Source organism: Pseudomonas sp. CHM02 (assembly GCF_000612585.1).
Classification (GTDB): Bacteria; Pseudomonadota; Gammaproteobacteria; order Pseudomonadales; family Pseudomonadaceae; genus Aquipseudomonas.
Window position 1 is genome coordinate 1 of record NZ_JFCA01000012.1, and the last position, 56,821, is coordinate 56,821.

The 56,821-nt window shown below is 61.6% G+C and carries 48 protein-coding genes, 1 other RNA gene, 3 pseudogenes and 1 riboswitch (1 of these 53 cut by a window edge); of the genes and pseudogenes, 31 read left to right on the forward strand and 21 right to left on the reverse strand.

Annotated features, from left to right (window positions below):
* Positions 1 to 26: 26 nt before the first annotated feature.
* The 3 genes from mqo to BM70_RS0108190 form a co-directional block, all read right to left on the reverse strand.
* Entirely contained in the window at positions 27 to 1,535 is a 1,509-nt protein-coding gene (gene mqo, locus BM70_RS0108180; protein WP_025855552.1) for a malate dehydrogenase (quinone), read from the reverse strand.
* Positions 1,536 to 1,712 (reverse strand): hypothetical protein, encoded by a 177-nt coding sequence (locus tag BM70_RS33040; protein ID WP_155952140.1) that lies wholly within the window; start codon positions 1,710 to 1,712, stop codon positions 1,536 to 1,538. It lies immediately after the preceding gene.
* Between the two features lie 549 nt (positions 1,713 to 2,261).
* A complete protein-coding gene (locus tag BM70_RS0108190; protein WP_025855553.1) occupies positions 2,262 to 2,495 on the reverse strand; it encodes a hypothetical protein in 234 nt (77 codons plus the stop codon).
* A gap of 194 nt (positions 2,496 to 2,689) precedes the next feature.
* Between BM70_RS0108190 and BM70_RS0108195 the strand changes: the two genes are divergently transcribed.
* Complete coding sequence (locus BM70_RS0108195) at positions 2,690 to 3,277, forward strand: YajG family lipoprotein (protein WP_025855554.1); 588 nt, start codon at positions 2,690 to 2,692, stop codon at positions 3,275 to 3,277.
* Positions 3,278 to 3,334: 57 nt separating this feature from the next.
* On the opposite strand, the gene BM70_RS0108200 is transcribed toward BM70_RS0108195, so the two are convergent.
* Positions 3,335 to 3,544, reverse strand: a complete 210-nt coding sequence (locus BM70_RS0108200; protein WP_025855555.1) for a hypothetical protein — start codon at positions 3,542 to 3,544, stop codon at positions 3,335 to 3,337.
* 183 nt (positions 3,545 to 3,727) lie between these two features.
* On the opposite strand from BM70_RS0108200, the gene BM70_RS0108205 reads away from it, so the two are divergent.
* On the forward strand, positions 3,728 to 3,985 hold the full coding sequence (locus BM70_RS0108205; RefSeq protein ID WP_025855556.1) for a hypothetical protein: 258 nt from the start codon (positions 3,728 to 3,730) through the stop codon (positions 3,983 to 3,985).
* Positions 3,986 to 4,107: 122 nt separating this feature from the next.
* Here the strand turns inward: BM70_RS0108205 and BM70_RS0108210 are convergent, their stop codons facing one another.
* The gene (locus BM70_RS0108210) at positions 4,108 to 5,271 is read right to left on the reverse strand and encodes a 1-acyl-sn-glycerol-3-phosphate acyltransferase (protein WP_025855557.1); all 1,164 of its coding nucleotides are present in this window, start codon (positions 5,269 to 5,271) and stop codon (positions 4,108 to 4,110) included.
* 133 nt (positions 5,272 to 5,404) lie between these two features.
* Here BM70_RS0108210 and BM70_RS0108215 point away from each other — a divergent pair, with 133 nt between their 5' ends.
* The 3 genes from BM70_RS0108215 to BM70_RS0108225 are packed head-to-tail and all read left to right on the forward strand — an operon-like array spanning position 5,405 to position 6,516.
* Positions 5,405 to 5,587: a CPXCG motif-containing cysteine-rich protein gene (locus BM70_RS0108215; protein WP_025855558.1), complete on the forward strand. Its 183-nt coding sequence runs from the start codon at positions 5,405 to 5,407 to the stop codon at positions 5,585 to 5,587.
* A gap of 11 nt (positions 5,588 to 5,598) precedes the next feature.
* Entirely contained in the window at positions 5,599 to 5,859 is a 261-nt protein-coding gene (locus tag BM70_RS0108220) for a putative signal transducing protein (RefSeq protein WP_025855559.1), read from the forward strand.
* 36 nt (positions 5,860 to 5,895) lie between these two features.
* Complete coding sequence (locus BM70_RS0108225) at positions 5,896 to 6,516, forward strand: SOS response-associated peptidase (protein WP_025855560.1); 621 nt, start codon at positions 5,896 to 5,898, stop codon at positions 6,514 to 6,516.
* Between the two features lie 58 nt (positions 6,517 to 6,574).
* Here the strand turns inward: BM70_RS0108225 and BM70_RS33910 are convergent, their stop codons facing one another.
* A complete protein-coding gene (locus BM70_RS33910) occupies positions 6,575 to 7,417 on the reverse strand; it encodes a methyl-accepting chemotaxis protein (protein ID WP_371262124.1) in 843 nt (280 codons plus the stop codon).
* Between the two features lie 15 nt (positions 7,418 to 7,432).
* Positions 7,433 to 8,944 (reverse strand): annotated as a pseudogene (locus tag BM70_RS33915) (HAMP domain-containing protein); the annotation flags it as partial.
* 13 nt (positions 8,945 to 8,957) lie between these two features.
* Here BM70_RS33915 and BM70_RS0108235 point away from each other — a divergent pair.
* Positions 8,958 to 9,776: a M48 family metallopeptidase gene (locus BM70_RS0108235; RefSeq protein WP_025855562.1), complete on the forward strand. Its 819-nt coding sequence runs from the start codon at positions 8,958 to 8,960 to the stop codon at positions 9,774 to 9,776.
* Positions 9,777 to 9,897: 121 nt separating this feature from the next.
* Here the strand turns inward: BM70_RS0108235 and BM70_RS0108240 are convergent, their stop codons facing one another.
* From BM70_RS0108240 to BM70_RS0108250, 3 genes are all read right to left on the reverse strand, one after another.
* Positions 9,898 to 10,482, reverse strand: coding sequence for a TMEM165/GDT1 family protein (locus BM70_RS0108240; RefSeq protein ID WP_025855563.1), 585 nt, complete (start codon positions 10,480 to 10,482; stop codon positions 9,898 to 9,900).
* A gap of 89 nt (positions 10,483 to 10,571) precedes the next feature.
* Positions 10,572 to 10,691: riboswitch (yybP-ykoY riboswitch) on the reverse strand.
* 51 nt (positions 10,692 to 10,742) lie between these two features.
* Positions 10,743 to 11,741 (reverse strand): class I SAM-dependent methyltransferase, encoded by a 999-nt coding sequence (locus tag BM70_RS0108245; RefSeq protein WP_025855564.1) that lies wholly within the window; start codon positions 11,739 to 11,741, stop codon positions 10,743 to 10,745.
* Positions 11,742 to 11,771: 30 nt separating this feature from the next.
* Positions 11,772 to 12,737 (reverse strand): 2-hydroxyacid dehydrogenase, encoded by a 966-nt coding sequence (locus BM70_RS0108250; protein WP_025855565.1) that lies wholly within the window; start codon positions 12,735 to 12,737, stop codon positions 11,772 to 11,774.
* 85 nt (positions 12,738 to 12,822) lie between these two features.
* Here BM70_RS0108250 and BM70_RS0108255 point away from each other — a divergent pair, with 85 nt between their 5' ends.
* The 5 genes from BM70_RS0108255 (at position 12,823) to BM70_RS0108275 (ending at position 21,846) form a co-directional block, all read left to right on the forward strand.
* Positions 12,823 to 13,455 carry a LysE family translocator gene (locus BM70_RS0108255; RefSeq protein ID WP_025855566.1) on the forward strand — a complete coding sequence of 211 codons (633 nt, stop codon included), beginning with the start codon at positions 12,823 to 12,825 and terminating at the stop codon, positions 13,453 to 13,455.
* 132 nt (positions 13,456 to 13,587) lie between these two features.
* Positions 13,588 to 15,270, forward strand: coding sequence for a fatty acid--CoA ligase (locus BM70_RS0108260; protein ID WP_025855567.1), 1,683 nt, complete (start codon positions 13,588 to 13,590; stop codon positions 15,268 to 15,270).
* A gap of 330 nt (positions 15,271 to 15,600) precedes the next feature.
* Complete coding sequence (locus BM70_RS0108265) at positions 15,601 to 17,475, forward strand: DUF1302 domain-containing protein (RefSeq protein WP_025855568.1); 1,875 nt, start codon at positions 15,601 to 15,603, stop codon at positions 17,473 to 17,475.
* A 28-nt stretch (positions 17,476 to 17,503) separates the two neighbouring features.
* Positions 17,504 to 18,868 carry a DUF1329 domain-containing protein gene (locus BM70_RS0108270; protein WP_025855569.1) on the forward strand — a complete coding sequence of 455 codons (1,365 nt, stop codon included), beginning with the start codon at positions 17,504 to 17,506 and terminating at the stop codon, positions 18,866 to 18,868.
* 248 nt (positions 18,869 to 19,116) lie between these two features.
* Positions 19,117 to 21,846 carry a LuxR C-terminal-related transcriptional regulator gene (locus tag BM70_RS0108275; RefSeq protein WP_025855570.1) on the forward strand — a complete coding sequence of 910 codons (2,730 nt, stop codon included), beginning with the start codon at positions 19,117 to 19,119 and terminating at the stop codon, positions 21,844 to 21,846.
* Here BM70_RS0108275 and BM70_RS31150 read toward each other — a convergent pair.
* Positions 21,843 to 22,626: pseudogene (locus BM70_RS31150) on the reverse strand (hypothetical protein). The gene BM70_RS0108275 and the pseudogene BM70_RS31150 overlap by 4 nt on opposite strands.
* A gap of 3 nt (positions 22,627 to 22,629) precedes the next feature.
* Here BM70_RS31150 and BM70_RS32215 point away from each other — a divergent pair.
* A pseudogene (locus BM70_RS32215) lies at positions 22,630 to 22,879 on the forward strand (hypothetical protein).
* A gap of 193 nt (positions 22,880 to 23,072) precedes the next feature.
* Positions 23,073 to 23,846 (forward strand): OmpA family lipoprotein, encoded by a 774-nt coding sequence (locus BM70_RS0108285; protein ID WP_012722283.1) that lies wholly within the window; start codon positions 23,073 to 23,075, stop codon positions 23,844 to 23,846.
* Between the two features lie 61 nt (positions 23,847 to 23,907).
* On the opposite strand, the gene BM70_RS0108290 is transcribed toward BM70_RS0108285, so the two are convergent.
* The 4 genes from BM70_RS0108290 to BM70_RS0108305 form a co-directional block, all read right to left on the reverse strand.
* Positions 23,908 to 24,489 carry a BON domain-containing protein gene (locus BM70_RS0108290; protein WP_025855571.1) on the reverse strand — a complete coding sequence of 194 codons (582 nt, stop codon included), beginning with the start codon at positions 24,487 to 24,489 and terminating at the stop codon, positions 23,908 to 23,910.
* Positions 24,486 to 25,079: a phosphoheptose isomerase gene (locus BM70_RS0108295; protein WP_007904374.1), complete on the reverse strand. Its 594-nt coding sequence runs from the start codon at positions 25,077 to 25,079 to the stop codon at positions 24,486 to 24,488. The genes BM70_RS0108290 and BM70_RS0108295 overlap by 4 nt, the downstream gene beginning before the upstream one ends.
* A 92-nt stretch (positions 25,080 to 25,171) precedes the next feature.
* On the reverse strand, positions 25,172 to 25,543 hold the full coding sequence (locus BM70_RS32220; RefSeq protein ID WP_081782046.1) for a YraN family protein: 372 nt from the start codon (positions 25,541 to 25,543) through the stop codon (positions 25,172 to 25,174).
* Positions 25,543 to 27,354 carry a penicillin-binding protein activator gene (locus BM70_RS0108305; protein WP_025855573.1) on the reverse strand — a complete coding sequence of 604 codons (1,812 nt, stop codon included), beginning with the start codon at positions 27,352 to 27,354 and terminating at the stop codon, positions 25,543 to 25,545. Before BM70_RS0108305 ends, BM70_RS32220 begins: the two co-directional genes overlap by 1 nt.
* Positions 27,355 to 27,530: 176 nt before the next feature.
* Between BM70_RS0108305 and rsmI the strand changes: the two genes are divergently transcribed.
* The 18 genes from rsmI (at position 27,531) to lpxC (ending at position 47,043) form a co-directional block, all read left to right on the forward strand.
* A complete protein-coding gene (gene rsmI / locus BM70_RS0108310; RefSeq protein ID WP_177326541.1) occupies positions 27,531 to 28,436 on the forward strand; it encodes a 16S rRNA (cytidine(1402)-2'-O)-methyltransferase in 906 nt (301 codons plus the stop codon).
* A gap of 96 nt (positions 28,437 to 28,532) precedes the next feature.
* Positions 28,533 to 28,886, forward strand: an RNA gene (rnpB, locus tag BM70_RS31830) — RNase P RNA component class A.
* A gap of 354 nt (positions 28,887 to 29,240) precedes the next feature.
* A complete protein-coding gene (gene mraZ / locus BM70_RS0108315) occupies positions 29,241 to 29,696 on the forward strand; it encodes a division/cell wall cluster transcriptional repressor MraZ (protein WP_003171868.1) in 456 nt (151 codons plus the stop codon).
* Positions 29,693 to 30,640 (forward strand): 16S rRNA (cytosine(1402)-N(4))-methyltransferase RsmH, encoded by a 948-nt coding sequence (gene rsmH, locus BM70_RS0108320; RefSeq protein WP_025855575.1) that lies wholly within the window; start codon positions 29,693 to 29,695, stop codon positions 30,638 to 30,640. Before mraZ ends, rsmH begins: the two co-directional genes overlap by 4 nt.
* Complete coding sequence (ftsL, locus tag BM70_RS0108325) at positions 30,637 to 30,930, forward strand: cell division protein FtsL (protein ID WP_010213047.1); 294 nt, start codon at positions 30,637 to 30,639, stop codon at positions 30,928 to 30,930. Before rsmH ends, ftsL begins: the two co-directional genes overlap by 4 nt.
* On the forward strand, positions 30,930 to 32,672 hold the full coding sequence (locus BM70_RS0108330; protein WP_165447909.1) for a penicillin-binding protein 2: 1,743 nt from the start codon (positions 30,930 to 30,932) through the stop codon (positions 32,670 to 32,672). Before ftsL ends, BM70_RS0108330 begins: the two co-directional genes overlap by 1 nt.
* Positions 32,672 to 34,135 (forward strand): UDP-N-acetylmuramoyl-L-alanyl-D-glutamate--2,6-diaminopimelate ligase, encoded by a 1,464-nt coding sequence (locus BM70_RS0108335; RefSeq protein WP_025855576.1) that lies wholly within the window; start codon positions 32,672 to 32,674, stop codon positions 34,133 to 34,135. Before BM70_RS0108330 ends, BM70_RS0108335 begins: the two co-directional genes overlap by 1 nt.
* On the forward strand, positions 34,128 to 35,498 hold the full coding sequence (gene murF / locus BM70_RS0108340) for a UDP-N-acetylmuramoyl-tripeptide--D-alanyl-D-alanine ligase (protein WP_025855577.1): 1,371 nt from the start codon (positions 34,128 to 34,130) through the stop codon (positions 35,496 to 35,498). Before BM70_RS0108335 ends, murF begins: the two co-directional genes overlap by 8 nt.
* On the forward strand, positions 35,498 to 36,580 hold the full coding sequence (gene mraY, locus BM70_RS0108345) for a phospho-N-acetylmuramoyl-pentapeptide-transferase (RefSeq protein ID WP_016974240.1): 1,083 nt from the start codon (positions 35,498 to 35,500) through the stop codon (positions 36,578 to 36,580). Before murF ends, mraY begins: the two co-directional genes overlap by 1 nt.
* A 6-nt stretch (positions 36,581 to 36,586) precedes the next feature.
* Entirely contained in the window at positions 36,587 to 37,933 is a 1,347-nt protein-coding gene (gene murD, locus BM70_RS0108350) for a UDP-N-acetylmuramoyl-L-alanine--D-glutamate ligase (protein WP_025855578.1), read from the forward strand.
* Complete coding sequence (gene ftsW, locus BM70_RS0108355; protein WP_043274188.1) at positions 37,930 to 39,153, forward strand: putative lipid II flippase FtsW; 1,224 nt, start codon at positions 37,930 to 37,932, stop codon at positions 39,151 to 39,153. Before murD ends, ftsW begins: the two co-directional genes overlap by 4 nt.
* Positions 39,143 to 40,213, forward strand: a complete 1,071-nt coding sequence (gene murG, locus BM70_RS0108360; RefSeq protein WP_025855580.1) for an undecaprenyldiphospho-muramoylpentapeptide beta-N-acetylglucosaminyltransferase — start codon at positions 39,143 to 39,145, stop codon at positions 40,211 to 40,213. Before ftsW ends, murG begins: the two co-directional genes overlap by 11 nt.
* Positions 40,206 to 41,651, forward strand: a complete 1,446-nt coding sequence (gene murC, locus BM70_RS0108365) for a UDP-N-acetylmuramate--L-alanine ligase (protein ID WP_025855581.1) — start codon at positions 40,206 to 40,208, stop codon at positions 41,649 to 41,651. Before murG ends, murC begins: the two co-directional genes overlap by 8 nt.
* On the forward strand, positions 41,648 to 42,604 hold the full coding sequence (locus BM70_RS0108370; RefSeq protein WP_025855582.1) for a D-alanine--D-alanine ligase: 957 nt from the start codon (positions 41,648 to 41,650) through the stop codon (positions 42,602 to 42,604). Before murC ends, BM70_RS0108370 begins: the two co-directional genes overlap by 4 nt.
* 4 nt (positions 42,605 to 42,608) lie before the next feature.
* Complete coding sequence (locus tag BM70_RS0108375; protein ID WP_025855583.1) at positions 42,609 to 43,478, forward strand: cell division protein FtsQ/DivIB; 870 nt, start codon at positions 42,609 to 42,611, stop codon at positions 43,476 to 43,478.
* Between the two features lie 15 nt (positions 43,479 to 43,493).
* Positions 43,494 to 44,756: a cell division protein FtsA gene (gene ftsA, locus BM70_RS0108380; protein WP_025855584.1), complete on the forward strand. Its 1,263-nt coding sequence runs from the start codon at positions 43,494 to 43,496 to the stop codon at positions 44,754 to 44,756.
* Positions 44,757 to 44,822: 66 nt separating this feature from the next.
* Positions 44,823 to 46,019, forward strand: coding sequence for a cell division protein FtsZ (gene ftsZ / locus BM70_RS0108385; RefSeq protein ID WP_010170471.1), 1,197 nt, complete (start codon positions 44,823 to 44,825; stop codon positions 46,017 to 46,019).
* A 112-nt stretch (positions 46,020 to 46,131) separates the two neighbouring features.
* Positions 46,132 to 47,043, forward strand: a complete 912-nt coding sequence (lpxC, locus tag BM70_RS0108390; RefSeq protein WP_003171886.1) for a UDP-3-O-acyl-N-acetylglucosamine deacetylase — start codon at positions 46,132 to 46,134, stop codon at positions 47,041 to 47,043.
* Positions 47,044 to 47,312: 269 nt separating this feature from the next.
* Here lpxC and BM70_RS0108395 read toward each other — a convergent pair whose 3' ends face one another.
* The 6 genes from BM70_RS0108395 to BM70_RS0108420 form a co-directional block, all read right to left on the reverse strand.
* Positions 47,313 to 48,806 carry a sensor domain-containing diguanylate cyclase gene (locus BM70_RS0108395; protein WP_025855585.1) on the reverse strand — a complete coding sequence of 498 codons (1,494 nt, stop codon included), beginning with the start codon at positions 48,804 to 48,806 and terminating at the stop codon, positions 47,313 to 47,315.
* Between the two features lie 86 nt (positions 48,807 to 48,892).
* Positions 48,893 to 50,218: an OprD family porin gene (locus BM70_RS0108400; protein ID WP_025855586.1), complete on the reverse strand. Its 1,326-nt coding sequence runs from the start codon at positions 50,216 to 50,218 to the stop codon at positions 48,893 to 48,895.
* Positions 50,219 to 50,530: 312 nt separating this feature from the next.
* Positions 50,531 to 51,895, reverse strand: coding sequence for a heavy metal sensor histidine kinase (locus BM70_RS0108405; RefSeq protein ID WP_025855587.1), 1,365 nt, complete (start codon positions 51,893 to 51,895; stop codon positions 50,531 to 50,533).
* Complete coding sequence (locus BM70_RS0108410) at positions 51,885 to 52,562, reverse strand: heavy metal response regulator transcription factor (RefSeq protein WP_025855588.1); 678 nt, start codon at positions 52,560 to 52,562, stop codon at positions 51,885 to 51,887. Before BM70_RS0108410 ends, BM70_RS0108405 begins: the two co-directional genes overlap by 11 nt.
* 31 nt (positions 52,563 to 52,593) lie before the next feature.
* On the reverse strand, positions 52,594 to 55,689 hold the full coding sequence (locus BM70_RS0108415) for a multidrug efflux RND transporter permease subunit (RefSeq protein WP_025855589.1): 3,096 nt from the start codon (positions 55,687 to 55,689) through the stop codon (positions 52,594 to 52,596).
* Positions 55,686 to 56,821 carry the 3' portion of an efflux RND transporter periplasmic adaptor subunit gene (locus tag BM70_RS0108420; protein ID WP_025855590.1) on the reverse strand. The gene runs 31 nt beyond the window's last position, so only the last 1,136 of its 1,167 coding nucleotides appear in the window; the start codon falls outside the window, past its right edge; its stop codon occupies positions 55,686 to 55,688. Before BM70_RS0108420 ends, BM70_RS0108415 begins: the two co-directional genes overlap by 4 nt.

A 56,821-nucleotide genomic window follows, 5' to 3' on the forward strand; every position in this document is an offset into this window, starting at 1 on the left:
CGGCGTTTTTTTATGGCGTCACGACCTCAAGCGTAGCTTTCGGTCTCTGCGGCAGGTGCCACCAGCTCAAGGCTGATGTTGTTCTGCGTGTTGATCTTGCGATACAGCTCGGCATCCGTTTCCAGGACCTTTTCCCGCGCCGGGAAAATTTCCTGCAACTTGGCGGCCCATTCACCAGCGGCTTTGCTTGGGAAGCACTTCTCGATCAGCTCCAGCATGATCGAAACGGTCACCGAAGCACCCGGAGATGCGCCCAGCAAGGCGGCCAGCGAGCCGTCTTTGGCCGCGACCAGCTCGGTGCCGAATTGCAGCACGCCGCCTTTCTTCGGGTCCTTCTTGATGATCTGCACCCGTTGGCCGGCCACTTCCAGGCGCCAGTCTTCGGCTTTTGCTTCCGGGTAGAAGCGGCGCAGGGATTCCAGGCGCTGCTCCATGGACTGCATCACTTCGCTGACCAGGTACTTGGTCAGGTCCATGTTGTCCCGGGCCACGGCCAGCATCGGGCCGATGTTGCCGGCGCGAACCGACAGCGGCAGGTCGAGGAACGAGCCGTGCTTGAGGAACTTGGTGGTGAAGCCGGCGTATGGCCCGAACAGCAGGGACTTCTTGCCATCCACCACGCGGGTGTCCAAGTGCGGCACGGACATCGGCGGCGAACCCACGGCGGCCTGGCTGTAGACCTTGGCCTGGTGGTGCTTGACCACTTCCGGGTTGTCGCAACGCAGCCATTGGCCGCTCACCGGGAAGCCGCCAAAGCCTTTGCTTTCTTCGATGCCCGAGGCTTGCAGCAGCGGCAGGGCCGCGCCACCGGCGCCGAGGAACACGAACTTGGCGTCCACTTCACGGCTGTTGCCGCTGTTGACGTCCTTGATGCTTACGGTCCAGCCCGCGCCGTTGCGCTTGAGGCCGGTCACACGCTTGCTGTACTTGACCTGGGCGTCAGGCGAGCTGGTCAGGTGGCTGAGCAGTTGATTGGTCAGCGCGCCGAAGTTCACGTCAGTGCCGTTCAATACACGGGTGGCCGCGATTTTTTCGTCGAGCGGACGGCCCGGCATCATCAGTGGCATCCATTCGGCCATCTCACTGCGGTCTTCGGTGTAGTGCATGTCCGAAAACGCGTGATGCTGGCTGAGGGTCTCAAAGCGCTTCTTGAGGAAGGACACGCCTTTTTCGCCCTGCACGAAGCTCAGGTGCGGCACCGGGCTGATAAAGGACTTGGACGAGCCAAAGGTGCCTTTTTTGGTCAGGTACGCCCAGAACTGCTTCGACACCTCGAACTGGGTGTTGATGTGCACGGCTTTCTTGATGTCGATGGAGCCATCGCCCGCCTGCGGTGTGTAGTTCAGCTCACACAGCCCGGCGTGGCCGGTACCGGCGTTGTTCCACGGGTTGGAACTTTCCGCGGCACCCGAATCCATCAGCTCAACGACTTCCAGCTTGAGGCCGGGGTCGAGCTCTTTGAGCAGTACGGCCAGGGTGGCACTCATGATGCCGGCCCCTACCAGTACTACGTCGACTGCTTCGTTATGCGCCATTTAACGCGTCTCCAAAATCTGCAGCACCAAATTGACGGCATGGCTGCCAGGAGTGACGGGGCGGTTCACGTGTTGCCCCAGGTTACCCATGGCCAGGATCGCCATGTCCGATTCGCAATTCTTTGCAACTTCAGCACACGCTTCCTGCCGGGCTAATCCGCCTATGAACGCATTCATGGGCGCCTGTGGCAATTCGACTTATGGTCAAAGCGTGTGATTCGTGCAACCAATCCGTAGCGGACAGGCTCAAGCTCCGGTTTTTGAGGCGTGCTCGGTCCTGTGTGGTTGGGCTGTTCCAGACGCTGATGGTGCTTGTACAAACGCCAAACTATTCATTTGCTCGCCACACTCTTGTGAAGTTGTGAAAACCCGTTTTTTCACGCTCTTTTGAAGACGTGAACCTCAAAAAAGGGCTGCCCCAGCCTGGCACCTGGCCCGGATACCTTGCCGACACGCGGCAAAAACGGGCAAACAACTCAAGTGGCCGAGCGCAATGGCAGCTCTGGCAGATTCGGTAAAGGCGGGTGGTTTGCAGAGAAAACAGCAAGCGCGCCAGCTTCACTCGATCTGTGTGGGCGGCTCTCTGTGGGCGATTCTTGGGGTTAATGCCGGGGCATTAACGATGCTGCGAGGCCCGATCAGGAGACGTCCTTATAATCGGGGGGAGATTGTAGCGAAGAACGTCAGGGAAATGGGCGTGTTTTATGACTTTTATTAGGTGTTCGGTCAGGCGGCCAACGGCTGGTGCCGGGGCGACTGCGCCGGACGCGGGCTGACACGGGCGCGGGCCGGCAGCGGGTGGTGCATCCAGCTCAGGCGGATTTCATCGATTTCCACCCAGCCATCGCCTACGGGAGGCTGGCAGCACTCCTTGAAGGCCTGGCAACGGCCTTGCGCATCCAGCAGGGCGAACTGGCGAAGGGCGGGTTTGCGCGTGAACAGTGACCAGAGAAATTGCATGGCGATAGACCTCCTGAGATTGGGGCCAAGCTTGCCTGCCGGGCATGACGGGCCTGTGTATCGGTCGTGACATATCAGTGACATCGAACCGCTACAGTCTGGCCATGTCTCAGGTTGTAACTGGCGCTAGTTCCCGGCACGGGCGCACCGCTATACTGCCGGCCTGTCGGTACCCGATTTCTGGAGAGAAGAGCATGTTGCAACGCCTGTTGTTCGGTTTGATCACTGTGACCAGTTTGACCCTGGTTGGCTGCGCCAACAGCCCGCAGCAACTGACCCCGGAACCGAAAATCACCACGCAGTTGGCCCCAGTGGGCCACGGCCAGCCGGTGTCGGTGCGTGTGGTGGACGGTCGTCCATCGCCTACGCTCGGTTCGCGCGGTGGGCTGTACCCGGAAACCGCATTGGTCTCGGTGAACGCCCAGGACGTGCTGCCCAAGCTGCAGGCCCAGGCCGAAGCCGCCGTGCGCCTGCTGGGTTTCACCCCGAGCCCCAACGCGCCGGGCGCTCCACAGTTGACGATCACCCTGGCCGAATTGAAGTACCAGTCGCCTAAAGATGGCCTGTACGTGACCGAAGCGTCCATCGGTGCGACCTTCAAGTCCGACGTCACCGCCGGCACTCGCCGCTACAGCGGTCGCTACGGTGCGTCCCTGAACCAGCGTTTCGGTATGTCGCCGAACCAGGAAACCAACACCAAGCTGGTCAGCGACGTCCTGAGTGATGCCTTGACCCGCCTGTTCAAGGACCCAAGCATCGGTTCGTTGCTCAGCTCGCAATAACCGACGCTTAAAAAAACCGGGCGCTGCGAGGCGTCCGGTTTTTTTTCGCCTCCAGTTTCACGCGGCGGTGTCGATACAGAAGTCCAGCATGCTCACCCCCGTCAACAGATCGGTCTCCGGCAAGTCGGCATGCTGGTGTCCACCAAGGGCGCAATACACCAGCCAGTGGCGGTCCTGAACGTTGAAGGCGAGGCTGCCGATCAACGCCTCTTGCTCATCGCTCTGAGCGATCAGGTACAGCCGATCCTGGTTTTGCGCGTGCAACATGACAAGCTCCCTAAGCGTCGAAGGGCAACAGAGTGGCCTGTTAAGGTGACGTTCAGGTGACGTTGTAAATTACTGGATACATTAGCCGTCAATGGGGGAGGGAGCATTTCAGGCGCCGGAGGCCACTATCGTTCAGGTTTGTATCCGAACTGATACCAAGACACTGTTCTACTGAGGTTTGCGATGGCGCTGCCGGCACTATTGATCAATGCTGTGGCTTTATTGGTGGCCTGCCCGGGTGCGGCGCTGCTATTTATCACGCGCCTGCGCGAACAGCGCGCGATGGCCGACCTGACCGCGCAAAGCGAAGATCGCGCGATCGATCAACCGATGTTGTTTCTGGATGTGCGCACCGAACGGGCGCATCGTCTGGCTTACCGCATCGGGTTCGCCTGCCTGGGTCTGGCGCTGTCCATTTCCTGGGTCAGCACCCACCTCTAAAACGCCACAACACAAATGTGGGAGCTGGCTTGCCTGCGATAGCTTCACCGAGGTGTGACTGGTCCACCGAGGTGTCCGCATCGCAGGCAAGCCAGCTCCCACAGAAGCCAGCTCTCGTAGCGTCAGAGAGGTATGCCGGCCTTGACCCGATACTGATTGCGCACCGGTGTTGCGTATTGCACCACCAGGAACGGCCGGTGCTCGGCCGGGCATTCGTTCAGGCGGCGTTCCCATTCAGCCTTCGCCTTGGCCAGTTCATCGGCCGGGAACACCTCGGCCGCCGTCGGCACCTGCAATTGCGGGTCGGCGTCGCTCCATTGCTGATACGCCAGGTAGTGCACCGGGAATAGCCTGTAACCGCCGAGAATCTGCCGGTCCATTTCCACTGCCAGCAGCTTGGTGTCTTCGAAACGCTCGGTTATCGGCGGTGCGAAGTTGATGTGGACGCGGCCTTTGTAGCCCGTGATGCCAAGGGCGATACTCACGTCATCCTCGCCCGGTGCCTTGCTGTAGGTGCCGGTGGTGGCGCGGATGTACAACTCGCGAGCCTTGGCAGTATCGCAGGGGTCGTACTCGTAGCTGATCGACACCGGCGTCAGGTTCAGCGACTGGATCACCTCGGCAAACGGCTCGTCCTTGCGGCTGACGTGGAACATCTTGAGGATCGCCGACTCGGTGCGATCATCCCCATCCTTGGCGCGCCCTTCGGCCTGGGCGATCCAGATCGACTGGCAATCGTTGCGGATCGAATGGTTGATGTAGGCCGATAGCAACTGGTATGCCGCCATCTTCTCCTTTCGCCCGGTGATCGAGCGGTGCACGATGAAGCTCTTGTTCAGGCGCATCAGGTCGCTGACAAACGGCTTTTGCAGCAGGTTGTCGCCAATGGCGATGCGTGGCGTCGGCAGGCCGGCGTGGTACACGGCATAGTTGACGAAGGCCGGGTCCATCACGATATCGCGGTGGTTGGCCAGGAACAGGTAAGCGGTGCCGGACTTGAGTTGCTCGACGCCGGTGTAGGTCACGCCGTCGGTCGCCCGGTCGATGGTGTGGTCGACGTAGTACTCGACTTTGTCCTGCAGCGTGGCCACGGTGGTGACGCCGGCGAACTCACGGCGCAGTTTGCGGGCGATCATCGGCTTGAGCAGCCAGCCCAGTGCGCCGGCAAAGCGCGGGAAGCGGAAGTGGGTCAGGATGTCCAGAAAGGCCTTGTCGCTGAACAGACGTGCCAGCACTGCCGGGACTTCGCTGTCGTTGTAAGGTCGGATGGTATCGAATTCGCCCATCATGCTCTCTTGTTAGAAACGGCTAGGGTAAGTAAAGGAAATACCAGGGGGCGGCCCGAGTAATGGGCTCGGCCGAACGATAACCCTGTCAATAGACCGGCGATTATACGCACAAGTCACCTTGGAGGCTGCGATGCTGGAAAGCGCGACGTACGATTGTCCTTATTGTGGTGAAGTGGTCGAGACAACGGTGGATTTGTCGGGCGGTGATCAGAGCTATATAGAAGACTGCCAAGTGTGTTGCCGGCCGATCATTTTCGATCTGCAGGTCCATGGTGAAGAATGGATGCTTGAAACCCGCAGCGAAAATGAATAACGGGGACGCCCATGCAGCGAATCTACGAACCGGAAAACCTGATGGAAGGCGAGTTGCTGCAGCAGATGCTTGCCAGCGAGGGTATCGAGGCGCATTTGGTGGGGCGCCATTTGCTGGGTGGCACCGGCGAGTTGCCGATCTTCGGCCTGTTGGGCCTGGAGGTGGACAATGACCGCGCCGTGTACGCCCGAGAGCTGATTACCGCCTACGTTGGCGCGCAACCCTTGCCCGGCGACGAACCTGACAGTTTCCCCGACGTGCTGGTCTGTTAGGCTGTCGGTCGGTTTACCCAAGAGTCCTGTTGCCCCATGTGTGGACGTTATGCCCTGTTTCGCTGGAACCCTGCTTTTGCTGCCCTGCCGGGTTTCCCGGCCGACCAGCAGGCCCAGTGGAACATCTCCCCGAATGATTCGGTGCTGATCCAGCGCCTGAGCGACGGCCAGCGTACCTTGGCGCGCGCGCGCTGGGGCCTGACGCCACCGTGGCTGACAGACCTTTCCCGCACACCCGCGCATGCCCGCGCAGAAACCCTGGCCGAGCAACCGATGTTTCGCGAAGCCTTTCGCCAGCGGCGCTGCCTGCTGCCGGCCAACGGGTTCTACGAATGGCGCGGCACCCAGCGCAAACGCCCGTACTGGCTCACGCCGGGGGAGGGCTCCACGTTGTTTTTTGCGGCGATCTGGGAGGCTTACCCCGTGCAGGAGCAGGTGTGGCTGAGCACGGCGGTGGTGACCCAGGCTGCGCAGGCCCAGCGTCGCCCGCTGATTCTGGATGATGCCGGGCAGGCAGCCTGGCTCAATCCCGAGACGCCGTTGCATGTATTGCAAGGCCTGCTGGCCAGTGAGCCGACCGCGTTGCGCGAGCGGGTTTTGGCCAACATGGTCAATGATCCGAAGCTCAATGGGCCTGAGTGCCTGACGCCGGCGTGAGTCAGTAAGTGTTGGGTTAGGTTGACTGGCCCCTTCGCGAGCAAGCCACCGAAAATCCCTAGACCTTGAACTGATTGATCAGCCGGCGCTGCTGCTCGGCCAACTTGGTCAGGTCCGCACTGGCGGCACTGGATTCATCCGCGCCGCCCGCCACTTCATTGGCCACCTGGCCGATATTGATCACGTTGCGATTGATGTCCTCGGCCACCGCGCTCTGCTCCTCTGCCGCGCTGGCGATCTGGGTGTTCATGTCGTTGATCACCGACACTGCCTGGGTGATGGTCTCCAGCGCTTCAGCCGCCTTCGCTGCGTGCTGCACGCTTTCATCGGTGCGGTTCTGGCTGTCTTCCATCACCCGCACCACATCCCGCGTGCCCTGTTGCAGTTGCTGGATCATGGTCTGGATTTCTTCGGTGGCCTTCTGGGTCTTCTGCGCCAGGTTGCGCACTTCGTCAGCCACTACGGCAAAACCACGGCCTTGTTCGCCGGCACGCGCCGCTTCGATGGCGGCGTTGAGGGCCAGCAGGTTGGTCTGTTCTGCGATCCCGCGAATCGCCGTGAGGATGGCGTTGATGTTCTCGCTGTCCTTGGCCAGGGTTTGCACCACGCCCACCGCCTTGCCGATTTCCTCGGCCAGTGCGCCGATGGAGGTGGAGGTGTCGCGGACAATGCGCATGCCTTGGCTCGCCGCCTGGTCGGCATGGCTGGCGGCTTGTGCGGCCTGGGTGGCGTTGCGCGCAACGTCTTGCGCAGTGGCGGTCATCTCATGCACAGCGGTGGCCACCTGATCGATTTCCACCATTTGTTTATGCACACCCTGATTGGTGCGAATCGCAATATCGGCCGTATGTTCCGACGAGTCGCTGACCTTCTGCACTGAGCTGACCACCTGCGTGATCATGCCTTGCAGCTTGATCAGGAAGGTATTGAAGCCGGCGGCAATCGCGCCCAGTTCATCGGCGCGGTCACTGGTCAGGCGTCGCGTCAGGTCGCCTTCGCCCTGGGCAATGTCATTGAGCATGGCCACCATTTGCTTGAGCGGACGGGCGATGCCATGGCCGACCAGCCAGATCACCAGCAGGCCGACACCGGCGATCAGCAGGCCGGCGACGGTCATGCCGAAAATGTCGGTCTTGCGCTGGGCTTCCAGGTCGTTTTGCAGTTTCTGCGAGTCGGCCATCACTGCGCTCAGGGGCAGTTGCAGCATCAGGGTCCAGCGGGCATCGGTCTGGCCGATATTGAACGGCAGGAATAACTCGATATGCCCGTGTTCCTTGTCGAGGTCGTAGCGTACTTCGCCGACTTTGAGTTGGCTCAGATTGGTCAGTTCGTTGCTGTCGAGCAGGTCACTGGCTTTTTCGCCGAGTTTGCTGGCGTCCTTGGTGTAGGCCACCAGGCGGCCGTTGCTGGAGATCAGCGCCAACTCGCCGGCACCGTTGTAGAGTTTCTGATCGGCGCTGGTGAGCATGTCCTGAATGAAGTTCACCGACAGGTCGGCACCGACGATGCCCTGGAAGGTGCCGTCGATCATGATCGGCTCGATAAACGAAGCCAGCATCACCATCGCATTGCCGACCTTGTAAGGGGCGGGGTCGATGGCGCAGGGCTTTTTGCTTTCCTTGGAGCACAGGTAGTACTCACTGGCGCGTACGCCGGTGGACAGGATGTTCTGGTCGTTGACGTCGGCGAGTTTATCCAGGCCCAGGCTGCCATCCGCGTTGCGGTACCACCACGGCAGGAAACGTCCGTCGGCGCCCATGCCGACAATCGGGCTGTTCACGTAGGCCGTGTCGTTGTGATCGACCGCGTTGGGTTCCCAGCCAATGTACGCGCCGAGGATCTTCGGGTTGCGCACCACGGTTTCGTGCAACAGGTTGATCAGCTGTTCGCGGCCGATTTGCAGGGCCGGTTCGCCTTTGGCATCTTTCATGGCGAGCAGGGCGTTGGCGGTGGCCAGGCCTTTGGCGGTCACCAGCGGTGCTTCCAATTCGCGCTGGATCAAGGTGGCCTGGGTTTGCGCCAGGGCCGTGAGGCGTTGCTCGATAATCTGCTCGAACTGCACCTGGGTGCGTTCCTGCACCATCTCTTGGGTCCGGGCGCCGGCAAACAGCGCGTAGAGCACCAACACCGCGACCACACTCAGGACAATGGCCCCGGCCAATGCCGCGACAGAAAACTGAATCGACTTGAATTTCATGAAAGCTCCGGGCACAGGGGGACGGTCCGCCTTTTTGTATCGGCCACGGGCGTGCTGGGCATGAGGGGGTGCCCTGCAAAAATATTCGGGGTGTCGCAAATGGAATGCCCGCCGCCGTTGCTGGTATCGGTAGGATGTATCCGAAAATTGGTGGTTACACGTCTGGTGTATCTGGCGCCGATACAAATGTGCGCCTACGATACGCGCCATGTTTTCAGGGAGCAGGCGCATGAATATGAAAGGTATGAAGCAGTCATTGGCGGTCAACGGGCTGGTTGCAGCGATGCTGCTGGCCGGGTGTCAGTCGGTCAACACCACCAGCGGCGGCGCCGTTGGGGTGGAGCGCAAGCAGTACATGTTCAGCATGCTGTCGAGCCAGGAAGTCGACCAGATGTATGCCCAGTCCTATCAGCAGACCCTGGGTGAAGCCAGCGGCAAGGGCCTGGTGGACAAGACCAGCGCCAACGCCAAGCGTGTGCAGGCCATTGCCAACCGCCTGATCGCCCAGGCGCCTACCTTTCGGGCCGATGCGGCGCAGTGGAAGTGGGAAGTGAACCTGATCAAGAGCGACGAGATGAACGCCAACTGCGGGCCTGGCGGCAAGATCTTCGTGTACAGCGCCTTGATCGACAACCTCAAGCTCACCGATGACGAACTGGCTGCCGTGATGGGCCATGAAATCGCCCACGCCTTGCGTGAACATGGTCGCGAAGCCATGTCCAAGGCCTATGGGATCGAGATGGCCAAGCAGGGCGCCGGTGCTTTGTTCGGCCTCGGCCAGGACAGCATGGCGCTGGCGGACACGGTGGCCAACTACGGCATGACCTTGCCTAATAGCCGCAGCAATGAAAACGAAGCGGACCTGATCGGCCTCGAGCTGGCTGCACGCGCCGGCTACAACCCGAACGCCGCCATCACACTGTGGAACAAGATGGCCAAGGCGTCGGAAGGCGCGCCACCGGAGTTCATGAGCACTCACCCGGCGTCCGACAGCCGAATCGCCTCGTTGCAGGCGGCGATTCCGAAGGTGATGCCGCTGTACCAGCAGGCAAAAAAATCCTGAGTTAACGCAGATCAATGTGGGAGCCGGGCTTGCCCGCGATGCAGGCGGCTCGGTCTCTCAGTTGCACCGGGTTGCTGCCATCGCAGGCAAGCCAGCTCCCACAGGGATCGGGTTTGCAGCCTTAGATCCAGCCGCTGCTTTGCATGGCTTTGTACACCGCTACAATCGCCAAGACGAAGAACGCCGTAGCTGCCAGTCGACGAATCAGCGTCAACGGCAGTTTCTCCGCCGCAAAATTCCCCGCCAATACCACCGGCACGTTGGCAATCAGCATGCCCACGGTCGTCCCGATAATCACCAGCCACAGTTCCGGGTATTGCGCCGCCAGCATCACCGTGGCGATCTGTGTCTTGTCACCGATCTCCGCCAGGAAGAACGCAATCAGCGTGGTCAGGAAAGGCCCGAATTTACGGGTAGTGCTGGCTTCGTCATCGTCGAGTTTATCCGGTACCAGGGTCCACAATGCCGTGGCGCAGAAGCTCGCCGCCAGGATCCAGTGCAACACCGCATCCGAGAAGAAACTCCCGAACCAGGCGCCCACGGCACCGGCGGCCGCATGGTTGGCCAAAGTCGCGGCAACGATGCCGGCGATGATGGGCCAGGGTTTGCGGAAGCGAGCAGCAAGGATGAGCGCGAGCAGTTGCGTCTTGTCGCCGATTTCGGCCAAGGCAACGATTGCGGTAGGAACGAGTAGTGAATCCAGCATCAGGTAAGTTTCCAGGGGCGGGTCGACACGGCTATGACACGTACAGCCTTCCCGCCCCGGGTAAGGTGTGCGTGTCATAGGTCTTGTCAAACCCCGGTCCGTCTGTGCGGACTCCTGGGTCGCATACGCCATGGTCTGCTGACCAAGTATGTTGACGTATGCCGGACGAGCGTGGTGCTCGTGGGAGACTACTCCCCTAGGACGGAGCGGATTCTGCCTAGGCAAAACCCATTCGGCAAGCCTTCTTTTTCAAACGCCCGTCAGCCGCGCTTCGCACGGTAGATGCGAAAACCATTGCCTTCGGCCTTCACGGCACACACGCCCAAATGCTCTTCGATCAGCGGCTGGTACTTCAGGAAGCTGTTGGCAACCAGGCGGAGTTCGCCGCCTTTTGCCAGGTGTTTCGCCGCTTTTCGCAGCAGGTTTTCGGTGGCGAAGTAATCGGTATGCACGCCGACATGGAACGGTGGGTTGCTCAAGATCGCGTTCAAACCCATCGGCGCGGCGTCAATGCCGTCACCGGTCAGCACCTCGGCTTCCAGGCCGTTGACGGCCAGGGTCAGGCGGCTGCTGGCGGCGGCAAAGGCGTCCACATCCAGCATCGTCACGGTGTTGTGCGGGTAGCGACGTTTTACCGCAGCCCCCAGCACGCCGGCGCCACAACCGAAGTCCAGCAGATGCCCGCTCGGCAGTTTGTCCAAGTGCTCCAGCAGCAACTCGGTGCCGCGATCCAGGCGACCATGGCTGAATACGCCCGGCAAGCTCACCACCTTCAGCGGGCCTTCGGCCAGTGGTACGTCGAAGACCTGCGCCAGGCTCTCCAGCTCGACCGCTTGCGGCGCGTTGGCCACGGTGACCTGCCACAACTGGCAATGCCGTGCGTTGTCGAGCTTGCGCGGTTTGCCGAAGGGGATCATCTGCTTGGCGGCGCTTTCGATACCGGCTTTTTTCTCGCCGACCAGAAACAATTCGGCGCCGGGCAAGCGCGCAGCCACAGCATTGAGCAAATAGTCGGTCAGGTCCTTGGACTTGGGCAGAAAGATCACCGCCGCATCAAAGGCGCGCTCCGGCACGGTCACACCGAAGTGGCTGCGCTCGGCGAAGCGTGCGTCGAGCGCCGCCTGGTCGCCGGCATGCCAGCTCCAGCCGTGGGCGTTGGGCAGTCGGCCGAGCAGGTCGTCGGCAGGCAACCCCACCAGTAGCAGGTTGCCTTGAAAAAGTTCGGCCTGACGAAGCAGTACTTCACTGCGCGGATCCATGGTCTGCTCCTTGAAAAGGGGCGCAGTTTATCAACTCACGACGCGCAGCGGGGCGCCGCTGAAAAAGCCCCGGGCGTTTTCCGCCAGTTGGCCGACGATGCGTTGGCGCGCTTCGCGACTGCCCCAGGCGTTGTGGGGTGTGACGATCAGCCGGGGGATGTCGCCGGCCAGCAGCGGGTTGCCGTTGACCGGCGGCTCCACGCTCAGCACATCGGTCGCCGCGCCACCCAGGTGGCCATTGCGCAAGGCATCGGCGAGTGCCTGCTCGTTGATCAAACCGCCGCGTGCGGTATTGACCACAAAAGCGCCGGGCTTGAGCAACGCCAGTTCACGGGCGCCGATGAAGTCGCGGGTGTGTTCGTTGAGCGGGCAGTGCAGGGTGAGCGCGTCGACCTGTGTCAGCAGTTCATCCAGCGGTACGCGGTCGGCACGGGCAGGGCGTCCCGGAATCGCGCCGAGTATCACGCGCATGCCAAAGGCTTCGGCCAAGCGTGCCACGGCGCCGCCCAATTCACCATGGCCGAGCAGGCCGAGGGTCTTGCCTTCCAGTTCGACAATGGGGTGGTCCAGCAGGCAGAACTGCTTGGCCTCCTGCCACTTGCCGGCGCTCACGTCCCGTTGGTAATCCTTCAACCGCGTCGCCAGGTTGAGCAGCAGCATGACCGTGTGCTGTGCCACCGACGGCGTACCGTAGCCCTGGCAGTTGCTCACGGTGATGCCATGGGCGCGGGCGGCTTCGAGGTCGACGTTATTGGTGCCGGTGGCCGACACCAGGATCAGCTTGAGTTCCGGGCAGGCCGCCAGGGTTTCGGTGTTGAGTGCGATCTTGTTGCTGATGACCACGTGGACGCCTTGCAGGCGCTCGATCACGTTCTGCGGCGTGGTGTCCGAAAACAGCTGCAACTCGCTGAAGCTGTTGCGCAGCTCGCTGAGGTCAAGGTCCCCCAGGTCCAGGGACGGGTGATCAAGGAAGACGGCGCGGCGATTGTTCGTCATCAACTGTACCTTTTGCGACAGGGTTCGAAGGCGTAATCTGCCGAGCCTATCAGATGAAATAATCAGTTACTTAATTGGAGTGAGCATGTACGTCGCCGAGTTTTTGACCGTAGCCCTGATTCACTTATTGGCGGTGGCCAGCCCCGGCCCGGATTTCGCGGTGGTGGTGCGTGAAAGTGTTACCCACGGCCGTCGCGCCGGGACCTGGACCGCTCTGGGGGTGGGGTCGGCGATTTTCTTGCACGTTGGTTACTCGTTGCTCGGTATCGGCTTGATCGTGTCCCAGTCCATCGTGCTGTTCAACGCGCTCAAGTGGGCGGCGGCGGCCTACCTGCTGTACATCGGCTTCAAGGCCCTGCGCGCGCAGCCAGCCAAGCCTGCCGCCGAGGGCGAGTTGCACCGCGAAGCCGGCGAGCGCACCCCGCGTGGCGCGTTTACCGCAGGTTTTGTGACCAACGGCTTGAACCCCAAGGCGACGCTGTTCTTCCTGTCGCTGTTCACCGTGGTGATCAACCCGCACACGCCGCTGGCAATCCAGGCCGGTTACGGTGTGTACCTGGCGGTGGCGACGGCGCTGTGGTTCTGCCTAGTGGCCATGCTGTTCAGCCAGCAACGCGTGCGTGCCGGCTTTGCGCGGATGGGGCATTGGTTCGACCGCACCATGGGCGCAGTGCTGATCGCCATCGGGGTAAAGCTGGCCTTCACCAGCATGAAATAAGCCGAATGCTGGCGCAAAGCTAGCATTCATTGGGGTCTGCAAATCATTCCTTTGGCTGATTTGGCTGAAACATAAGGTCTCTACAGTGCAGATCTTCAAGCCAAGACTGTGCAGTCATAAAAAGGGATTCGTATGTTGCAGACCCGTGTTATCCCGCCCGCCGAAGGTGCGTACCAATATCCGCTGTTGATCAAACGCCTGTTGATGTCCGGCACCCGTTACGAGAAGACCCGGGAGATCATCTACCGCGACAAGCTGCGCTACACCTACCCGACCCTGATCGAACGGGTCGCGCGCCTGGCCAATGTGCTGACCGAGGCGGGCGTCAAGGCTGGTGACACCGTGGCGGTGATGGACTGGGACAGCCACCGTTACCTGGAATGCATGTTCGCCATCCCGATGATCGGCGCGGTGATCCACACCATCAACGTGCGCCTGTCACCCGAACAGATCCTGTACACCATGAACCATGCCGAGGACCGCTTCGTGCTGGTCAACAGCGAGTTCGTGGGCCTCTACCAGGCCATCGCCGGGCAACTCACCACCGTCGACAAGACCCTGCTGCTCACCGACGGTGACGCCAAGACCGCCGAGCTGCCCCACCTGGTAGGCGAGTACGAAACCCTGCTGGCCGGCGCCAGCCCGAAATACGACTTCCAGGACTTCGACGAACACTCCGTCGCCACCACCTTCTACACCACCGGTACCACCGGCAACCCCAAGGGCGTGTACTTCACCCATCGTCAGCTGGTGCTGCACACCATGGGCGTGGCGACCATCATGGGCAGCGTCGACAGCGTGCGGCTGCTGGGCACCAACGATGTGTACATGCCGATCACGCCGATGTTCCATGTACACGCCTGGGGCCTGCCGTATGTGGCGACCATGCTGGGCCTGAAGCAGGTCTATCCCGGCCGCTACGACCCGGAATATCTGGTGGAGCTGTGGCGCAAGGAAAAGGTCACGTTCTCCCACTGCGTGCCGACCATCCTGCAAATGGTGCTCAACGCCAAGGCTGCCCAGGGCGTGGATTTTGGCGGTTGGAAAATCGTCATCGGCGGCAGTGCGCTCAACCGGTCGCTGTATGAGGCCTCCAAGGCGCGCGGGATTCAATTGACCGCCGCCTACGGCATGTCCGAGACCGGGCCGCTGGTGTCCTGCGCCCACCTCAACGAAGAGCTGATGGCCGGCACCGAGGATGAGCGCACCACTTACCGCATCAAGGCCGGCGTGCCCGGGCCGTTGGTGGAAGCGGCGATCATCGACGCCGACGGTCACTTCCTGCCCGCCGATGGCGAGTCTCAGGGCGAGCTGGTGCTGCGTGCGCCGTGGCTCAGCGAAGGCTATTTCAACGAGCCGCAAAAGGGCGCCGAGCTGTGGGAAGGCGGCTGGATGCACACGGGCGACGTGGCCACGCTGGATGCCTTTGGCGTGATCGACATTCGCGACCGCATCAAGGATGTGATCAAGACCGGCGGCGAGTGGATCTCCTCCCTGGCCCTCGAAGACCTGGTCAGCCGTCACCCGGCGGTACGCGAAGTAGCGGTGGTGGGCATCGCCGATCCGCAGTGGGGCGAGCGCCCGTTTGCCTTGCTGGTGGTGCGTGATGGCCATGTGATAGGGGCCCGCGAGCTCAAGGAACACCTCAAGCCGTTCGTGGAATTGGGCCACTTGAGCAAGTGGGCGATTCCGAGCCAGATCGCCGTTGTTACGGAAATTCCCAAGACCAGCGTCGGCAAACTCGACAAAAAACGTATCCGCATCGACATCATCGAATGGCAGGCCAACAACAGCACCTTCCTGTCCACCCTCTGAGCCGGTTTGCCGTGCCCGTGTGGCACGGCAATGCTCTATCTCGCGCCTTCACTTGTGATTTGCCGATTTTCAGCCATCCTTGCCGCGTCGGCCCTCGCCGACATGGCGAAAGGACTGTGGCAGACGGGCTGGTGATGCAAATCACACTTTAGAGGGATCAAGCGGTACCCCCTGCTGGCTATAGTCCCACTCAGGGTTTTTCAAGGATGTTCCGCTACGAGCCATGGGGGCTCGGCTGCCGAGCGGCATTGGAGTCGTTGTATTCCGGCCGTTACATGCATCACAGAAAGAACTCACTGCCATAACAATAATGCACATGGAGTAGCGTCGATGACCTCAGTAAACCAGTTCTGGCGCCGGGCAAGACTGCCCCTGGCCGTCAGTCTCGCCTCTACGCTCGCCGGGCCCGCATTCGGCGTCAGTTTCAACATCGGTGAAATCGAAGGGAGTTTTGACTCGTCTCTTTCCGTGGGTGCCAGTTGGTCGACAGCCAAGCCTGACCGCGACCTCATCGGCGTCAACAACGGCGGTAAGGGGCTTTCCCAGACGTCCGATGACGGCCACTTGAATTTCAAGCGAGGCGAAACCTTTTCGAAGATCTTCAAGGGCATTCACGACCTGGAATTGAAGTACGGCGATACCGGTGTGTTTGTGCGTGGCAAGTACTGGTATGACTTTGAGCTCAAGGACGAAAGCCGTCCGTTCAAGGACATCAGCGACAATAACCGCAAAGAGGGCGCCAAGTCCTCGGGCGGGCAGATTCTCGATGCGTTCATCTATCACAACTACTCAATTGCCGATCAGCCCGGTAACGTTCGATTCGGTAAGCAAGTAGTGAGCTGGGGTGAAAGTACTTTCATCGGTGGTGGCATCAACTCGATCAACCCGATCGACGTGTCCGCCTTCCGTCGTCCGGGGGCTGAGATCAAGGAAGGCTTGATCCCGGTCAACATGTTCTATGTGTCGCAGACCTTGACCGATAACCTGTCGGCTGAAGCGTTCTATCAACTGGAATGGGACCAGACCGTTACCGATAACTGCGGGACATTCTTCTCTCAGCCTGATGTTATTTCCGATGGCTGTTCGGACAACCTCCGACTGCTCAGCAAGCGTTCGTTCCTCGCGACTCAGCCCGGCGCGCTGCCGTTGCTGAACAGCTTTGGGGTCAATGTTAACGAAGAGGGTGTACTCGTCAAACGTGGTCCTGATCGCGATGCACGTGACAGTGGTCAATTCGGCGTGGCGTTCCACTATAACTACGAGCCGCTGGACACTGAGTTCGGCGCCTATTTCATGAACTATCACAGCCGTGCACCGATCTTCAGTGCCCATGGGGCGTCGGCAGCGACGTATGCAGCGGCCAACGCGTTGACGCTTACCCCGGCAACTGGTCTGCGTCCTCTTATCGTCGCGGGTAACTCCAACTACTTCGTTGAATACCCCGAGGATATCCGTCTCTACGGTTTGAGCTTCTCCACCACCTTGCCTACAGGTACGGCCTGGAGCGGTGAGTTGAGCTACCGGCCAAATGCTCCGGTGCAACTGAACACAACTGACATTCTCTACGCGGGCGTCACGCCATTGACCGGCCTGGGCGCGGCATCTCCGCTCAAGGGGAACGCCGACACGGACCTGAATGGGTATCGTCGTAAGGAAGTCACTCAGTTCCAGACAACCTTCACGCACTTTTTTGATCAGGTGATGGGCGCCAGTCGCCTGACGTTGGTCGGTGAAGTGGGTGTGACTCATGTGGGAGGGTTGGAGAGCCGTGACAAAGCGCGTTACGGACGTGACCCCGTGTATGGCCCTGGACAAGGCGCGCTCTGTGCAACGCTCAATTCCGGCACGATCACTGGTGCTGGCCCTGGAGCAGATGCCAGCAACCGGACGGCCAACTGCAACAATGATGGTTTCACAACTTCTACGTCCTGGGGCTACCGTGGCCGGGCAATCTGGGAGTATCCGGATGTATTCGCCGGGGTGAACCTCAAGCCCAACGTGGCATGGTCTCATGACGTGAGCGGCTACTCGCCAGGTCCTGGTGGCAACTTCGAAGAAGGTCGCAAAGCCGTAAGCCTGGGGCTGGACGCTGAGTATCAGAACACCTATACGGCGAGCCTCGCCTATACCAACTTCTTTGGTGGCGACTACAACACCTCGGTTGATCGAGACTTCGTCGCTTTGAGCTTCGGCGCCAACTTCTAAGCACACAGCATTTCAGGAAGACCAGAACATGAAAATAACTAAAAGTCTGTTGCACGTGGGTGTGCTTGGGCTGTCGATCCTGGCGAGCAACGTCATGGCGGCAGTCTCGGCGGATGAAGCTGCCAAGCTGGGCACGACCCTGACCCCGATGGGCGCCGAAATGGCCGGCAACGCCGCCGGCACCATTCCAAAATGGTCGCCACTGCCCACCAACGCTGGTGCCGTCGATGCCCGTGGGTTCCTGGCCAACCCTTACGCCAGTGAGCAACCGCAATTCACCATCACCGCGGCGAACGTCGAGCAGTACAAGGACAAGCTGGCGCCGGGGCAGTACGCGATGTTCAAGCGCTACCCGGAGACCTTCAAGATGCCGGTCTACCCGACTCATCGCGGCGCTACCGTGCCGGCGGATGTGTTTGCGGCCATCAAGAAGAACGCTACCACCACCAACCTGGTGTCTGGCGGCAACGGCCTGGAGAACTTTGAAACCGCCGTGCCGTTCCCGATTCCAAAAAGTGGCGTGGAAGTCATCTGGAACCACATCACCCGTTATCGTGGCGGCAGCGTGACCCGCCTGGTGACCCAGGCCACGCCGCAAACCAACGGCTCGTACAGCCTGGTGTACTTCCGCGACCAGTTCGTGTTCCGCGACAAGATGAAAGACTTTGACCCGAAAAACCCGGGCAACGTGCTGTTCTACTTCAAGCAGCAAGTGACCGCGCCGGCACGTCTGGCCGGTGGTGTACTGCTGGTGCATGAAACCCTTGACCAGGTGAAGGAGCCGCGTTCGGCGTGGGTCTACAACGCCGGCCAGCGCCGTGTGCGCCGGGCGCCGCAAGTGTCCTATGACGGCCCGGGCACCGCTGCCGACGGCCTGCGTACCTCCGACAACCTCGACATGTACAACGGTGCGCCGGATCGCTACGACTGGAAGCTTGAAGGCAAGAAAGAAATCTACATCGCCTCCAACAGCTACAAGATCGACGATCCGAAGCTCAAGTACGCCGACATCATCAAGGCCGGCCACATCAACCAGGACTTGGCTCGCTATGAGCTGCGCCGCGTCTGGCACGTCGTCGCCACCTTGAAGGAAGGCCAGCGCCACATCTACGCCAAACGTGACTTCTTCATCGACGAAGACACCTGGCAAGCGGCGGTCATCGACCACTACGACGGCCGTGGCCAACTGTGGCGCGTCGCCGAAGCCCATGCCGAGAACTACTACGACAAGCAAGTGCCGTGGTACGCCCTGGAAACCCTCTACGACCTGCAGTCCGGCCGCTACCTGGCGCTGGGCATGAAGAACGAAGAGAAGCAGGCGTATGACTTCGGCTTCACCGCCACCACCAGCGACTTCACCCCAGCGGCCCTGCGCCAGGATGGTGTCCGCTAAGCCGTAACACCCCCTCTGTGGATGCCGGCCCCCGTAGGAGCTGGCTTGCCAGCGATAGCATCCCCTCGGTGTAACAGACACACCGAGGCGCCTGCATCGCCGGCAAGCCGGCTCCTGTTTTTTGTGGTGAGATTTTTTGTCGCAGTTCTTTTCAGGCAAATGTTGCAAAGATCTACAAACCTGCCGCTTTTACCGCTAGTCTGCGGACATCTGCAATGCCGACAACAGCCTTCTACAAGAGCCCGGCGATGACTGATCTGTCCCGAATCCAAGGGCCTGCCAGTGCGGTAATCCCCACCCTGGAAGGTCGCTTCTACAGGCCCCCTCTGCCTGAGGGCTACGTGCTGCGACCACGGCTGTGCGAGCGACTGAGTGCCGGGCTGGAAGGGCGGTTGTTGCTGGTCAGCGCACCGGCAGGGTTCGGCAAGAGTTCGTTGGCGGTAGAGTTCTGCCAGAGCCTGCCGGCCCATTGGCAAAGCCTGTGGCTGGGCCTGAGTCCACGGGACAACGACCCCGGCCGTTTCCTCGAGCGCCTGCTCGACGGTTTGCAGCAATTCTTCCCGCAACTCGGCGCCCAATCCCTGGGCCTGCTGAAAATGCGCCAGCGTCATCAACCCTTTGCCTTCGAAGAATGGCTGGATGGCCTGCTCGACGAGCTGACCATGCACCTATCCGCCCGCGCGCCGCTGTTGCTGGTGCTGGATGACTACCATCTGGCCCAGGGGCCGGTGCTCGACCGTTGCCTGCAGTTTTTCCTCAACCATTTGCCCGACGGCCTGGTGGTGCTGGTCACCAGTCGCCAGCGCCCGGACTGGCATCTGGCGCGGCTGCGGTTATCGCGCCACCTGTTGGAGCTGCATGAACAGGACCTGCGCCTGACGCACGGCGAATCGCTGGCGGTGCTCGATCGCCACAGCAGCTCCTTGCGCGGCGAAGCCCTCGACAACCTGATCCGCCGCAGCGAAGGCTGGGTCGCCGGCCTGCGCTTCTGGTTGCTGGCCGCGTCTGAAGCCGGCAGTGAGGGTGCCTTGCCGCAGAGCCTGCACGGCGGCGAAGGGTTGATCCGCGATTACTTGCTGGAAGAAGTCATCGACTGCCTGCCAGTCGAGGTGCAGGCGTTTCTGTACGACACAGCCCCGCAGGATCGTTTTTGCAGCGAACTCTGCGACGCCGTACGTGAAGCCCATGACAGCGCCGACATCCTGCGTTACCTGCAAGCGCACCAAGTGTTCCTGGTGCCCCTGGACGAGCAGGGCCACTGGTACCGTTATCACCATTTGTTTTCCGACCTGCTACGCACCCGGCGCGCCAGCAGCAATGTGTTGCCGGCGGCCAGCCTGCACCTGCGTGCGTGCCGCTGGTTCAATGCCCAGGGCTTGATCGATGAGGCGGTGGAGCAGGCGTTGCGCGCCGGCCACCTGGATGTGGCGGCCAACCTGGTGCAGAACCTGTCCGAAGAACAGCTGTTGGCCGAGCAGAATGTCGGCATGCTGTTGCGCTGGAAAATGGACTTGCCCGACAGCCTGCTGATCAGCACACCGCGCTTGATCGTGCTCTACAGCTGGGCCTTGGGCCTGGCCTGCCAGTTGGACGCGGCGGAAGAACTGTCCAGCTACCTCAGTCGCTTCCTGCCAGCGCCGTCGGCCACTGCACAGAAATCGATGTTGGCCCAGTGGCTGGCGCTGAGCGGGATCATCGCCCGGGGCCGGGGCGACCGCGAGCTGACCCAGCGCTATTGCAGCGAAGCGTTGGAAAGCCTGCCGCAACGGCGTTATGGCCAGCGCTTGATGTGCCTGTCGACCCTCTCCAACCTGGCCATCGTCGATGCCGACCTGTGGCGTGCCCGTGGCCTGAATCGCGAATCACTGGAGCTGGCGCAGCGCGTCGGCAACCCCTTGTTCGAGGCCCTGGCCCATTACGACCGTGCACGAGTGCTGCAGGCGCGCGGCGAAATCCTGCGCTCACTGGATGAAGTGCGCCAGGGCCTGCAACGCCTGCATGGCCTGGCACCCCAACGCTTGTACGCGGTGCGTGCGCGCCTGTCACTTTATGAAGGGTATTTGCTGTTGGTGCGGTTCCAGCCCGAGGCCGGGCTCGCCCGCTTGCGCGCCGGCCTTGCCGAGGCCCGCGCTTGCCGCGACATCAGCGTGTTGATCGGCCATTGCGTGATCGCCAATTTCGAGGGGCGTCGCGGTGATTTCGCCAAAGCCTTTGCCGAGCTTGCCGAGGCCGAGCGCCTGATGCATATCTGGGACGTGCCGCCGATCTACTACCTGGCGATGATCACCCTGATCAAATGCGAACTGTGGCTGGCCCAAGGCCGCACCGACCTGGCCGATGCCTGGCTGGCCCGCCTGGGGCAGACCTACAACGGTGATCGCGCTGCCGCCGCGCCGGAGTTCCATCCGCACTTGCCACAGCATATCGAGCTGCAACAGGCCGCGTTGGACGCCACTCGCCATCAACCTGATGCGGCGCTGCAACGCCTCGAAGAGCTGGCGCAAAACGCCCATGACAACGGGCGCCAGATGATCGCCCTCATGGCCCTGACCCAACAAGTGCAGCTGTTGCTGGAGGGCGGTCAGGAGACCAAGGCGCGTTCGGCCCTGGCGCGGGCGATGGCGGCGGGGGCCGGTGGCGCGTTGCAACCCTTCCAGCGCTTGCTGGAAACCCATCCGGACTGGATGCGTGAGCAGCTCGCCAAAGATGCTCGTGGCCTGCTGAACCAAAGCCTGCTGGCGCTGATGCCAGCGCTCGTGGTGGTGGAGGCCGCATCCACCCACGAGACCTTGAGTGCGCGGGAGCTGGCGGTGCTGCAATTGATCGCTCAGGGCTGTTCCAACCAGGAGATCAGCAATCGGTTGTTCATCTCCCTGCACACGGTCAAGACCCACGCGAGTCATATCAACAGCAAGTTGGGCGTCGAGCGGCGTACGCAGGCGGTGGCGCGGGCGCAGGAGCTGAGGTTGATTGGTTAGTTAAGCCTGGGCTTTGGCGAAAGCCCCACCGCTTGAGCCACGGTTCTCCAATGGCTCACCGAATTGATGCAGTCCGCGATGATTTCATCCGCCGCCGCAAGATTTACGCGAAAGAAACCCGCGACTTCTCTCGCCAGTTCGAGATCCAGTGCATTGTCGTATTCAGTGATATTTAGCTTCAGCCCGTCTCCCTGTGGCGTGGGGTTCACGTCATACGCCGCCGATAAGCGCCATCCATTGCCTGGCTCCAGGATAAAGTCATTCCCGGCCTTCCGGTGCCCGATTGTCCGGGTCGTCTTCCAGTTCGCGGCTGGCCCTTTCAAGCGCTTGCAGCTCAACAAATGGAGGCGCGGCAACGGCGTCCTGATCATCGAGAAAACTGCCGGAGTCGTTCAATCGGTAGCGCAGGGCGCCAGCGCGAAAGAGGTCGTGGACGCCCAGCAAGTAGTCCGACTCGCCGAGCCGAGTGTTTGCGTCATATAACCCTTCGCGTATGTTGCGCTCCAGGCGCCTCTTCATCAGCAGCCGGCCCCAGCGATCCGGGCAGAAGTCACTGAATACGCCAAACATGTTTCTGCCCTCGACGGGGAACTGGGCGCCGGTAAAGGGGCCGATGCCCGGGTCGATCCGAACGGCGCTCAGCGCTCGGTTTTGCAACGCCAGGGGATCGCTTTCGTACTCGAACTTTTCGGTCGAACGGGTTTTTTTCGCGTGTAGCCAACCAAGTCGCAAGGGGCCGTCGATACCTTCCCAGTCGGCATAAACCCCAGTCATGGTCATTACGTGTCTGTCCTTTGCCGTGGTGGGATCAGCGCGGCCAGTGCGTCGCTGCTGATCGCCGGCGACACGCTGTCCCGTCGAGGTATCGGGCGCACGGATTTGTGGGGCGGGGACCAGGCCACTATTGTGCGTTCGATCAAGCAACGCCTGTTCACCCTCGACGAAGGCGCGACCGTGGTCACCGGTCACCGGTCACGGGCCGGATACCCGCTTGGGTGATGAAATGCGTGAGAACCCTTTTGTGCGGGCGTGAAGGAATAATTGCCGGGGAGAGGCTGTTCTATAACAGGCAAGCGTTGTCGCAAAAAACTCAGGTGGTGTTCAGCGAGCGTCTGCTACGGTTTCTGTAGCCACGGAATTTTTACCGTTTGTCGCGTTCCAAACTCGGCACAGGTCCATTGCCAATGTCCTTTGCACCATAGAATGCAAAAGTAGGAGCTCCCTTCATGTTCACTTCGCGTCGTCTGCTTGTTGTCGCTACCGTCGTAGCCTTGTTGTCTGGCTGCGCATCCCCTAACCCTTATGACGGCAGCAGCCAGGGACAGGCAAGTAATGAATCCGGCGGCATGAGCAAGACCGCCAAGTACGGTGGGCTGGGTGCCCTGGCCGGTGCATTGGCCGGTGCGGCCATCGACCATAACAACCGTGGCAAGGGCGCACTGATCGGTGCGGTCGTTGCAGGCGCCGGCGCTGCTGGCTACGGCTACTACGCCGACCAGCAGGAAAAGAAACTGCGTGAAAGCATGGCCAATACCGGTGTTGAGGTTCAGCGCCAGGGCGACCAGATCAAACTGATCATGCCGGGCAACATCACCTTCGCGACCAACTCGGACGCGATCTCCAGCAGCTTCTATCAGCCGCTGAACAACCTGGCCAATTCCCTCAAGCAGTTCAACCAGAACACTATCCAGATCGTGGGTTATACCGACAGCACCGGTAGCCGCCAGCTGAACATGGACCTGTCCCAGCGCCGTGCCCAGAGCGTGGCCAACTACCTGACTTCCCAGGGCGTCAATGGCGCCAACCTGAGCGCCCGCGGTGCCGGCCCGGATAACCCGATTGCCAGCAACGCCGACGTCAACGGCCGTGCCCAGAACCGTCGCGTGGAAGTGAACCTTGGTCCGATCCCAGGCCAGCAGTACGGTCAGCCAGGTGCCCAGCAACAGGCACCGCAACAGAACAACCAGTTCCAGGGCAACCCGTACTCGCAGTACCAGTAAACATTCGCTGATAAAAAAGGGCGCCTGAGTAAGGCGCCCTTTTTTGTGGCTGTCGGTTACATCAATCGATGTACTCGAAGACCTTGACGATTTTCTGCACGCCGGACACACCCTGCACCAGGTTGGCGGCGCGCGTGGCTTCGGCCTGGGTGAGCAGGCCCATCAGGTAGACGATGCCGTTGTCGGTGACGACCTTGATGCGCGAACCGGGGATCGCGTTATCGGTCAGCATCTGCGCCTTGATCTTGGTGGTCAGCAAGGCGTCGTTGCTGATCGCCAGCAGGGTGATCGGGTCCATCACCTGCAGTTCGTTGTGCACCTTCTTCACCCGCTGCACAGCAGCGGCGGCTTGCTCGGCCTGGGCCTTGAGGTCGGCACGTGGAGTCTGGCCGGCGAGCAGCACAACGCCGTTGAAGCTGGTCACTACGATACGCGAAGCACCATTGCCCAGATCGGGCGCGGCCTTGGCGACGTTGACTTCGACCTTGGTTTCGATCAGCGAGTCATCGATCTTGCTGCCGAAAGTACGGGTACCCTTGTCATCCTCAATAGGGGTGTCACGTGTTGCCGTGATGGCCGTGCTGCAGCCGCTGATAGCGAGGCACAGGGTGATGGCCAAAAGGCTGAGGCGGTTAACGGTCATTCTTCACTCCCAAACAATTGGCTGTCGATCAGATCGCACAGGCAGTGGATCGCCAGCAGGTGGACTTCCTGGATACGTGCGGTGACATTGGCCGGGACGCGAATCTCCACGTCTTCAGGCAGCAGCAGCGAGGCCATGCCGCCGCCATCGCGTCCGGTCAATGCTACGACAATCATTTCGCGATCATGTGCGGCCTGGATCGCTTGAATAATATTCGCCGAGTTGCCGCTGGTGGAAATCGCCAGCAGCACGTCACCGGGTTGGCCCAGGGCGCGGATCTGCTTGGAGAAGATTTCGTTGTAGCTGTAGTCGTTGGCGATCGAGGTGATCGTCGACGAATCGGTGGTCAAGGCGATGGCTGGCAGGCTCGGACGCTCACGCTCGAAACGGTTGAGCAGCTCGGACGAGAAATGCTGGGCATCGCCGGCCGAACCGCCGTTACCGCACGAAAGCATTTTGCCTTCGTTGAGCAAGGCATTGACCATGACCTGACTGGCTTGCTCGATGTGCGGTGCAAGTACGTCCATCGCCTGTTGCTTGGTGTCGATGCTGGCCTGGAAAAGCTGGCGAATTCGGGATTGCATGTCCATCTGTGTGACCTTAAGTAGCGCGGCTGTTTGGCACAGGAATGTGCAGCCCGCAAAGCAAAGAGCAAAAGTGTGTGGTGAAGATGTCCGGTGAATCAGCTGTCGAAGGCATTTTTGAGCCAGTTCAGATCAGCCTGACCAGACGGTGTGCTTTCTATGGCAACCACATCGAAACGGCAGGGGGCGTCGGCCCAGCGATGCTCTTTTTGCAGGAAAAACTGCGCGGCGAGTATCAGTTTCTGACGCTTGCGCCCGTCGATACTGGCGAGCGCGCCACCCCATTGTGCGTGTTTTCTGTAGCGGACTTCGACGAATACTACTGTATCGCCGTCAAGCATGACCAGATCAAGCTCGCCACGTTTACATAACCAGTTCTGCGCCAGCAGGCGCAGACCCCGTTGCTGCAAATGTTTGAGCGCTTGAAGTTCGGCGTCCCTGCCGCTTTGTGCGCTGGACCGCTCCGGCATCAGCGCGGAGTGTCCGGCAGACGCTGTACCTCGCCGCCGACAAATTTGGCCCATGGCATCTGGCGATCTACGCGCTGGTTGGCGCTGATGCCCAGGTTGCCCGACAGACCGTCGACACGGGTGTCCGGCAGCGCCTTGAGTTGCCCCAGGCGTGGTGCCAGGCGGTAGGCATCGACGCCCATCGCGTACAGGCGACCAAGGCTGCCATTGGCTTGCGGCCATTGAGCGGCGACCTGGTTGCGCAGTGGGTCAGTGGTGTTGAGCAGCCAAGGGGTTTCGCAGAACATCACATTGGTCATGTCCAGGTACTGGTTCTTGTCGCCGCTGGCGCTGAACACGTGGGACGTGGCGTACACCGGTACGTCACCGGCGTATTGGAAGTTCAGGGTCGGCTTGATCTGCTGGGCCAGTTGCGGCGTCACGGCCAGGAAGATGAACTCGATGTCCTGGCGACGCGACGGCTGCGCTGCGACGTCGGTGCCAACGGTGCTTTGCAGGCTCTTGGCACGGCCTTCGCTTTTACGCAGTTGGAACAAGTCGGCAATCTGCTGGGCCAGGGCAACCGGCTGGTCGACGTATTCGACGCCAACAACCGTTCCGCCATTGGCTTCCCAGTCCTGGCGGAAGGCCTTGTAGACACGCTCGCCCCATTCGCCGCGAGGCACCATGGCAGCGGCGCGGTGCAGGCCGTCGGCACGGGCCCGGCGCGACACTTCGCGGGCTTCGTCTTCAGCGGCCAGGCCGAACTGGAACAGTTGCGGCGGCGCTTGGTCCGTCTCGCTGTAGTTCAGGGCCAGGGTGGTGATGGGCAGTTGCGGACGGGCGCTGAGTTGTTTGACCAGTGGTTTTTCCAGCGGGCCGACCACCAGCTGCACGCCGGCAGCCTGGGCCTTGGCGTAGAACTCATCGACGGAGGTCAGGCGCGAGCTGTCATAGAACTCGATCACCGGCGGCTTCTGCCCGGCTTGTTCGGCCTGGTAGTGCGCAGCCATGAAGCCTTCACGCAGCGCTTTGCCGACGGAGGCCAGAGGGCCATCCTGCGGCAGCAACAGGGCGATCTTGTTCAGGGGCTGGCTGGCCAGTTCCTTGAGCTTGGTCAGCGGCGTCGGCAGTTGCACCGCAGCCGGGTGGCCCGGGTTCTGTGTGCGCCAGGTATCGATGGCCGCCTGTTGTTGCTCCAGCGTGCCGGCGCCCTTGACCGACTGGGCCAGGGTGATCCAGCCGTCCAGCACCGGGTTGCCGCTGGCTTGCAGCTGTTCGGCCGGCAGGGCGGCAATCAATACCCAGATGGCTTCGTGGTTGTTTTTGGCGGCATCGCCCGTGAGCAGCGGGGCCATGGCGACGCGCTCACGCGCGGCAGCCAGGGTCTGGCCATCGGCTTCATAGGCGCGGGCGTGCACGCTGCCGGTGCGGAGCTGCTGTTCAGGCGGCAGGTCCTTCAGGCTTTGCAGGCTTGGGTGGTTCAGGGCGGCCAGCGCGGCCTTGGGCTGGTTGCGCGCCATGGCCAGTTCGGCGGCCAGGGTGCTGGCAAAGACTTGCGCAGCTGGCTTGAGGACATCCAGGGGCACTTGCGCAAGAATCTGCGACGAGCGGCCAGGGTTGTTCTGTTTGTAGGCCATGTCTGCCGCACTCAGGCGCAGCAATGCGGCCTTTTCTGGCGTCTTGGCGGTCGTGGCCTGTTCGAGCAGTTGCTCGATACTGGCATCCGGGGTCCGTGGAAGGTCGCCAAGGCTGGACGAGGGCGAGCTGGCACACGCGGCCAGCAAGGCAGCGAGGCAGAGGGCGGAGAGCAGCCGCAGGCAAGCGATCATGTAAGTGTTCCTGATACCGATCAAATTAGCGTGGAATTGTACCCAAGCACTGGCCCAGGCGCGATGTTACTGGCGTGAAACCGTCGATTTAGGTCGTGCAAATGTTGCAGTTGGCTATTAACGGCCTGAAAGGCATCGGCCGTGATGGCATATTTTCAAGGCGCCTACGCGCTACAATGTCGCTTTTGCCAACCATCGAGGTGTGCGTTTTGACTGCTCCAGGTCCTTTGAATTCCACTGCAGGCTCGCTTTTTGTCGTGGCGACGCCCATTGGCAACCTGGACGACATCAGTGCTCGGGCACTGAAAGTGTTGCGCGACGTTAAATTGATCGCGGCCGAAGATACGCGACACTCCCAGCGTTTGATGCAGCATTTTGGTATCAGCACGCCGTTAGCGGCCTGCCATGAACACAACGAGCGCGAAGAAGGCAGCCGTTTTATCGTGCGCCTGCTGGCAGGTGACGATGTGGCGCTGATTTCCGACGCGGGCACGCCGCTGATCTCCGACCCGGGCTACCATCTGGTGCGCCAGGCGCGGGCCGCAGGTATCAATGTAGTGCCAGTTCCGGGAGCGTGCGCGCTGATCGCTGCATTGTCGGCGGCTGGCCTGCCTTCCGACCGTTTTATCTTCGAGGGTTTTCTGCCGGCCAAAGCGGTGGGGCGTCGTGCCCGCCTTCAAGCGCTGAAGGAAGAACCGCGTACATTGATCTTTTATGAGGCCCCGCACCGGATCCTCGAATGCCTGCAGGACATGGAGCTGGTGTTCGGCGGCGAACGCCTGGCACTGCTGGCCCGCGAGCTGACCAAGACCTTCGAAACCCTCAAGGGTCTGCCGCTGGAAGACCTGCGCGCGTTTGTCGAAGGCGACAGCAATCAGCAGCGCGGTGAATGTGTGGTGCTGGTGGCGGGCTGGACGGCGCCTGAGGATGAAGACGCGGTGGGCAGCGAGGCCATGCGCATCCTGGACCTGTTGCTCAAGGAGATGCCCCTCAAGCGTGCTGCGGCACTGGCGGCGGAAATTACCGGTGTGCGCAAGAACCTCTTATATCAAGCTGCGCTGGATAAGCAGAAAGCCGATTAGTTCCGGTATTAAACCTGTATTCCGTCTGAACGTGATGGCAATTCTGAACTTTTATTACTTGTCCTAAGTCCGCCGTGCCGTTAACCTGCGCGGCGGAGAGTCGATTGGACAGTCGCTGCCCTCTATGAAAATTAGGGGGGGGAGGAAAGTCCGGGCTCCATAGGGCGAAGTGCCAGGTAATGCCTGGGAGGCGTGAGCCTACGGAAAGTGCCACAGAAAATAACCGCCTAAGCACTTCGGTGCCGGTAAGGGTGAAAAGGTGCGGTAAGAGCGCACCGCACGACTGGCAACAGTTCGTGGCTAGGTAAACCCCACTTGGAGCAAGACCAAATAGGGTCCCAAGGCGTGGCCCGCGCTGGGACCGGGTAGGTTGCTAAAGATGTCCAGTGATGGCCATCGTAGACGAATGACTGTTCAAGACAGAACCCGGCTTATAGATCGACTCTCCACCTTTTTCCTTCTGTCCGAATCTCGAGCAGAAACCCGGTAGTAACGCAAGAATCCCTCCCTGCCAAATCATTGGCAGATGCATCTTCGTAATACCAAAAAAATCTTACTCTTAATAAATTACTTTAACTTCAGGTCATAGCTCTTTGAGCTATCTGTGCTTGTTGGGCCAAAAACATCGTCGAACTCTGGTTTCCCCTCCTTTTACGCTCCTAAATCTCCGTTCTGTAAGGCTTTTCCTTGAATCCGCGCCTTGACGGTGTGGTGGGCGCATTCCTATAGTGTGCGCAAGTGGCGGAAAGTGGCACAAAGTGGGTTTTTTGAACGTAAAACGCTAAAATTTGGAGAAACGCATCTGTGTTTCGCGGAGCTAACGCTATCAGTCTCGATGCAAAAGGCCGTCTCGCCATGCCGAGCCGGTATCGTGACGAGCTCATTTCGCGAAGTTCCGGACAGTTGATCATTACCATCGATGCCGTTGACCCTTGTTTATGTGTTTACCCGCTCGATGAGTGGGAGTTGATCGAAACCAAATTGCGCGCCCTGCCTTCATTGCGTGAAGAAAACCGCCGCCTGCAGCGTTTGCTGATTGGTAATGCCGTCGACCTCGAGCTCGATGGCAGCGGTCGTTTCCTGGTGCCTCCGCGTTTACGCGAGTACGCCAAGCTGGACAAGCGCGCAATGCTGGTCGGCCAACTGAACAAGTTCCAATTGTGGGACGAAGATGCCTGGGATGCTGTTTCTGCAGCTGACCTGGCTGCTATTCAACAACCGGGCGCCATGCCTGATGAACTGCGTGATCTGATCCTGTGACTATTGATAGCGGCTTTAACCACATCACCGTACTGCTTGACGAAGCCGTTGAGGCTCTCGCCGTACGCGCGGATGGCTGCTATCTGGATGGCACGTTCGGCAGGGGCGGGCATAGTCGTTTGATACTCAGCCAGCTCGGGTCCGACGGCAAACTCCTCGGGTTCGACAAAGACCCTCAAGCGATTGCCACCGGGCAAGCGCTAGCGGCCGAAGACGGCCGCTTTGTCGTTGTGCAGCGCAGCTTTGCCGAGCTGGGTGCCGAAGTCGCCGAACGCGGCATGGCAGGCAAGGTGGCCGGGGTTTTGCTCGACCTGGGCGTGTCTTCGCCACAGCTCGACGACCCGGAGCGTGGCTTCAGTTTCATGAATGACGGCCCGCTCGACATGCGCATGGACCCGACCCGTGGCATCAGCGCCGCGCAGTTCATCGCCACCGCGCCGGTGGAAGAAATCGCCCGCGTGTTCAAGGAATACGGTGAAGAACGCTTCGCCGGTCGCATGGCGCGCGCCGTGGTCGAGCGCCGCGAAATCCAGCCGTTCGAGCGCACTGCCGACCTGGCCGAAGTACTGAAAGTCGCCAACCCGGCCTGGGAAAAGGGCAAGAACCCTGCGACCCGAGCGTTCCAGGGCCTGCGCATTCACGTCAACAACGAATTGGGCGACCTGGAGGCCGGCCTCGAGGCTGCCCTCGAGGCGCTGGAAGTGGGCGGTCGCCTGGTGGTGATCAGCTTCCACTCCCTGGAAGACCGTATCGTCAAACTGTTCATGCGTCGCCTGGTCAAGGGCGAGTCCGACAACCTGCCGCGCAACCTGCCGGTACGTTTCGAGGCCTTTGTGCCGAAAATCAAAATCCATGGCAAAGCGCAGTTCGCTTCCGAAGCCGAACTCAAGGCCAACCCACGTTCCCGTAGCGCTGTCATGCGTGTCGCGGAGAAGTTGCGGTGAGCAAGCTTTTCGCCAAGCCCCTCCCGGGCGGCAGCTTCTTTATGTTGCTGCTGTTTGTCGGCGTACTGATTTCCGCGATTGCGGTGTCCTACAGCGCCCACTACAACCGCCAACTGCTCAATACCCTGTACGGGGAACTGAGTGTGCGTGACAAGGCGCAAGCGGAATGGGGTCGGCTGATCCTGGAGCAAAGCACCTGGACGGCCCATAGCCGCATCGAAGTGCTGGCCACCGAACAGCTGAAAATGCACATTCCGGGCGCGGCCGAAGTTCGCATGGTGGCGCCATGATGAAGCTCGAAGGCGCACTCTACCCATGGCGTTTCCGGCTGATGCTCGGCTTGCTGGCATTGATGGTGGGGGCGATCGCCTGGCGGATCATCGACCTGCAAGTGGTCGACCGTGACTTCCTGATCGGCCAGGGCGATGCCCGCAGCCTGCGGCATATCCCCATTCCTGCACACCGCGGCCTGATTACCGACCGTAATGGCGAGCCTCTGGCCGTCAGTACGCCGGTGACCACCCTGTGGGCCAACGCCAAGGAGCTGCAAGTGGCCAAGGACCGTTGGCCAGCGCTCGCTGCTGCCCTGGGCCAGGACCCGAAAGCCTTGGCCGAACGCCTTGAAGCCCAGGCCAACAAAGAATTCATCTACCTTGTTCGTGGCCTGACGCCTGAGCAGGGCCAGCAAGTGCTCGACCTTAAAGTCCCCGGCGTCTATGGCATCGAGGAATTCCGTCGTTTCTACCCCGCCGGTGAAACCACCGCGCACATGGTTGGCTTCACCGACATTGATGACCACGGCCGTGAGGGTGTGGAACTCGCCTACGATGAATGGCTCGCCGGGGTTCCCGGCAAACGACAAGTCATCAAGGATCGGCGCGGAAGACTGATCAAGGATGTCCAAGTCACCAAGAACGCCAAGGCCGGTAAGCCCTTGGCGTTGTCGATTGACCTGCGCCTGCAGTATCTGGCCAACCGCGAGCTGCGTAACGCGATCATCGAGAACGGCGCCAAGGCCGGTAGCCTGGTGATCATGGACGTGAAGACCGGCGAGATCCTCGCCATGGTCAACCAGCCGACCTACAACCCCAATAACCGTCGCAACCTGCAGCCGGCGATGATGCGCAACCGCGCGATGATCGACGTGTTCGAGCCGGGTTCGACCATGAAAGCCATCTCCATGAGTGCCGCCCTGGAAACCGGACGCTGGAAACCCAGCGACAAGGTCGAGGTGTACCCAGGCACCCTGCAGTTGGGCAAATACACCATTCGTGACGTGTCGCGCACCGAAGGTCCGGTGCTGGATCTGACAGGTATCCTGATCAACTCCAGTAACGTCGGCATGAGTAAGGTTGCCTTCGATATCGGCGGCGAAACCATCTACCACCTGGCGCAGAAAATCGGCCTGGGCCAACCCACCGGCCTCGACTTCCCGGGCGAGCGCGTAGGCAACCTGCCGAACTACCGCGACTGGAAAAAAGCCGAGACCGCCACGCTTTCCTATGGCTACGGCCTGTCGGTGACCGCGATCCAGCTGGCGCACGCCTTCTCCGTGCTGGCCAACAATGGTCGCATGGTGCCGCTGAGCCTGATCCACGTCGATGAAGCACCGAAAGCCACCCAGGTGATCCCGGAAAACGTCGCCAAGACCATGCAAGGCATGCTGCAACAAGTGATCGAAGCACCGCGCGGCGTATTCCGTGCCCAGGTGCCGGCGTATCACGTGGCCGGCAAGTCGGGTACTGCGCGTAAAACCTCGGTGGGCACCAAGGGCTACGCCGAAAACTCCTACCGTTCGCTGTTCGCCGGCTTCGGCCCGATGAGCGACCCGCGCTACGCCATCGTCGTTGTGATCGATGAGCCGAGCAAAGCCGGTTACTTCGGTGGCCTGGTCTCGGCGCCCGTGTTCAGCAAAGTGATGTCCGGCACCCTGCGCCTGATGAACATCACGCCGGACAACCTGCCGCCGACCCAACAAGCGAACGCCGGTCCACCGGCCGCTGCTGTAAAAGCCAATGGAGGGCGCGGCTGATGTCTCTTAGCCTGAACAAGATTTTTGCCCATGCCGGTCGCGATCTGTTGATCCGCGAGCTGAGCCTGGACAGCCGTAATGTGCGTGCCGGTGACCTGTTCCTGGCCGTGCCGGGTGGCAAGTTCGATGGCCGTGCGCACATCGCGGATGCGTTGCAGCGCGGCGCTGCTGCCGTGGCTTACGAAGTGGACGGCGCCACTGTGCTGCCGATCACTGACGTGCCGTTGATTCCGGTCAAAGGCCTGGCTGCGCAGTTGTCCGATATCGCCGGGCGCTTTTATGGTGACCCGAGCCGCCAGCTCAACCTGGTCGGCGTCACTGGCACCAACGGCAAGACCAGCGTGACCCAGTTGATTGCCCAGGCCCTTGACCTGCTGGGTCAGCACTGCGGCATCGTCGGCACCCTGGGCACCGGTTTCTACGGCGCGCTGCAAAGCGGCCTGCACACCACGCCGAACCCGATCGCCGTGCAAGCGACCCTGGCCGACCTGAAAAAGGCCGGTGCCAAGGCGGTTGCCATGGAAGTGTCGTCCCACGGCTTGCACCAGGGACGCGTGGCCGCACTGGCCTTCGACGTCGCGGTGATGACCAATCTGTCCCGCGATCACCTGGACTACCACGGCACCATGGAGGCCTACGCAGCCGAGAAGGCCAAGCTGTTTGCCTGGAACGACCTCAAGTGCCGGGTGGTGAACCTGGACGACGCGTTCGGTCGCCAGTTGGCTGCCGAAGACCGTGAGTCGCGCCTGATCAGCTACAGCCTGGAAGATGCCAGCGCGTACCTGTATTGCCGTGAAGCCCAATTCAATGACGAAGGCGTGCGCGCCACGCTGGTGACGCCGCAGGGCGAGCACCATTTGCGCAGCAGCCTGCTCGGTCGTTTCAACCTGAGCAACGTCCTCGCCGCCATCGGCGCGTTGCTCGGCCTCGATTACGCGCTGGACGAAATCCTGCGCGTGCTGCCGAAACTGGAAGGGCCGGCCGGGCGCATGCAGCGTCTGGGCGGCGGCACGCAGCCGCTGGTCGTGGTCGATTATGCCCACACGCCGGACGCCCTGGAAAAAGTCCTGGTGGCCCTGCGTCCCCACGCCAAGGGTAAATTGCTCTGCCTGTTCGGCTGTGGCGGTGATCGCGATCGCGGCAAGCGGCCCTTGATGGCCGAGATCGTCGAGCGCCTGGCCGATGGCGTGCTCGTTACCGACGACAACCCACGCAGCGAAGACCCGAGCCAGATTTTCGATGACATCCGCGTTGGCTTCAAAGACGCGTCCAAGGCCACTTTCGTCGCCGGTCGCGGCGCGGCCATTGCCCAACTGATCGCCAGCGCCAGCGCTGACGACGTGGTGGTGCTGGCCGGTAAGGGGCACGAGGACTATCAGGAAATCAACGGCGAACGCCATGCCTTCTCCGATCTGGTCGAGGCTGATCACGCCCTGACCGCCTGGGAGGTCGCCCATGCTTAAAGCGATGAGGTTCAGCGAACTGACCCAGGCCCTGTCGGCCCGCGTACTGTCGAGCGATTGCAGCTTCGACGGCGTCAGTATCGACAGTCGCAACATCAAGCCGGGGCAACTGTTTATCGCACTGGCGGGCCCGCGCTTCGATGGTCACGACTACCTGAATGAAGTCGCCGCCAAAGGTGCCGTGGGTGCCTTGGTGCAGCGCGAAGTGGCGGACACCACACTGCCGCAACTGCTGGTCGCCGACACCCGTCTGGCCCTCGGTCAGTTGGGCGCGTTGAACCGTGCCGCCTTCACCAATCCCGTTGCGGCCATCACCGGCTCCAGCGGCAAGACCACGGTCAAGGAGCTGCTCGCCGGCGTGTTGCGTACGCGCGGGCCGGTGCACGCCACCCGTGGCAACCTGAACAATGATTTCGGCGCTCCGCTGACCCTGCTCGAACTGGCCCCGGAACACACCGCGGCCGTGATTGAACTGGGCGCTTCGCGTATTGGCGAAATCGCCTACACCGTGGCGCTGACCAAGCCTCACGTTGCGATCATCAACAACGCCGGTACCGCCCATGTCGGCGAGTTCGGCGGCCCGGAAAAAATCGTCGAAGCCAAGGGTGAAATCCTCGAAGGCCTCGATGCCTCGGGCACCGCTGTACTGAATCTTGACGACAAGGCCTTCGAAACCTGGCGTGTACGTGCCGCCGGTCGCAAGGTCCTGACGTTTGCCGTGCTCAACGCGGCGGCCGATTTCCATGCCTCCAACATCACTGTCGATGCCCGTGGTTGCCCGTCCTTCACCTTGCACACCCCGCAAGGCAGCGAGCACGTGCAGTTGAATCTGCTGGGCAACCATAACGTCGCCAACGCCTTGGCCGCAGCTGCAGCCGCATACGCCCTGGGCGTGTCGCTGTTCGGTATCGCCACAGGCCTGGGCGCGGTGCAGCCGGTCAAGGGCCGCACGGTCGCCCAACTCGCGACCAATGGCATGCGCGTGATCGATGACACCTACAACGCCAACCCGTCCTCCATCAATGCCGCTGTTGACCTGCTCACGGGCTTCGTCGGACGCAAGGTCCTGGTATTGGGCGATATCGGCGAGTTGGGCGATTGGGCTGAACAGGGCCATCGCGAAGTCGGCGCTTATGCGGCCGGCAAAGTCGACGCGCTCTATGCGGTCGGCAAGAACATGGCCCACGCCGTCGAAGCCTTTGGTCGCGGCGCGCAGCATTTCGCCACCCAGGCCGAGCTGATCCAGGCGCTGACGGCGGCTGAACACGACAAACACACAACCATTTTGATCAAGGGATCGCGCAGCGCGGTGATGGAAAACGTCGTCGCGGCCTTGTGTGGCTCAAGTACGGAGAAACATTAATGCTGCTGCTGCTGGCTGAGTATCTGCAACAGTTCCACAAAGGCTTCGCGGTCTTTCAGTACCTGACCCTGCGCGGGATCCTGGGTGTGCTGACCGCGTTGTGTTTGTCGCTGTTCCTGGGGCCGTGGATGATCCGCACCCTGCAGAACCTGCAAATTGGTCAATCGGTTCGCAATGACGGCCCGCAGTCGCACCTGTCCAAATCCGGCACCCCGACCATGGGCGGTGCGCTGATCCTGTCGTCCATCGGCATCAGCACCCTGCTGTGGGCTGACCTGCACAACCGTTATGTGTGGGTGGTGCTGTTGGTGACCCTGCTGTTCGGCGCCATCGGCTGGGTGGATGACTATCGCAAGGTGATCGAGAAGAACTCCAAGGGCTTGCCTAGCCGCTGGAAGTATTTCTGGCAGTCGGTGTTCGGCCTCGGCGCTGCGATCTTCCTTTACACCACTGCGCCAAGCGCCGTTGAGACGACCTTGATCATCCCGATGCTCAAGGACGCCAGCATTCCCCTGGGCATCGGTTTCGTGGTGCTGACCTACTTCGTGATCGTCGGCTCCAGCAACGCGGTCAACCTGACTGACGGCCTTGACGGCCTGGCGATCATGCCAACGGTGATGGTGGGCGGCGCGCTCGGCATCTTCTGCTACCTGTCGGGTAACGTGAAATTCGCCGAATACCTGCTGATCCCTTATGTGCCGGGCGCGGGTGAGCTGATTGTGTTCTGCGGCGCGCTGATCGGTGCCGGCCTCGGCTTCCTGTGGTTCAACACCTATCCCGCACAAGTCTTCATGGGCGACGTCGGCGCGCTGGCGCTGGGCGCGGCCCTGGGCACCATCGCGGTGATCGTTCGCCAGGAAATCGTGCTGTTCATCATGGGCGGTGTGTTCGTGATGGAAACCCTGTCGGTGGTCATCCAGGTGGCTTCCTTCAAATTGACCGGACGTCGTGTGTTCCGCATGGCGCCGATTCACCACCACTTTGAACTCAAGGGCTGGCCCGAGCCACGTGTGATCGTCCGCTTCTGGATCATCACCGTGATTCTGGTGCTGATCGGCCTTGCCACCCTGAAACTGAGGTAGAAACGAGTGTCCCTGATCGCTTCAGACCACTTCCGCATCGTTGTCGGCCTCGGCAAGAGCGGCATGTCCCTGGTTCGCTTCCTGGCGAACCGGGGCAAGCCGTTTGCCGTGGCCGACACGCGGGAAAATCCACCGGAGCTGGTCACGCTGCGCCGTGACTACCCGCACGTGGAAGTGCGTTGTGGCGAGTTGGATGTCGAGTTTCTGTGCCGCGCCGATGAGCTCTACGTGAGCCCCGGCCTGGCCCTGGCGACACCGGCCCTGCAAGCCGCCGCCGCGCGTGGCGTCAAGCTGTCCGGCGATATCGACCTGTTCGCGCGTAACGCGAAGGCGCCGATCGTGGCAATCAGCGGTTCCAACGCGAAAAGCACCGTGACCACCCTGGTCGGCGAGATGGCGGCTGCGGCCGGCAAACGCGTGGCCGTGGGCGGCAACCTTGGCACACCGGCACTGGACCTGCTCAGCGACGACGTCGAGCTGTACGTGATGGAGCTGTCGAGCTTCCAGCTGGAAACCACCCACGACCTGGGCGCCGAAGTGGCCACCGTGTTGAACGTGAGTGAAGACCACATGGACCGCTACAGCGGCCTGCCGGCCTATCACCTGGCCAAGCACCGGATCTTCCGCGGTGCCAGGCAAGTGGTGGTCAACCGCCAGGATGCCCTGAGCCGTCCGTTGATGGGCGAGGGCCTGCCGTGCTGGACCTTCGGCCTGGGCAAACCCGATTTCAAGGCCTTTGGTATTCGCGAAGAGAACGGCGAGAAATACCTGGCCTTCGAATTCCAGAACCTGATGCCGGTACGCGAGCTGAAAATCCGTGGCGCGCATAACCAGTCCAACGCCCTGGCGGCCCTGGCGCTCGGCCATGCCGTTGGCCTGCCATTTGATGCCATGCTGTCTGCGCTGCGTACCTTTGGCGGCCTCGAGCATCGCTGCCAGTGGGTGCGCGACCTGAATGGCGTCAGCTATTACAACGACTCCAAGGCCACCAACGTCGGTGCGGCCCTGGCGGCCATCGAAGGCCTCGGCGCCGATATCGAAGGCAAGCTGGTGCTGATCGCTGGCGGCGACGGCAAGGGGGCCGACTTCAAGGACCTCAAAGGCCCGGTGGCTGAACATTGCCGCGCCGTGGTGTTGATGGGGCGCGATTCCGACCTGATCGCTGCCGCCCTGGGCGATGCGGTGCCGCACGTGCGCGTCACTTCGCTGGACGACGCCATCGCCCACTGCAAAGCCCTGGCCCAGCCAGGTGACGCGGTGCTGCTATCGCCAGCCTGCGCCAGTTTCGACATGTTCAAGAACTACGAAGAGCGTGGCCAGCTGTTCGCCCGCGCCGTGGAGGCCTTGGCATGAGTATCAATTTCAGAAACATCATCAAGCCGTATCCTTCGCCGATCATCACCGGGCGCGGTATCGACCTCGACTTCCCGATGCTCGCCGGTTGCCTGGCGCTGCTCGGCCTGGGCCTGGTAATGATTACTTCGGCATCCTCCGAAGTGGCCGCCGTGCAGTCGGGCAACACCCTGTACATGATGATTCGTCACCTGGTGTACCTGGTGCTCGGCCTGGGCGCGTGCATCGTTACCATGATGATCCCTATCGCCACCTGGCAGCGCCTGGGCTGGCTGATGCTGATCGGCGCGTTCGGCTTGCTGATCATGGTGATCCTGCCCGGCATCGGCCGGGAGGTGAACGGTTCGATGCGCTGGATCGGCTTCGGTGCGTTCAACGTGCAGCCGTCGGAAATCGCCAAGGTATTCGTGGTGATCTACCTCGCGGGCTACCTCGTCCGTCGCCAGAAAGAAGTGCGCGAGAGCTGGATGGGCTTCTTCAAGCCGTTCATCGTGCTGCTGCCGATGGCCGGCCTGTTGCTGATGGAGCCCGACTTCGGTGCCACGGTCGTCATGATGGGCGCCGCGGCGGCGATGCTGTTCCTCGGCGGCGTGGGCCTGTTCCGTTTCACTTTGATGGTGGTGCTGGCGGTGGCGGCCGTGACCATTCTGGTCCAGGCGCAACCCTACCGGATGGCGCGTCTGATTACCTTTACCGACCCGTGGTCCGATCAGTTCGGTTCCGGCTACCAGTTGACCCAGGCGCTGATCGCCTTCGGTCGTGGCGAATGGCTGGGCGTGGGCCTGGGCAACAGCGTGCAGAAGCAGTTCTACCTGCCGGAAGCGCACACCGACTTCGTCTTCTCGGTACTTGCCGAAGAGCTCGGCGTGGTCGGTTCGCTGTGCACCGTCGCGCTGTTCGTGTTCGTGTGCGTGCGCGGCATGTACATCGGCTTGTGGGCCGAGAAGGCCAAGCAGTATTTCGCCGCCTATGTGGCGTACGGCTTGTCGTTCCTGTGGATCGGCCAGTTCCTGATCAACATCGGTGTGAACGTCGGCTTGCTGCCGACCAAGGGCCTGACCTTGCCGTTCCTCAGTTACGGCGGCAGTTCGTTGGTGATTTGCTGCGCGTGCCTGGGCTTGTTGCTGCGCATCGAGTGGGAAAGTCGAACCCACCTGGGCAGCGAAGAGATGGAGTTCAGCGAAAGCGACTTCGCCGAGGAGCCATCCCATGGGCGCTAACGTGCTGATCATGGCGGGCGGCACCGGGGGCCATGTGTTCCCGGCCCTGGCGTGTGCGCGGGAATTCCAGAACCGTGGCTACACCGTGCACTGGCTGGGCACACCGCGTGGCATCGAAAACGAATTGGTACCGAACGCAGGCTTGTCGCTGCACCTGATCAACGTCACTGGCCTGCGTGGCAAGGGCAAGCTGTCCCTGCTCAAGGCGCCGTTCGTGTTGCTCAAGGCGGTGTGGCAGGCCCGCAAAGTGATTCGTGAGCTGAACCCGGTCTGTGTACTCGGCTTTGGCGGTTACGTGACCGGCCCTGGCGGTGTCGCGGCCAGGCTTGCCGGCGTGCCGGTGATCGTGCACGAGCAGAACGCCGTCGCCGGTACCGCCAACCGCCTGCTGGTGCCATTGGCCGCGCGGGTGTGTGAAGCATTCCCGAATACGTTCAGCGCGTCGAGCAAGCGCCGTACCACCGGCAACCCGGTGCGCACCGAGCTGTTCATGGACATCGCCCGCCAGGCGCTGGTCGGGCGCAAGGCGCACCTGCTGATCCTGGGCGGAAGCCTGGGCGCCGAGCCGCTGAACAAATTGCTGCCGGAAGCGCTGGCGCAACTCCCTGTGGAATTGCGTCCGGAGATCTTCCACCAGGCTGGCAAGAATCACGATGAAGTCACCGCCACTCGCTATCGCGAAGCCGGTGTGGAGGCGAACGTACAGCCCTTCATCAAAGACATGGCCCATGCCTATGGCTGGGCCGACCTGGTGGTCTGTCGCGCTGGTGCGCTGACCGTCAGTGAACTGGCCGCCGCCGGTCTGCCGTCCTTGCTGGTGCCTTTGCCCCATGCGATCGACGATCACCAGACCCGCAACGCCGAATATTTGGCCGGGGAGGGCGCTGCTTTCCTGCTGCCGCAAAGAACGACTGGCGCCGCCGATTTGGCCGCACGCCTGACCGAGGTTTTGATGCAACCGGAACGACTCAACAGCATGGCGAGCACCGCAAGCCGCCTGGCCAAGCCTGACGCAACCCGCACCGTGGTCGATATCTGCCTGGAGGTGGCCCATGGTTGAGAATCAGAAAGCCATGCCGCAACCGGAAATGCGCCGTATCCGTCGCATCCACTTCGTCGGTATCGGCGGTGTGGGCATGTGCGGCATTGCCGAAGTGTTGCTGAACCTGGGCTACCAGGTGTCCGGCTCCGACCTGAAAGAGTCGCCGGTCACCGATCGCCTGAAGTCCTTTGGCGCGCAGATCTTTATCGGCCACCGCGCCGAGAACGCCGCCGAGGCTGACGTGCTGGTGGTCTCCAGTGCCGTGAACACCTCCAACCCGGAAGTGGCCACCGCCCTTGAGCGCCGCATTCCCGTGGTGCCACGCGCCGAGATGCTGGCCGAGCTGATGCGTTATCGCCACGGCATCGCCGTCGCCGGTACCCATGGCAAAACCACCACCACCAGCCTGATCGCCTCGGTGTTCGCCGCCGGTGGCCTGGACCCGACCTTCGTCATCGGTGGCCGCCTGAATGCAGCCGGCACCAATGCCCAGCTCGGCACCAGCCGCTACCTGATCGCCGAAGCCGACGAAAGCGATGCCAGCTTCCTGCACCTGCAGCCGTTGGTGGCCGTGGTCACCAACATCGACGCCGACCACATGGCGACCTATGACGGTGACTTCAACAAGTTGAAGAAAACCTTTGTCGAGTTCCTGCACAACCTGCCGTTCTACGGCCTGGCGGTGGTGTGCCTGGACGATCCGGTGGTGCGTGAAATCCTGCCGCTGGTCAAGCGTCCGACCGTGACCTACGGCTTCAGCGAAGACGCCGATGTGCGCGCAATCAATGTACGCCAGGAAGGCATGCAAACCTTCTTCACCGTACTGCGCCCGGATCGCGAGCCATTGGATGTGTCGGTGAACATGCCGGGCAACCACAACGTACTCAATTCCCTGGCGACCATCTGCATTGCCACCGACGAGGGCGTCAGCGATGACGCCATCGTCGAAGGCCTGTCGCGCTTTGCCGGCGTGGGCCGTCGCTTCCAGGTCTACGGCCAGTTGCCGGTAGAAGGCGGTGACGTGATGCTGGTGGACGACTACGGTCACCACCCGACCGAAGTCGCTGCTGTGATCAAGGCCGTGCGCGGTGGCTGGCCAGAGCGCCGCCTGGTGATGGTCTACCAGCCGCACCGCTACAGCCGTACCCGCGACCTGTACGACGACTTCGTCAATGTATTGGCCGATGCCAATGTGCTGCTGCTGATGGAAGTCTACCCGGCCGGTGAAGAGCCGATCCCGGGCGCCGACAGCCGCAAGCTGTGCAACAGCATCCGTCAGCGTGGGCAGTTGGACCCGATCTACATCGAGCGTGGTGTGGACCTGGCGCCGATCGTCAAGCCGCTGCTGCGTGCCGGCGACATCCTGCTGTGCCAGGGCGCCGGTGATATCGGTGGCCTTGCGCCTAAATTGCTGGCGAGCCCGCTGTTTGCGGCAAAAAAGGGAGCGGCGAAATGATCACTGACTACGCCTCCCTGTTTTCCACGATCACGCCTGCCGACTTCGGCCGCGTGGCCGTATTGTTCGGTGGCAAGAGCGCCGAGCGCGAAGTGTCGCTCAAGTCCGGCAATGCCGTGCTCGAAGCGCTTCAAAGCGCCGGTGTGAACGCGTTCGGCATCGATGTGGGTGATGACTTCCTCGCCCGCCTGCAGGCCGAGAAGATCGACCGCGCCTTCATCATTCTGCACGGCCGTGGCGGTGAAGACGGTAGTATGCAAGGCCTGCTGGAGTGCGCTGGCATCCCTTACACCGGCAGCGGCATCCTCGCGTCGGCACTGGCGATGGACAAGCTGCGCACCAAGCAGGTGTGGCACAGCCTGGGTATTCCAACCCCGCGTCACAGTGTTCTGTGCAGCGAAGACGATTGTATTTCTGCAGCCAAGGAACTGGGCCTGCCTTTGATCGTCAAACCAGCCCATGAAGGCTCCAGTATCGGCATGGCCAAAGTGAACTCGGCCGCCGAATTGATCGACGCATGGAAAGCGGCAAGTACCTACGATTCGCAAGTGTTGGTGGAACAGTGGATCCAGGGTCCCGAGTACACCATCGCCACCCTGCGTGGCCAGGTATTGCCGCCTATCGCATTGGGCACGCCCCACACCTTTTACGACTACGACGCCAAGTACCTGGCATCCGATACCCAGTACCGGATCCCGTGTGGCCTCGACGCAACCAAGGAAAAAGAATTGATGGACCTCACGGCGAAAGCCTGTGAGGCGCTGGGTATCGCCGGTTGGGCGCGGGCAGACGTGATGCAGGATGACCAAGGGAATTTCTGGTTCCTGGAAGTCAACACCGCTCCGGGCATGACCGACCACAGCCTGGTACCTATGGCCGCCCGTGCCGCCGGTCTGGATTTCCAGCAGTTGGTGCTGGCGATCCTGGCCGCAAGCATCGAGCCTAGAGGCTAAGCACATGAACGGCGCATCGCTTCGTCATCAGCCCCCACAAGCCCCGAGCCGCAAGCCGGTGCCACGGGGTGCCAGCCGGATGGTGGCTAAAGAGCCGATGTCGGCGCGCCTGCCGAAAGCCAATTTTGGTTTCCTCAAGGCGCTGTACTGGCCTGTGCTGCTGGTGGTGTTGGGCTTCGGAACCTACGAGGGCGCCCAGCGTCTGTTGCCGTATGCCGACCGTCCGATCACCAGGATCAGCGTGCAGGGCGACTTGAGCTACATCAGCCAGCAGGCGGTACAGCAGCGCATCGGCCCGTATCTGGCGGCGAGCTTCTTTACCATCGACCTGGCCGGCATGCGTTCGGAACTGGAACAGATGCCGTGGATTGCCCACGCCGAAGTCCGCCGCGTATGGCCGGACCAGGTGACGATCCGCCTGGAAGAACAACTGCCCGTGGCCCGTTGGGGCGACGAAGCACTGCTGAACAACCAGGGCCAGGCGTTCACCCCGCGTGAGCTGGCCAACTACGAGCACCTGCCGCAGCTGTTCGGGCCGCAGCGGGCGCAGCAGCAAGTGATGCAGCAGTACCAGGCCTTGAGCCAGATGCTGCGGCCACTGGGCTTCTCCATTGCACGCCTGGAACTGCGTGAACGGGGCAGCTGGTTTTTGACGACCGGGGCAGGCAGTTCCGGCCCGGGCATCCAGTTGTTGCTGGGACGCGACCGCTTGGTGGAAAAGATGCGCCGTTTCATTGCCATCTATGACAAGACCTTGAAAGAACAGATTACGAACATTGCGAGCGTCGACCTGCGTTACGCCAACGGCCTTGCCGTCGGCTGGCGTGAACCGGCTGCGCCCACGGCAGCGCAACCCGCTGTCGCGAAGAATTAAGAAGAGGCAGGACCCATGGCAAACGTGCAAAGCGGCAAAATGATCGTCGGTCTCGATATCGGCACCTCCAAGGTGGTGGCGCTGGTGGGCGAGGTCGGGGAAGACGGCACGATCGAAATCGTCGGTATTGGCACGCATCCGTCCCGGGGCCTGAAGAAGGGCGTGGTGGTGAACATCGAGTCCACCGTGCAATCGATCCAGCGCGCCATCGAAGAAGCGCAGCTGATGGCCGGTTGCCGGATCCACTCGGCGTTCGTCGGCGTGGCCGGCAACCATATCCGCAGCCTGAACTCTCACGGCATCGTGGCGATCCGCGACCGCGAGGTCAGCTCGGCCGACCTTGAGCGGGTCCTCGACGCGGCCCAGGCCGTGGCGATCCCGGCTGACCAGCGCGTGCTGCACACCCTGCCGCAGGACTACGTGATCGATAACCAGGAAGGCGTCCGCGAGCCCCTGGGCATGTCGGGCGTACGCCTGGAAGCCAAGGTCCACGTGGTGACCTGCGCCGTCAATGCCGCACAGAACATTGAAAAATGCGTGCGCCGCTGCGGCCTGGAAATCGACGACATCATTCTCGAGCAACTGGCTTCGGCCTACTCGGTACTGACCGACGACGAAAAAGAACTGGGCGTCTGCCTGGTGGACATCGGCGGCGGCACCACTGACATCGCGATCTTCACCGAGGGTGCGATCCGTCACACCGCCGTGATCCCGATTGCCGGTGACCAGGTGACCAACGACATCGCCATGGCGCTGCGTACACCGACCCAGTACGCCGAAGAAATCAAGATCCGCTACGCCTGCGCCCTGGCCAAGCTGGCCGGTGCCGGCGAGACCATCAAGGTGCCAAGCGTGGGCGACCGTCCACCGCGCGAGCTGTCGCGCCAGGCGCTGGCCGAAGTGGTCGAGCCCCGCTACGACGAACTGTTCACCCTGATCCAGGCTGAACTGCGCCGCAGCGGCTACGAAGACCTGATCCCGGCCGGCATCGTGCTGACCGGTGGTACCTCGAAGATGGAAGGCGCGGTCGAGCTGGCCGAGGAAATCTTCCACATGCCGGTTCGCCTGGGTGTTCCCCATGGCGTCAAAGGCCTGGGCGACGTGGTACGCAACCCGATTTATTCCACCGGTGTGGGCTTGCTGTTGTACGGGCTGCAAAAGCAGACCGACGGCATTTCCCTGTCGGGCCCGAGCAACCGTGACAGCTACCGCAGCGACGACGAGGCCAAGGCGCCGTTGTTCGAGCGGTTGCAGGCATGGGTCAAGGGCAACTTCTAACGATTTACCGCAACACCGCTGTAAGCAGTAGGCGAAAAAACTAGAGAAAACGAAAGGAGAGGGAACATGTTCGAACTCGTAGACAACATCCCCGCAAGCCCGGTCATCAAAGTGATCGGTGTCGGCGGTGGCGGCGGCAACGCTGTCAACCACATGGTCAAGAGCAACATTGAAGGCGTTGAATTCATCTGCGCCAACACTGATGCCCAGGCGCTGAAAAGCATCGGCGCGCGGACCATCCTGCAATTGGGCACTGCCGTGACCAAAGGCCTCGGCGCTGGCGCCAACCCGGAAGTCGGCCGTCAAGCCGCGCTGGAAGACCGCGAGCGTATTGCCGAAGTGCTGCAAGGCACCAACATGGTGTTCATCACCACCGGCATGGGCGGCGGTACCGGTACCGGTGCTGCGCCGATCATTGCCGAAGTGGCCAAGGAAATGGGCATTCTGACGGTAGCTGTGGTGACCCGTCCGTTCCCGTTCGAAGGTCGCAAGCGCATGCAGATCGCCGACGAAGGCATCCGTCTGCTGTCTGAAAGCGTCGACTCGTTGATCACCATCCCCAACGAGAAGCTGCTGACCATCCTGGGCAAGGATGCAAGCCTGCTGTCCGCCTTCGCCAAGGCTGACGATGTACTGGCCGGTGCCGTTCGCGGTATCTCCGACATCATCAAGCGCCCAGGCATGATCAACGTCGACTTTGCCGACGTACGCACCGTGATGAGCGAAATGGGCATGGCGATGATGGGCACTGGCTGCGCCAGCGGTCCTAACCGTGCGCGTGAAGCCACTGAAGCGGCCATCCGCAACCCGCTGCTGGAAGACGTGAACCTGCAAGGCGCACGCGGCATCCTGGTGAACATCACCGCCGGTCCTGACCTGTCCCTGGGTGAGTACTCCGACGTGGGTAGCATCATCGAAGCCTTCGCTTCCGAGCACGCGATGGTCAAAGTCGGTACCGTTATCGATCCGGACATGCGCGACGAACTGCACGTGACCGTGGTTGCCACCGGCCTGGGCGCAAAAATCGAGAAGCCTGTGAAGGTCATCGACAATACCGTTCACACCAGCCACGCCAGCCAGCAAGCTGCCGCTCCAGCGCCTGCGCGCCAGGAACTGCCGTCTGTGAACTACCGTGACCTGGACCGTCCGACCGTGATGCGCAACCAGGCTCAGGCCGGTGCTGCGGCGTCCCGTAGCCCGAATCCGCAAGATGATCTGGACTACCTGGACATCCCGGCATTCCTGCGTCGTCAGGCCGATTAATGGAATGTATCAGGGCTATGAAGGTGATTGGTGTTCAGCAAAGGTCTGGTCTGCTATTATCGCCAGCCTTTGTTGATACCAGTTCGCAATTTGCGCTGAAGCGGTCCAAGCCATGATTAAACAACGCACCCTGAAGAATATTATTCGTGCCACAGGTGTAGGTCTGCACTCCGGGGAGAAGGTATACCTGACCCTCAAGCCTGCACCTGTCGACACCGGCATCGTGTTTGTGCGTGCCGACCTGGACCCTGTGGTGCAGATTCCTGCTCGCGCGGAAAACGTTGGCGAAACCACCATGTCGACCACATTGGTCAACGGTGACGTCAAAGTGGATACGGTGGAGCACTTGCTCTCGGCCATGGCTGGCCTGGGCATCGATAACGCCTACGTCGAGCTCTCCGCGTCCGAAGTCCCGATCATGGATGGCAGCGCTGGACCCTTCGTATTCTTGATTCAATCTGCCGGCCTGGAAGAACAGGACGCAGCCAAGAAGTTCATTCGCATTCTGCGGGAAGTGACAGTAGAAGACGGCGACAAGCGCGCCACCTTCGTCCCGTTCGAAGGCTTTAAAGTGAGCTTTGAGATCGATTTCGATCACCCGGTATTCCGTGACCGCACCCAAAGTGCAAGCGTGGATTTTTCCAGCACTTCGTTCGTAAAAGAAGTCAGCCGCGCCCGTACCTTTGGTTTCATGAGTGACATCGAGTACCTGCGCAAGCACAACCTCGCACTCGGCGGCAGCGTTGAAAACGCCATTGTGGTCGACGCGGATGGTGTATTGAACGAAGACGGCCTTCGCTACGAAGACGAATTCGTGAAGCACAAGATCCTCGATGCAATCGGTGACCTCTACCTGCTGGGCAATAGCCTGATAGGCGAGTTCAAAGGCTTCAAGTCGGGCCATGCCCTTAACAACCAGTTGCTGCGCAAGTTGATTGAGCAGACAGATGCTTGGGAAGTCGTGACCTTCGAAGATGCCAGCACCGCACCGATCTCTTACATGCGTCCCGTTGCGGCGGTGTAAGTCACAACTCTCTTTCTTTAGTTTTGAAAGGCTGCCTTCGGGTGGCCTTTTTTTTGCCTGAGTTTTATGGGGTACATGACTGTGGTGCTGAGCAAGCTTACTGTGGTGTGTAGGCTTAATGTGGCGAGCGGGCTTGCCCCGCGCTGCGCTGCGAAGCGGCCCTAAAAGTAGACGCGGCGTTTTGTCAGGCAAAACTGCACGGGTCATTCAGGGGCTGCTCCGCAGCCCAGCGCGGGGCAAGCCCGCTCACTACAGAAACTCCATGCCCATTAAAGGTACGAAGCATCCACAATACGGTTACGGCCTGTGTGCTTGGCCTCGTACAACGCCTGATCCGCACTCAGCAACAACGCCTCCAATGACAGCCGGCTGCGCTTGTCCCAGGTGCTCATGCCAATGCTCACCGTAATCGGCTGCGCATCCCCCGCCACCCTTGGCAGGTGCTCGATGCCGCTGCGGATATGCTCGGCGATCACCCAGGCGCCCTTGGCGTCGGTCACCGGCAGCACCACCGCGAACTCTTCACCGCCATAACGTGCCGCCAGATCGGCCGGGCGGCGGATATTGGTGCCGATCACCTGCGCGACCGTGCGCAGCGCTTCATCGCCGCCGTGATGGCCGTGGCGGTCGTTGAACGCCTTGAAGTGGTCCACATCGATCATCAGCACCGTCAGCGGCTCAGTCGAGCGTTGCGCGCGATCCCACTCCAGGCGCAGGCGTTCGTCCAGGATGCGACGGTTAGCCAGGCCGGTCAGGGCGTCGGTGGCTGCCAGTTCTGACAGCACACGCTCTGTGCGATAACGACGGCGCAGTTCGCGGCGCAGCATCCAGGCCAGCCACAACAGACCGATACAGAGGATGCCGGTGGCACTGCTGGTCAGCAGCGCGGCGCGTTGCCAGGGGGCGAACACGTCATCGGCGGCCAGCGCCACCACCACGATCAGCGGCAACTCACCCACGTTGCTGAAGGTATACAAACGCTCTTGGCCAGTAATGGCGGAAATCGCCCGGAAGCTGCCTTCGCCTTCGCGCAGGATGCGTTTGAAGTTGGGGCGATCGCTCAGGTCTTTGTCGATCATGTCGCGTTCCAGCAACGGTTGCTGGGCCAGGAGGACGCCCTTGTTATTCAGTAAGTTGACGGAGCTGCCATTGCCGATGGCCAGGCGGTTGAACAACTGGTCGAAATACGCCAGGCGCATGGTCGCCACGGCCACGCCGGCAAACTCGCCGTTGGGCCCGGTCACCCGACGACTGAAAGCGATACGCCAGACCTGCTCACAGGCACAGTGGATCTTGAACGGCCGGCTGATAAACAAACCCGCCTCGGACGTGCGTTGATGGGCCTGGAAGTAATCGCGGCTGGCGAAGTTGCGCGGCGTCGGCCCTAGCGTCGAAGAGTCGGCAATCACTGTGCCGCTGGCATCCAGCAACAGCACTTCGCCCTTGAAGGGCGCCGCCGTGGATTGATCAAACTGCACCAGGTGCCGGATCTGCGGCGACACTTGGCTCAAGTCCCTGCGCGTGGTGGCTGCGATCAGCCCTTGCAGGGCCAGGTCATACAGCTCGACGTTTCGCAGCACATCGGCATTGATCAGTTGGGTGATGTTGCTGGTGGCGCGCTTGGCGGCCTGCAGAGTGCTGGCGTGTTCACGGACCAGCAACGCCGCGACGATCACCACGATCAGGGCAACCGTCAGGCCACTACCCAGAATCAGTAACAGCTCCGGGCGTGCCGGCAAGGTTCGGACGTGGGGTTGACTCATCGGGCAGACTTCAGCGGTGAGGATGCTGGCAGTTTAGTTCTACCCGATGAAAATTGAATCCAGGGTTTAAAAGAAAGATCCGTCCGTCAGAACACGTTGATCGGATAGTCGACGATCAGCCGGTATTCATCCACGTCCCGGTCCACCGCCGAGTAGCCGTTGCTGCCGCGGTTGACCGCCCATTGCAGGCGTACTGCCAGGTCCTTGGCCTTGCCGCCCTGTACCACGTATTTGAGGTCGATATCCCGTTCCCAATGCTGGGCGTCCTTGCCATCGGCGCTGTACCAGGCACTGTAGCCACGGCTTTGCGGGTCGACCTTGGTCAGGTCGGTCTTGCCGCTGATGTAGGACACCGCCGAGGTCAGGCCGGGCAGGCCCAGGCCGCCGAAGTTATAGGCGTACTTGAGTTTCCACGAGCGCTCATTGGGGCCGTTGAAGTCGGAGTATTGCTGGGAGTTGTCCAGGTACACGCTGTCGCCCTGGGCGATGTAGTCGAACGGGGTGTTGCCGTTGACCCGCTGGTACGTGGCGGTGACGCTGTGGTGGCCGACGTCCACGGTGAAGTGCAGGCTGTAGGTGTTGTTGTTGATATTCCCCAGCAGCGACTGCCCCGTGTCCTGGGTGTGGTAGTAGTGCAGACCGGGGTTGAGACTGATCATCTCGTTCACCACATAGGTGTAGTCCAGGTCGTAGTAGTACTGATTCCACACGTCCTTGAGCTCGGAGGCGTAGAGGTTGCTGGTCAGCCCGTCGATACCACTGAACGATATGCCGGCCCAGTTCATGTGCTGGCTGTCCGTATTCTCGGGCAACGCGCCGTAGCTGGTGCCGATGCGGCGGTGGCCGCTCTGGTTGTAGAACTTGGTGAAGCTGGCCTGGCCACCTTCGAACATCCAGCCGTCGAGGCTGTGGTTGGTCAGGCTCACGCCACGGAAGGTCTGCGGCAGCATGCGGGTCGCGCCGCCGGCGATCATCGGGTTATTGAGGAACAGGTCGCCGGCTTTCAGCTCGGTATCGAATGCGCGCATTTTCAAGGTGCCACCCGCTGTCGAGAACGAGCCCGGCGCCTTGCCGTTGCCACCGCCGTACGGAAGGATGCTGGAGCCATCGGTGCCGCCACCGCCGTCCAGTTTGAGACCGAGCATGGCGTGGGCGTCCAGGCCGAAGCCGACGGTGCCCTGGGTGTAGCCGGATTCGAAGAGGCCGATGAAACCCTGGCCCCACTCCTTGCTGTCATCGGTGTGGATATCGCGACGGTCGCGGTTCATGTAGTAGTTGCGGGTGTTGATATTGAGGTGGGCGCCGGCGACGAAACCGTCGGCAGGGGGGGTGTCTGCCGCGTGGGCAAGAAGGGGCGTGATCGTTGCTGCAATTGCGAGGAATAACGGGGTGAACGTCAGCGAGTTCTTCACCGGTGTAGCTCCTTTGGTCAATCGGAAACGGCCAATGTCGTGGGTGGGTGCCTGGCCTTTTTTACGGCAAAAAAAAGCCGCTGAAGTCAGCGGCTTTAAGACAGATTCCCAGTGTAGAGCCCTGGAAATAAATCGAGGGAAATTCGGGTAAGCGGGAGGCTGCCTTTGCCGTCACGCTCATCGATGCGTCAAATTAACGCAGGCGAGCGGTACGATACAGAGTGTAACAAGATAATGACTGTTGCCCAAATCGCAACAGTCAGGGCGATGGAGATCTTCTTTGGGAGCTGGCTTGCCTGTTGATCGAGGTGTTCAGGCCGGCAGGGTGATGCCGAAGGTATTGCCGCCCTGCTCGCTGCGCACGAACACATCGCCGCCGTGCATCAAGGCAATCGCCTTGACGATGGCCAGGCCCAGGCCATGATTGGCCCCGCTGTTGCTGCGCGAAGCGTCCACTCGATAAAACCGCTCGAACAGACGTGGCAAGTGCTCGCTGGCGATCACGTCGCCGGGGTTGGTCACACCGATCGCCACCTGATGCTCCTGCACCTCGATGTTCACGACGATCACCTGCCCGGGCGCGGTGTGCTGCACCGCGTTGCTCAGCAGGTTGATCAGGGCGCGACGCAGGTGGGCTTTTTCGATCTGTACCAGGGCATCGCCGTGGACCTGCACCTGCACTTGGGCGTCTTCGAGGATGAAGTCCAGGTAGTCGAGGGTGGTGGCCACTTCATCGGCCAGGGAGCTTTCGATCAGCTTGGTGGCCTTGCTGCCCTGGTCGGCGCTGGCGAGGAAGAGCATATCGTTGATGATCGAACGCAGTCGCTCCAACTCTTCGAGGTTGGATTGCAGCACCTCGAAATAATGCTCGGCCGAACGCCCGCGGGTCAGCGCGACCTGGGTCTGGCCGATCAGGTTGGTCAGGGGCGAGCGCAGTTCGTGCGCCACGTCGGCATTGAACGACTCCAGGCGCGAATAGGCCTGCTCGACACGGTCCAGGGTGGAGTTGAACGAGTTGACGAACTGGCTCAACTCCGGCGGCAACGGCGACAGTTGCAGGCGCCCGGAGAGTTTGGGCGGGGCGAGTTTCTGCGCCTCATCCGAGAGTTTGCCCAGCGGCTTGAGGCCGATGCGCGCGACCCAGAAGCCCAGCAACGACGCCAGCAATACACCCACCAGCGCGAGGCTGACCAGCGCCACCAGCAGGTGGTGCTGGGTGGCACGGAAGTTCTCGGTGTCGATGGCGATCATGAAACGCAGCGGCGGGCGCTGGTCCTTGGCCGGGAACTGGCTCACCAGTACCTTGAGCGGGTATTCGCGCCCCGGCAGGCGCAAGTCGCGCTTGCCCGTCGGGCCTTCGGCGAAGGCGCGGATCTGCGCATCGGGGTTGCCGTATTCGTAGTTCGGATCGCTGCTTACCACCCAGAAGCGGATGCGCTTGTCTTCTTCGCCCAACAACTTGAGCTTGGCCTGCATCTTCACCCAATGGTCCGGCGTACCGAAGCGGTTCACCGAAGACTCCAGCACACTGTAACGTGCGTCCAACTCGGCGCCCGGCAGCAGGCCGAGGCTGCGGTCCACCTGCTGATACAGCGCGCCGCCGATCAACAGGAAGATCAGCAGCGCCACCAGGCTGAACATGCTGCTCAGGCGCAGGGCAATGGAGTTAGCTGACACTGCGGCTCTCCAGCACATAGCCCATGCCGCGGATGGTGTGCAGCAGCTTGGTGTCGAACGGTCCGTCGAGCTTGGCGCGCAGGCGCTTGATCGCGACTTCCACCACGTTGGCGTCACTGTCGAAATTGATGTCCCAGACCATTTCCGCAATCGCGGTCTTGGACAGGATCTCGCCCTGGCGCCGCGCCAATACGCTGAGCAGCGAGAACTCCTTGGCGGTCAGGTCCAGGCGCAGGCCGTTGCGGCTGGCCTTGCGGCTGATCAGGTCGATCCACAGGTCGGCGACCGTCACCTGCACCGGTTCATGGCCGCCACTGCGGCGGGTCAGGGCTTGCAGGCGCGCCACCAGTTCCAGGAAGGAGAAGGGTTTGCCCAGGTAATCGTCGGCGCCCTCGCGCAGGCCGCGGATGCGGTCTTCCACGCGTTCGCGGGCGGTGAGCATGATGACCGGCGTCTGCTTGCGTGCACGCAACGCACGCAATACGCCGAAGCCATCGAGCCCGGGGAGCATCACGTCGAGCACGATCACGGCGTAGTCGTTCTCCAGCGCCAGGTGCAGGCCCTCGACGCCTTCGCGGGCGACGTCGACCGCATAGCCCTGTTCCGTCAGGCCGCGGTGCAGGTAATCCGCGGTTTTTTCTTCATCTTCAATAATCAGGACGCGCATGAGCTTCTTGCTCCAGGACGGGGCCTCAGCCTCAATGGGTGGTTGCCAAAGCAGGCGTTGGTTTGGGCCTGTGGAAAAACTTCTCAAGGTACAAGTATATGACGGGGGTGGTGAACAGCGTCAGCGCCTGGCTCACCAGCAAGCCGCCGACCACCGCGATACCCAGCGGTTGGCGCATTTCCGCACCGGGGCCGGCGCCGAGCATCAGCGGCACCGCGCCGAGCAGGGCAGCGAGGGTGGTCATGATGATCGGCCGGAACCGCGTGACGCAGGCCTCATAGATCGCATCCTCCGGCGACAGGCCCCTGACACGCTGGGCCTCCAGGGCAAAGTCGATCATCAGGATGCCGTTTTTCTTCACGATGCCGATCAACAGCACCAGGCCGATCAGCGCCATGATCGAAAAGTCCTGGCCCATCAGCGACAGCATGATCAGCGCCCCCAACCCGGCCGACGGCAAGGTGGAGATGATCGTCAGCGGGTGCACGAAACTCTCGTACAACACGCCCAGGATGATGTACACCGCCACCAGTGCCGCCAGGATCAGCCACGGTTGGCTGGCCAGCGAGCTCTGGAACGCCTGGGCCGCACCCTGGAAGTTGCCGATGATGGTGGTGGGCATGCCGATTTCATTCTTGGCCTGGTTGAGCATGATCACCGCATCGCCCAACGCCACGCCCGGCGCCAGGTTGAACGACAGGTTGGCCGCCGGGAACATGCCGTCATGACTGATCGAAAGCGGCCCCACGGTGGGCGGGTCAACCTTGGCCAGAGCCGACAGCGGCACCATCTCGTTTGTGAGCGGCGAGCGCAGGTAGAAGTAGTTGAGGCTCTCGGCCTTGCCGCGTTGCTGGGTGTCCAGTTCCAGCACCACTTGGTATTGGTTGATCTCGGTCTGGAATTCGTTGATCTGGCGCTGGCCGAAAGCGTCGTACAGCGCCTGGTCCACATCGGTGGCAGTCAGGCCGAAGCGCGCGGCAGCCTGACGGTCGATGCTGATATGGGTGATGCTGCCGCCCAGTTGCAGGTCGTTGGACAGGTCGCGGAATGCCGGGTTGGCGCGCAGTTTCTCGGTGAGGCGCTGGGTCCAGGTGTTGAGCGTCGGGCCGTCGTTGCTCTTGAGCACGTACTGGTACTGGGCGCGGCTGGGGCCGGAACTCAGGTTGATGTCTTGCCCGGCGCGCAGGTACAGCACGATGCCCGGCACTTTGGCCAGTTTCGGGCGGATGCGGTCGATGAACTGGCTGGCGGACACGTCGCGGTCACCGCGGTCCTTCAAGGCAATCCAGAAGCGGCCGTTGGCGATGGTCTGGTTACTGCCCGTCACCCCTACCGAATGCGAAAACGCTTCCACCGCAGGGTCGGCCTTGACGATCTCGGCCAGCGCCTTGTGCTTGGCGACCATGTCCGGGTACGACACATCGGCCGCCGCTTCGCTGGTGCCGAGCACAAAGCCGGTGTCCTGCACGGGGAAGAACCCCTTGGGGATAAACACGTAGCCAACCACGGCCAGGGCCAGGGTCACCACGAAGATCGCCGCCATCGTGCGTTGATGGGCCAGGGCGCGGCGCAGGTTGCGCGCATAGCCGGCCAGCAGTCGTTCGCTGAAGCCCGGTTTGTCGTGGGCGTGGTGAGTGGGGGCGCGCATGAACAGCGCGGCCAGGGTCGGCGCGAGGGTCAGCGAGACCACCACCGAAATCAGGATGGTCGAGGTGGCCGTCAAGGCGAATTCCTTGAACAACCGCCCGACCACGCCGCCCATGAACAGCAGCGGAATAAACGCCGCTACCAGCGAGAAGCTGATGGACACCACCGTAAAGCCGATCTCCCCGGCGCCCTTGATCGCCGCTTCACGCTTGTCGAGGCCCGCCTCCAGATGGCGGTGAATGTTTTCCACCACCACGATGGCATCGTCCACCACAAACCCCACGGCGATCACGATCGCCACCAAGGTGAGGTTGTTCAGGCTGAAGCCCATCAGGTACATCAACGCAAAACTGGCGACCAGCGACACACCCAGCACGCTGGACACAATCATCGTCGCCGACAACTGCCGCAGGAACAGCGCCATCACCGCCACCACCAGCAGGATGGCGATCAGCAGGGTCACTTCCACTTCATGCAGCGACGCGCGAATGGTCTTGGTACGGTCGGTCAACACGCTGACCTGCACCGATGCCGGCAGCATGGCTTGCAGGCGCGGCAGTTCGGACTGGATGCGGTCCACGGTCTCGACGATGTTCGCGCCGGGCTGGCGTGAAATCACCAGGTTGACCCCTGGTGTGTCGCCGGACCAGGCCTGCACGTAGGCGTTTTCCGAACCGTTGATGACTTTGGCGATATCACGCAGTTGAACGGGCGCTCCGTCCTTGTAGGACACGATCAGCTGTGCGTAATCATTCGGATGAAACAACTGGTCGTTGGTCGACAGGGTCGACACGCTGTTCTCGCCGTAGATCGCGCCCTTGGCCAGGTTGAGGCTCGATTGCTGGATGGCCAGGCGGATATCGGCCAGGGTCAGGCCGATGGCGGCGAGTTTGTCCGGGGAGGCTTGTACACGGATCGCCGGGCGTTGCTGGCCGGTGATGTTGATCTGGCCGACGCCGTCGATCTGGCTGATCTGCCGGGCCAGCAGGGTTTCCACCAAGTCGCTCAGCTCGGTGCTGGGCATGCTGTTGGAACTGACGCTGAGGATCAGCACCGGGCTGTCTGCCGGGTTGACCTTCTTCCAGGTCGGCAGGCTGGGCATGTCGCTGGGCAGCTTGCCGGACGCGGTGTTGATCGCCGCCTGCACTTCTTGGGCGGCGGTGTCGATGCTCTTGGTCAGGGTGAATTGCAGGGTCAGCAGGCTGGAGCCCAAGGCGCTGCTGGAGGTCATCTGGGTCATGCCGGGGATGGCGCTGAATTGCACCTCCAACGGCGTGGCCACGGATGACGCCATGGTGTCCGGGCTGGCGCCGGGCAGGGTGGCGGTGACCTGGATCGTCGGAAATTCCGCTTCCGGCAGTGGGGCGATGGCCAGGCGCGGGAAGGCAATCAGCCCGAGCAGCACCAGGGCGAAGGTCAACAGCAGGGTGGCGACCGGGTGGTCGACGCACCAGGCCGACGGCGAACGGATGCCGCTCATGGCTGCACCTTGGCGTCGGCGGTCTGGATCACCTGCGGCGGCTCCTTGAGGACTTCCACCTGGGCGCCGGCCTTGAGTCGCGACTGGCCGTCACTGACCAGCACGTCCCCGGCCTGCACGCCCTTGATGATATTCACGTCGCTGTCCTGGTACGTGATCTGTACCGGCACCACGTCGACCTTGTCACCGTTGACCCGGTACACAAAGTGCGAATCCAGGCCGCGTTGCACCACTGTCGGCGGCACCACCAGGGCATTTTTGTCGAGGGCCGTCTGGATCTTGATGGTCACCAGTTGCCCCGGCCACAGGCGCTGCGAGGCGTTGCTGAATTCGGCCTTGGCGCGCAGGGTGCCGGTGGTGGAGCTGATCTGGTTGTCGATCAGGCTCAAATGGCCTTCACCCAACAGGTCACCAGTCTGGCCGTCAGTGTCGGCGCCCATGTAGGCATCGACGCTGGCCTTGGTGGGGGCTGCGATCAGGCCCTGCAGGGTGGGCAGCATTTGCTGTGGCAGGGAAAACTCGACGGCAATCGGGTCGATCTGGGTCACGGAGAACAGGCCCTGGGTATCGGCTGTACGCAGGAAGTTGCCCTCATCCACGGTGCGAATACCCACGCGGCCACTGACCGGTGAACGAATTTGGGTGTAGGAAAGTTGTACCTGAGCCGAATCGATCGCGGCCTGGTTGCCTTGGGCAGTGGCTTTCAGTTGGTTGACCAGGGCTTGTTGCTGGTCATAGGTCTGCTTGGAGACGCCATCGTCGACGCTCAATTCCTTGTAGCGCTTGAGGTTGACCAGCGCCACCTGCAACTGCGCCTGGCTTTCGCCCAATTGGGCCTTGGCCTGGTCAAGGCTGGCGCGGATCGAGCGGTCATCGATGGTGGCCAGCAGGTCACCGGCCTTGACCAGTTGGCCTTCCTTGACCAGCAACTTAGTGAGGATGCCGTCCACTTGCGGGCGAATCACCACGCTGTGCAGCGACAGCACCGAACCAATCCCGCTGACAAAGCGCGGAATATCCTGCTGCGCGACACTCACCACCCGCACCGGAATGGCAGTAGGCGCCGCCAGTTTGGCCTTGGCCGGGCGGGTCAACGCCCACGCTGCAACGGCCAGCACCACGAGGACACCCA

Excerpts from the sequence above, each read along its gene's own strand:
- BM70_RS0108225 (WP_025855560.1), top strand. The coding sequence starts at position 5,896 with ATGTGTGGACGTTATGCCCTGTTTCGCTGGAACCCTGCTTTTGCTGCC.
- BM70_RS32220 (WP_081782046.1), bottom strand. The coding sequence starts at position 25,543 with ATGCCGGAGCGGTCCAGCGCACAAAGCGGCAGGGACGCCGAACTTCAA.
- BM70_RS0108395 (WP_025855585.1), bottom strand. The coding sequence starts at position 48,806 with ATGAGTCAACCCCACGTCCGAACCTTGCCGGCACGCCCGGAGCTGTTA.
- BM70_RS0108210 (WP_025855557.1), bottom strand. The coding sequence starts at position 5,271 with ATGGGCGAATTCGATACCATCCGACCTTACAACGACAGCGAAGTCCCG.
- BM70_RS0108200 (WP_025855555.1), bottom strand. The coding sequence starts at position 3,544 with ATGTTGCACGCGCAAAACCAGGATCGGCTGTACCTGATCGCTCAGAGC.
- BM70_RS0108255 (WP_025855566.1), top strand. The coding sequence starts at position 12,823 with ATGTACGTCGCCGAGTTTTTGACCGTAGCCCTGATTCACTTATTGGCG.
- BM70_RS0108370 (WP_025855582.1), top strand. The coding sequence starts at position 41,648 with ATGATCACTGACTACGCCTCCCTGTTTTCCACGATCACGCCTGCCGAC.
- murF (WP_025855577.1), top strand. The coding sequence starts at position 34,128 with ATGCTTAAAGCGATGAGGTTCAGCGAACTGACCCAGGCCCTGTCGGCC.
- murC (WP_025855581.1), top strand. The coding sequence starts at position 40,206 with ATGGTTGAGAATCAGAAAGCCATGCCGCAACCGGAAATGCGCCGTATC.
- BM70_RS0108260 (WP_025855567.1), top strand. The coding sequence starts at position 13,588 with ATGTTGCAGACCCGTGTTATCCCGCCCGCCGAAGGTGCGTACCAATAT.
- BM70_RS0108290 (WP_025855571.1), bottom strand. The coding sequence starts at position 24,489 with ATGACCGTTAACCGCCTCAGCCTTTTGGCCATCACCCTGTGCCTCGCT.
- BM70_RS0108285 (WP_012722283.1), top strand. The coding sequence starts at position 23,073 with ATGTTCACTTCGCGTCGTCTGCTTGTTGTCGCTACCGTCGTAGCCTTG.
- BM70_RS0108375 (WP_025855583.1), top strand. The coding sequence starts at position 42,609 with ATGAACGGCGCATCGCTTCGTCATCAGCCCCCACAAGCCCCGAGCCGC.
- BM70_RS0108220 (WP_025855559.1), top strand. The coding sequence starts at position 5,599 with ATGCAGCGAATCTACGAACCGGAAAACCTGATGGAAGGCGAGTTGCTG.
- BM70_RS0108250 (WP_025855565.1), bottom strand. The coding sequence starts at position 12,737 with ATGACGAACAATCGCCGCGCCGTCTTCCTTGATCACCCGTCCCTGGAC.
- BM70_RS0108415 (WP_025855589.1), bottom strand. The coding sequence starts at position 55,689 with ATGAGCGGCATCCGTTCGCCGTCGGCCTGGTGCGTCGACCACCCGGTC.
- BM70_RS0108295 (WP_007904374.1), bottom strand. The coding sequence starts at position 25,079 with ATGGACATGCAATCCCGAATTCGCCAGCTTTTCCAGGCCAGCATCGAC.
- BM70_RS0108235 (WP_025855562.1), top strand. The coding sequence starts at position 8,958 with ATGAAGCAGTCATTGGCGGTCAACGGGCTGGTTGCAGCGATGCTGCTG.
- BM70_RS0108335 (WP_025855576.1), top strand. The coding sequence starts at position 32,672 with ATGTCTCTTAGCCTGAACAAGATTTTTGCCCATGCCGGTCGCGATCTG.
- BM70_RS0108240 (WP_025855563.1), bottom strand. The coding sequence starts at position 10,482 with ATGCTGGATTCACTACTCGTTCCTACCGCAATCGTTGCCTTGGCCGAA.
- ftsW (WP_043274188.1), top strand. The coding sequence starts at position 37,930 with ATGAGTATCAATTTCAGAAACATCATCAAGCCGTATCCTTCGCCGATC.
- BM70_RS33910 (WP_371262124.1), bottom strand. The coding sequence starts at position 7,417 with ATGATCACGCAGGTGGTCAGCTCAGTGCAGAAGGTCAGCGACTCGTCG.
- BM70_RS0108205 (WP_025855556.1), top strand. The coding sequence starts at position 3,728 with ATGGCGCTGCCGGCACTATTGATCAATGCTGTGGCTTTATTGGTGGCC.
- BM70_RS0108305 (WP_025855573.1), bottom strand. The coding sequence starts at position 27,354 with ATGATCGCTTGCCTGCGGCTGCTCTCCGCCCTCTGCCTCGCTGCCTTG.
- BM70_RS0108265 (WP_025855568.1), top strand. The coding sequence starts at position 15,601 with ATGACCTCAGTAAACCAGTTCTGGCGCCGGGCAAGACTGCCCCTGGCC.
- rsmI (WP_177326541.1), top strand. The coding sequence starts at position 27,531 with ATGTCGCTTTTGCCAACCATCGAGGTGTGCGTTTTGACTGCTCCAGGT.
- BM70_RS0108330 (WP_165447909.1), top strand. The coding sequence starts at position 30,930 with ATGAAGCTCGAAGGCGCACTCTACCCATGGCGTTTCCGGCTGATGCTC.
- mraY (WP_016974240.1), top strand. The coding sequence starts at position 35,498 with ATGCTGCTGCTGCTGGCTGAGTATCTGCAACAGTTCCACAAAGGCTTC.
- BM70_RS0108195 (WP_025855554.1), top strand. The coding sequence starts at position 2,690 with ATGTTGCAACGCCTGTTGTTCGGTTTGATCACTGTGACCAGTTTGACC.
- ftsZ (WP_010170471.1), top strand. The coding sequence starts at position 44,823 with ATGTTCGAACTCGTAGACAACATCCCCGCAAGCCCGGTCATCAAAGTG.
- BM70_RS0108215 (WP_025855558.1), top strand. The coding sequence starts at position 5,405 with ATGCTGGAAAGCGCGACGTACGATTGTCCTTATTGTGGTGAAGTGGTC.
- BM70_RS0108275 (WP_025855570.1), top strand. The coding sequence starts at position 19,117 with ATGACTGATCTGTCCCGAATCCAAGGGCCTGCCAGTGCGGTAATCCCC.
- lpxC (WP_003171886.1), top strand. The coding sequence starts at position 46,132 with ATGATTAAACAACGCACCCTGAAGAATATTATTCGTGCCACAGGTGTA.
- BM70_RS0108270 (WP_025855569.1), top strand. The coding sequence starts at position 17,504 with ATGAAAATAACTAAAAGTCTGTTGCACGTGGGTGTGCTTGGGCTGTCG.
- BM70_RS0108245 (WP_025855564.1), bottom strand. The coding sequence starts at position 11,741 with ATGGATCCGCGCAGTGAAGTACTGCTTCGTCAGGCCGAACTTTTTCAA.
- BM70_RS0108410 (WP_025855588.1), bottom strand. The coding sequence starts at position 52,562 with ATGCGCGTCCTGATTATTGAAGATGAAGAAAAAACCGCGGATTACCTG.
- BM70_RS33040 (WP_155952140.1), bottom strand. The coding sequence starts at position 1,712 with ATGAATGCGTTCATAGGCGGATTAGCCCGGCAGGAAGCGTGTGCTGAA.
- ftsA (WP_025855584.1), top strand. The coding sequence starts at position 43,494 with ATGGCAAACGTGCAAAGCGGCAAAATGATCGTCGGTCTCGATATCGGC.
- murG (WP_025855580.1), top strand. The coding sequence starts at position 39,143 with ATGGGCGCTAACGTGCTGATCATGGCGGGCGGCACCGGGGGCCATGTG.
- mqo (WP_025855552.1), bottom strand. The coding sequence starts at position 1,535 with ATGGCGCATAACGAAGCAGTCGACGTAGTACTGGTAGGGGCCGGCATC.
- BM70_RS0108190 (WP_025855553.1), bottom strand. The coding sequence starts at position 2,495 with ATGCAATTTCTCTGGTCACTGTTCACGCGCAAACCCGCCCTTCGCCAG.